This is a genomic window from Bacteroides sp. OM05-12 (assembly GCF_003438995.1).
Classification (GTDB): domain Bacteria; phylum Bacteroidota; class Bacteroidia; order Bacteroidales; family Bacteroidaceae; genus Bacteroides.
Genome location: NZ_QSUN01000001.1, coordinates 1 through 57,671, shown reverse-complemented (window position 1 = coordinate 57,671; position 57,671 = coordinate 1). Strand labels below are relative to the sequence as shown.

The window sequence follows — 57,671 nt, the reverse complement described above, 5'->3', positions numbered from 1 at the left end:
GTATTCCTGTAATTTTGCGCCCTTTCAATAATTGTAGTTTCTCTTTCGACAGTTTTATTGCCACACCCTGTTTTAGGGTACTACCACAACGGATACCGTCTCTTTTGTTGAAATCACCATTAGTGTAGCCTATTGTGACCTGGGCATTTATAGATGCGGCAAAAACTAATAACTGCAGGCATAAAAACAAACGTATTAATCTTTTCATAATTAAATTTAAATTGAGTGGATTGTTGGATGGGTAGCTAAGGCTCGCCTTGCTCCCCGGTTACTTAGCCGATTTTTTATATTATTATAATGTTTGTAAGACCATCCTCACCCGTTTTTAGTGAGGATGGTCCTTTATTTGATTGATTTGGGGTTATTTATTTTACGATTTGTATTTTATTAATATAAATCTTTCCGTCAATAACACTCTTCAATAGATACATACCCGGTATAAAATGAGTCACATCAATTATGTTTTCATTTTCTATTTGATAAACGATTTGTCCGGAAACATCTGTGATAGAGACATTTTCAACTTCACCTTCTATTTTAATGTAAGAAGATGCGGGATTCGGGTATATCTTAACCGATGCAGATTCATTTACATCAATAGAAGAAGGATCAAGGTTTACAGTGACATCTTCGCTACGTCTTTCTCCTATTGAGTAAATTGCCGAAACATTGATTTTAGCACTCTTTTCAGACCTGTCGGCGATGGAAGTCGTATATGTTTTCTCGTTGATATTATCCTCTAAGAGTGCATCGTTCATATACACCTTGTAAGTTACATCAGGAATAAATCCGCCATCCATTCTGTCTACATCGACACCAATCATCCAATTGCCTCCTTTGCTCTGCTGATCAATGGTAAAACCTTCTCCATCTTCTGAATAAAGACGTCCTTCGTTCGAGGGATAACTATTGTCCGTTCCAAGAATAGGTGTTCCAATCGGTCCGTCAGTCATTTCAACTATAATCAAATAACCGCTTCCCCATTTAATATCAACCGGAGTATCCAATTTTACCGCATTTACCATATTAAGGGTATATTTAGTTACATCTTGTGAACTTACCGGAGCACCATCCTCAAATACATGAACTGTGAAATCGGCATCGGCACGCGGATAGAACTTCACATTTGTTATTTTATAACCAATAAATGGTCTCAGTTTTTCGGCCGTTAATCTTATCGCTTGCATCCAACCCGATTTTCCACTAATGTACATCCCTGCTCCATAAGTCCAGTTCGTATAAGATACTTCCGAACGTTCCGGTAAATCCCATGAAAGAGCCATCTCTTTCTTTTCCGTATCAATGTTAGCTTTTATGTTAATTGGAGCTGCGCATCTGACTAATTCTTTCTTGGCTACATATACTTGTTTGGTGATAGGAGTAGAGATCTTACTCGAAAAATAAAGAGTGGATACTCCATAGTCATGATAACCTTGTGCTACATTTTCATCCACAAATTCGAAGTTTTCATCGGTTGTATTCTCTGCATCGACTCTTCCTATTTCTTCACCGTCACGGTAAACAATATACTGATATACAGGTGCACTCATAGGAGAACGGGATACCGGCGGAGCAGGATCGAACCCTCCCGGTTGACGCCCGTTGGATTCCAACAACATTCCTATCATCCAATTATAATTATAAAGGCCTCCTGTCAATTCTCTTACTGTAATCCAGTTTTGTCCGTCATCTAAAGAGAGAAGATCGCCTCCGTCTATTGAAGGTCCTTCCGCTAATTCGAGTGGAGCAGCTCCGCTGGTTATATTTACTCGTATTGCAATTTTAATATCGCCATCTTTAGGTAAAGTTAAAGGCTCTGTCAGTCTAACGGCATTTCTCCGTCCTGATACCAGTTTGGATTGGTCAATTTTCTGCGTCCATATTTGTTTGCCGTTTGAATAGATATATAAATCCATGTCTTCCACAGGATCACCGAAGAAGAATTCAACTGCTGTTAATTCGTAATAATCAGAATAACAACCGATAATCTGTTTATTGAAATCGATTCCTGCCATAAAAGTCTTAGGTTCACTGCTGCCGAACGGAACTGCATTTTCATTCTTATAATGACGCAAGCTAACATCATAACCGGTAATAGACGCTCCCCATTTTAAAATGACATCATTATAATTCGCATGATAAGCAACAAAGTTTGCAGGAGGATCAGCATAGCGTGCGTCTTGCAGTTTAACAGTTGCCTCTACCCGTTCGGTAGATTCTACCTTTTCAGCGTCATACAGAGCTGCTACTTCACACTTCAATTCCGCTTCATTACGCTCGTTTGTGTAGACATACTCCAATTGGTCGGCAGGAACTTCAGTCGCAACCTTATTATTTACGTATATACGATAACCTGTTACTTTATCTGCATTATTAAGAGGTTCTTTCCATTTTAATAAAACACATACTGTTGAAGGAAGAATTTCAGTCGTTAATGCTACAGGGCTTGGTGTATCTATTTCTTTACCTGCTTTCCATACGACCGGATAGTATATCTGACCACTTTCGCTGGAACTGGAATATTTCATGCATAGTCCGACGTATGTTTTCTTATCTGCAGAAAAGTACCCCCAGCCGACATGATAAAAACCGGAAGGAAGTGAGGACTTGTACTCTTCCTTTATATAATCCGTTACCTTTTGGTAAGTACCGTCTGTGTGATAAATGTAGTCATCATAGAGTCCTTCAGTCACTTTTTCACTTTGCAGTCTCATAATAGCACTACCGTCATCCCATACGTCATTGCAAGAAAGCGCGCCATCCGGGTCAGTAGCCTCAAGGAAAGGTATACTTATATATATTGTGTCTTTTTTAACAATGTCATAAACAACTTCCTGCATTGAATAGTCGGATTGTTGATCATAATTGCCAACATGTGCGGCAATATAACGGTTATTCGGGCTTATTGCATGTGTATTGAGAAATCCGCCCCTATCTGATTCGGTAATGCCTAAAGGATGTAGTTCCGTATCCCAATAACAAGGTTGTCTGTTAGGAGGTGTACCCTGTATGTGCGGGTCATAGTTGTACCATCCGAATACGATACTGGCATCGTTGCTCATACCGGAAACGCCACCATGCTGATTTTTTGTGTCCAAGCGTGTTTCCAATATTCCGTTTTTCCAGATTGCCGGTTGATATCTACCGTTCGTTTCAACGATAACTCCTGCGATATACTGACCATCGGCGGAAATTGCTTGTGCATTACAATTCGCGATGGGCACTCCGTTCTCGTCCTTTAATGTTGTATATACTCCATTTTGCCAATAACCTCCTGCTACGCCGGGAAGCCCATTTTCATTTATTTTATCAGCATAGAATCTTCCGCAAACAATTCCGTTATCCGATACATCATTAGCAAAAGATTGACCTCCTTTGTCCAGATTGGTAATTACGTTGTTCTCCAAATCCCAGACAAAGCCTAAATTGCTGCCATAATAGACTCCGCATGCCCATTTCCCATTCGGGGAAACTGCCATAACTTGATAACCTTCGGGACCTTTTATCATTAATGTCCCTTCTTCTGCTAAAACTGTGTTACAAAGACACACAACAGTTAAGAATAATAAGTAAATTTTTCTCATGATGGTATATATTAAAAAAAGTATTGGAACACGTATGATATGTGGTATCTTTAGTGCAAGATAAAATAAATGAATGTTTAATTGTGGCTAAACTGTCAATAGTGTGTCCATTATATTGTAAAATGATGTCCAATATTTGTAACTATCTAGTTTTCAATGATTAAAATTTACTTGTTATTTTGCTTGTTAGAATGGTATTGCTTGGCTAATTATTTTATGGGGAGGTTTTTAAATTCATAAAAAAGCCCAATACATGAAACATGTATTGGGCAATCTTTGATATTGTTTTTGTTAAACTTTCACACGACCTACATAAGAACCGTCACGAGTGTCAATTTCAATCGTTTCACCTTCGTTGATAAATAAAGGGACACGAACGGTTGCACCTGATTCCACAGTTGCCGGCTTCAATGTATTGGTAGCTGTATCGCCTTTCAATCCCGGTTCTGTATAAGTGATTTTCATCTGTACTTTTACAGGAAGGTCAGCATAAAGAACTGTTTCGGTAGAAGCGTCGGATACAACTTCCACTGCCATTCCTTCTTTAAGGAAATCAACACCATTGATCAAATCGTGTGCGATAGGGTGCTGGTCGAAGGTCTCCTGATTCATGAAAATATAATCTTCTCCTTCTTTATATAGATATTGGTAAGGACGACGTTCTACGCGTACGTCTTCCAATTTTTCACCAATGTTGAAGCGACGTTCAAGTACGTAGCCGCTGACTACATCTTTTAATTTAGTGCGCATAAAAGTGTTACCTTTACCCGGCTTAACATGAAGGAATTCTACACAGAAATAGAGTTTACCATCCATACGGATACAGGTTCCGTTTTTGATGTCTTGTGCATTAATCATACTTTATCTTCTTTTATTGTTATGTTATTGAATTATCTGAAAACGATTCCGGGTACAAAAGTAATCTAAATCAGTAAAAAACACAAAATCTTTTGACTAAAAATGACTTATCTCTTGGTTTATTTAAAAAAAGTCCCTATTTTTGCAGCCCGATTACGTGAAAATAATAACATAAAACATATACAGTAATGAAAAGAACATTTCAACCCTCTAACAGAAAGAGAAAAAACAAACACGGTTTCCGTGAGAGAATGGCAACTGCGAATGGTCGTCGTGTATTAGCTGCGCGTCGTGCTAAAGGCAGAAAGAAACTGACTGTTTCTGACGAATACAACGGAAGATAAGATTTCTTCGGATATAAGATTTAATAAAGGAAGTAAAGGTTTTCATAAGTAACCTTTACTTCTTTTGTTTTTTTATTATCTTTGACGCCGAAAGTATTAACAGATAAGCGTATGACGATTAAAAGCTTTTTTTCTTTTCGGGAGAATAAATTCTTCTGGCTCAATATAATCGGAATGATTGTTGTTATATGTCTATTAATATATGGTATATTATTAGGTTTAGACAAATATACTCAGCACGGAATATCCGTAGAAGTGCCGGATTTAAAGAATATGTCCGTTGCGGAGGCCGGTAGTTTGCTGAAAAATAGCGGATTGTCTTATGCTGTGGTTGATTCTGATTATGTGAAGACTATTTCTCCGGGTAAAATACTGGATCAGAATCCGGGACGGGGACTTCGGGTAAAGAAAGGCCGTATCGTTTATCTGACTATAAATTCGTTAAGTATCCCTTTGCATACAGTACCGGATGTGGCGGATAATAGTTCGTTGCGTCAAGCACAGGCTAAGTTGACAGCTGCCGGCTTTAAGTTGACAGATGAAGAATATGTTGCCGGTGAAAAAGAGTGGGTTTATGGCGTAAAATATAACGGACGTACATTAAATGTGGGTGAAAAAGTCCCTGTGGGAGCTACTCTTACTCTATTGGTCGGCAATGGCTCTAAAGAAATTCTGAATGACAGTCTTTCGGAAGAAGAACTAGAAGATGTATTTGTGCCGACAACCAGTGAAGATGCTGTAGTGGATGATTCATGGTTTTGATACGTGAATATGATGGAAGAGTATTTGGATGAAATTGAAGATGATATTTTAGATGATGTGGAACTGGTAGGGGATGCCGCAGAACTTTATGAGCATTTTCGTGTAGTGGTGGATAAAGGGCAGGGGCCTGTACGGGTGGATAAATACCTTTTCGAACGTCTTGTAAACTCATCAAGAAATCGCATACAAAAAGCAGCGGATGCCGGGTTTGTTATGGCAAACGGTAAACCGGTAAAGAGCAATTATAAAGTAAAACCGCTGGACGTTCTGACCGTGATGATGGATCGTCTGCGTTATAACAATGATATTGTTCCTGAAGATATTCCTTTAAACATTGTATATGAGGATGATTATCTGATGGTGGTCAATAAACCTGCCGGATTGGTTGTACACCCGGGGTGTGGAAATTATCATGGAACATTGGTTAATGCGATAGCATGGCATTTGAAAGATAATAAAAATTATGATCCTAACGATCCTCAGGTAGGACTTGTACACCGTATTGATAAAGATACTTCAGGGTTACTTCTCATCGCTAAAACTCCCGATGCTAAAACACATTTAGGTTTACAATTCTTCAATAAAACGACAAAGCGTAAATATCAGGCTTTGGTGTGGGGCATTGTGGAAGAAGACGAAGGACGTATCGAGGGAAACATAGCCCGTAACCCTAAAGACCGAATGCAGATGGCGGTATTCTCCGATCCGGAAATCGGTAAACATGCAGTAACGCATTATCGTGTTTTGGAACGTTTAGGGTATGTTACTTTGGTGGAATGTGTACTTGAAACCGGACGTACGCACCAGATACGTGTTCACATGAAACATATTGGTCATGTCCTTTTTAACGATGAACGTTATGGAGGACATGAAATTCTGAAAGGAACTCATTTTAGTAAATACAAACAATTCGTAAACAATTGCTTCGATATTTGTCCTCGTCAGGCATTACATGCCATGACACTGGGATTTGTACATCCGAAAACGGGTGAAGAGATGTTCTTCACTTCGGAACTTCCCGATGATATGTCTATGCTGATAGAGAAATGGAGAAGCTACATTTCAAATCGAGAATTAGAATGAAACGCACTATTGCCATAGTAGCAGGTGGAGACTCTTCCGAGTTTCCTGTTTCCCTCCGCAGTGCTCAGGGAGTGTATTCCTTTATTGATAAGGAAAAGTATGATTTGTATATTGTGGAGATGAAAGGTCTCTGTTGGGAAGTACAGTTGCCGGAAGGCAATGTTCCGGTAGATCGTAATGATTTCAGCTTTTCTTTAAATGGGGAAAAAGTAAGATTTGATTTTGCTTATATTATTATACACGGTACACCGGGTGAAGATGGTAAATTGCAGGGGTATTTTGATTTGTTGCATATTCCTTATTCTACTTGTGATGTGTTGGCATCAGCCATGACTTTCAATAAGTTTGTATGTAATCAATATCTGAAAGGTTTTGGAATTCGTGTTGCCGAGTCTTTGATGTTGCGTAAAGGACAGAATATATCAGATAAGGACGTGATAGAAAAGATCGGCTTGCCATGTTTTATAAAGCCCAACGAAGGAGGTTCCAGCTTTGGAGTGTCAAAGGTGAAAACTCAGGAACAGATACAGCCTGCTATTGAAAAAGCTTTTCATGAATCGGAGGAGATTGTGATAGAAGCCTTTATGCAGGGAATAGAGATTACTTGCGGATGTTATAAAACAAAAAAGAAAGAAGTCGTATTTCCGATAACGGAAGTGGTCACAAGCAATGAGTTTTTTGATTATGACGCAAAATATAACGGTCAGGTACAGGAAATTACCCCGGCGCGTTTGCCTGAAGAACTTGGTAAGCGAGTGCAAACGCTGACTTCTGCTATTTATGATATTTTGGGATGTTCGGGCATTATTCGTGTGGATTATATTATCACTGAAGGGGAAAAGATTAACCTCTTGGAGATAAATACGACTCCGGGTATGACTGCGACCAGTTTCATTCCGCAACAAGTTCGGGCTGCCGGACTGGATATTAAAAATGTAATGACAGATATTATAGAAGATAAATTTTAATGAACTTAAAGATAATATGCTTGTATCTTGATTGACAAAACGAAAATTAATTTGCATCTTTGCATATTGTCTATCATTATATTGTGACTTATGGAACCAACCACAGAATTTGACGAGATTCGTCCGTATCACAATGAAGAACTGCCTCAGATATTTGAGGAATTGATTGCGGATGACGAGTTTAGGAGAGTAGCGAATGCGGCAATTCCGGGAATTCCTTTCGAGGTATTGGCAGAGAAAATGCGCCAATGTAAGTCGGCAAAAGAATTTCAGGAAAACTTTTGTTACGGTATTCTTTGGAATATTGCGAAATCATGTACCGGTGGATTGTCATTGGATCATACTTCGTTGAAGGATAAAGAAATGCCTTATACCTATATTTCTAACCATCGGGATATAATTCTTGATTCCGGATTCTTGTCCATTCTATTAGCTCAACAAGGTATGGATACGGTAGAGATAGCTATTGGTGACAATTTGCTGATCTATCCGTGGATAAAGAAGTTTGTTCGTGTCAATAAATCTTTTATTGTACAACGTTCATTGTGTATGCGCCAAATGCTGGAATCTTCCGCACGTTTGTCGCGTTATATACACTATGATATCGCAGAGAAAAGGCAGTCGGTTTGGATTGCCCAGCGTGAAGGCCGTGCGAAAGATTCTGATGACCGTACGCAAGAGAGTGTGTTGAAAATGTTGGCAATGGGAGGTGAAGGAGATGTCATTGATCGTCTGAAATCATTGAATATGGCTCCTGTCGCTATATCTTATGAGTATGATCCGTGTGATTTCTTGAAAGCGCAAGAGTTTCAGCTAAAACGGGATATAGAGGATTATAAGAAATCAGAGAAAGACGATTTGAAGAATATGGAAACAGGTCTGTTCGGATTTAAAGGACGTGTTTGTTTTCGTACCGGGAATTGTCTGAATGAAATATTGGACAAGCAAGACCGAACTTTACCGAAGCAAGAGCTGTTTGCGGTTATTTCGGGGATTATCGACAAGGAGATTCATCGTAATTATACCATATATCCGGGCAATTATGTTGCCTATGATTTACTTTCGGGTGAGAGCCGTTTTAAGGATAAGTATACCGAAGAGGATAAGGTCCGTTTTGAGGAATATTTGTCTAAGCAGTTGGCTAAGATTGATATACCGAATAAAGATGAGGAATTCTTGCGTGGTAAGTTGGTGGCTATGTATGCTAATCCATTGAGAAATTATTTGGTCGCCATCGGATGAGAAGGGGCGTCTTTTATAGCTTATTAGTATTACTTACATCCTTTATAATGGGCTGTAGCGATGACGAGTACGTATATCCTCCAGCCCTTACCGAATTGCTTTCTGTCCGTACAAATGCTTCCGGAACAATTGATTATTTATTGCCCGATAGGAGTGCGGGGTTACGTGTGGAGAATGGAAGTAAATACTCGGGTATGGTTCCTGATTCTATATATCGGCTTGTGGCTATTTATGAGATAAAAGATGCCAAAGAACCGTCTGCCTATATCTATACGATAGGAAATGTCATAGCTCCGGAACCTATAGGGCAGGAACAGTTGGCGGGAGAGATGAAGACAGATCCGGTCAATATACAGAGTATATGGAGAAGTGGAGATTATCTGAATATGATTTTACTGGTTAAAGCGCAAAACAAGAAACATTCTTTTCATTTTATTGAGGCACAAGGTGCAAACCAAACATCGTGTTTAAGGTTGACATTGTATCATGATAAAGGTGAAGATGTAGAGGCTTATACCCAGAAAGCCTATCTTTCCGTTCCCTTAAAGAAGTACAGCGGTATTTTTTCCGAAGGTGATCCTATTTTATTCACGATCAATCTTTATAAAGAGGGTTTGAGAACGTATCAGTTTACTTTCTGATAATACGTCGTTTTTTCTACATAAATAGTCAATGATTCCACATTTGTTGTGTTATTTCTTGCTAATCTTGCACTTGCTAGATTTTATAATTTGATTAACCAAACAATCATGCAGGAATGAAAAACATTTATTACTTTTTACTTTTTTGCTTTTGTGTCTTGACTTCATCTGTTTATGCACAAGACTTTTCGTGTGTGGGATTTGCTACACAAAACGGTGGAACTACGGGCGGAAACTCTGCAACGAGCATTATTGATGTACATAATGCTGCGGAACTGGCAGAAGCTATCGGGACAAAGAAAAATGGCGGTACTACTCCGAGAATTATTCGCGTTAACGGGACAATCAATAACGGTGGAACGGCTATTCCTATCAAAGAATGTGCTAATCTGACGATATTCGGAGCAGACGGAAATGCTTTCATAGAGCAGACACCTCTGATTATTACCAGTTCCAGTAATATTATTATTCGTAATATAAAGTTCACGATGACCGGTTCAGGCGGTGGCAAGGACATTATTGAAATAACGACGACCAGTTCCAATAAATCCCAAAACATATGGATAGACCATTGCGAGTTTTATAATGAGACTCCTAAGGCATCTGTGGTAGATGCGGATAGTTCCGAAAAAGATAAGTATGACGGTTTATTGGATATAAAGAAAAACAGTGAATACATTACTGTCTCTTGGTGTTACTTCCACGACCACTATAAATCTATTTTGATAGGTTTCACGGCTACTGATACTTATGATCGTAAGATAACGATTCATCACAATCGCTTTGTTCGTTTGAACTCACGTGTGCCTTCTTTCCGTGGAGGTACGGGGCATATTTATAACAACTATTTTGAAGGTTGGCTGGAGAATGGAAAGTATTACAGCAATTGCATCCATACGCGTGAAGGCTGTAATCTGTTGGTAGAGAATAACTATTTTACGAAACTGGTGAAAGGCGTTTATTGGGAGCCGAAAGATGCGGCCGAAGGTTTTGCTTCAGGAACGGGAAACTATTTTGATTCGACTGTGGAGAGTGGCTTCACTTCCCGTGCGGCTTCATCTCCATTTACTCCCCCCTACACGGTAGAACAAAACGATGCAATGGAATTACCTGATTTGCTGGCACAGTATGCCGGGGTGGGTGTCATTACGAATTATGATGATTATGGTAGTCAGGATGGTAATAAAGCTCCGGTAGTTCAAATCACTTCTCCGGTAGAAGGGGCAAGCTTTGATGCACCGGCAGATGTAACGGTTTCTGCAAATGCAACAGATGAAGACGGTGAAATAGCTAAAGTAGAATTCTATAATGGCAATACATTGGTGGAGACCTTGAATGCCGCACCTTATACTTATTCGTTTACCGGTTTGGTAGCCGGAACTTACTCATTTGCTGTCAAGGCTTATGATAATGAAGGCAAGTTCGCTTCGCGCTCTGTGACGGTGACGGTAAATAACCCGTCTTTATCGGATGCAGGCTCTCTGTTTGGGGAGAATGCTCCTGCCGATGATTATTTCTGGTTCAATGAAACGAACGCATCGGTTGCAGAGGCTATGATACAGAATGGCACTTTCTCCGGGTGTAAATTCGACGCAACGAAGCAAACACTAAATAAAGAGACTCCTCTGGATGATCATGTGGGTGCGATATACATTGCCAAAGAAACTTCTATGACGATGGCTTTGCCCAGTTGCTCTCTGTTTAAACTTTATTTAGGTCGCGGAGGTGATTTTAAAGGCAATATCTATGTAAGTATGGATGGAACAAACTGGGGGATGGCGATTGCGTCTTTAGACGGAAATAAAAAAGGGAAATTGGAAATTACTTGTCCGGAGGTTTCAAGTGCTTCTCCTATCTATGTCAAGATAGAAAACACATCTACCGGAGATTTGAATATTCATGGTGCTAATATCCGTTTGGCAAGTAATAATCCTAATAATGTATCGACGGTAAATAACAATCGGGCAATCATTCGGACAAGATATTATAATCTTTCGGGAGTACAGGTACGTGAGTTGACCGGTAATATGATTTATATTCAGGAGAATATTTATGATGACGGTTCGGTGGAACGGGAAAAGATGATAAAGAGATAACTGTACATGTACATTAAAATACAGATTCCGTTACAAGAGGGATTCTATCTAGTATCGGTCGGGAGCCGGAAAGCTGCTAAGGTCACTGTTAAATAGAAGTGAGTTTTCTGAGACGTACATCTCACCGTTCTGAGTCGTACGTCTCAGCGTTGTGAGTCGTACGTCTCAGAGCCGTGAGTCGTACGTCTCAGATTCGCGAGACGTACATCTCAGAAAAGTGGGTCGTACGTCTCAGAAAAGTGAAAGAAAGATCACACACCCCTTAATCCCCGCTCAAGCGGGGAAACTTGGATGCTTTGACTTTCGATACATCTTCTTTTTAATGATAAAAAATTATTTATCTACATCATGAGTTTATTATTCCACATATTTTGCCTGCAGATTCTGTAATCTTGCATCCGATAAGACATGAAGATTAAGATTCTATATAAATGAAAAACATTTTAAAAAACAAGACGATGAATTTAAAAGGATTTTTGATGGCATTGACCATGTTTGCGTCAACGCTTTCTTTTGCCGCTGTTTCCGTTCAGGAAGTAGGCGGTTGGTTTGAGTCAGGGTATGCTACCTTTACCAAAGATGGCTCCAAATCTTACAATGTATATTATAAATCGGTAGACAGTGGTGAGTATCTGCGTGTGGATGGCCCGTTGGTACGTGATTACGGAACTTATGCACGTGTGGATATGTTGGGCATTAAAGCCGGTGATTATAAATTCAAGATTGTTCCGGTAGCAGAAGATGGAACAGAGAAAGTGAATGAAGCAGTCGAGACCAATGTATTTACAGCAAAAGCACACGACCGTGGAGGCTTTGCCCATCTTAACTATACGAAGGGTATCGGTGCTTATAATGACAACGGAACATTGAAAGCAGGTGCAAAGGTGGTCTATGTGACAGCTGAGAATGCAAAAACTGTTACTTGTGAGGTAGATGGCAAGACTTTTACCGGACTGCAAGGCATCATGGATGGACGAAACGGTAAATATGGCACTACTCCGGTAGCGGTACGTATCATCGGTATGATTAAAATTACAGATACGGATGAGCTTGGAAGTTCCTCGGAAGGACTTCAGATAAAGGGGCAAAAGTCATATACGGAAATGAACGTTACTTTTGAGGGAGTAGGAAATGATGCCGTCATTCACGGGTTTGGTATTCTGATGCGTAATTGTACAAGTGTGGAGCTTCGTAACTTCGCCGTGATGAACTGTAAAGACGACTGTGTTTCTCTGGATACGGACAATAGTCATTGCTGGATACATAACATTGATTTCTTCTATGGCAATGATAAAGGCGGTGATCAGGCAAAAGGCGACGGTTCGCTGGATGTTAAAGGCGATTCGCAATACATAACTTTCTCTTACAATCACTTTTGGGATTCCGGTAAGTCTTCTCTTTGCGGTATGAAATCGGAGAGCGGTCCGAATTATATGACTTACCATCATAACTGGTTTGACCATTCGGATTCACGCCACCCGCGTGTGCGTACCATGAGTGTTCACGTGTACAACAACTATTTTGATGGTAATGCAAAATACGGGGTAGGCGCGACTACAGGTTCCAGTGTGTTTGTGGAGAGCAACTATTATCGTAACACGAATAAACCGATGATGATTTCCATGCAGGGAACGGATATTGCGGCAGACCCTAAAGGTAAAGGAACTTTCTCCGGTGAGAATGGTGGTATGATTAAGGCTTATGGAAATGTTTTTAAAGAATGTACGGGACTTCGTTATGTTACTTATCAGAATGCTCAGGTAGAATTTGACGCTTATGAGGTGACCGACCGTAATGAGAAAGTTCCGGCAACGGTAAAAGCCAAGTTAGGTGGAAGCACTTATGATAATTTTGATACGAATGCTTCATTGATGTACTCTTATACACCGGATGCAGCCGACGATGTGCCGGGTGTAGTGACGGGACAGTATGGTGCGGGACGTATGCAGCACGGTGATTTTGAATTTGCCTTTAACAATGCAACGGATGATTCTTCTTATGATATTAATACCGGTTTGAAGACTAAGATGCTTAATTATAAATCTTCTTTTGTCGGTATTATCGGTGATGATACGGTTGTTGTCCCTACCGGCATCACGGCTCCTGTCTATAATGAGGTGCAGGCGGACGGACCAATTTATGACTTGTCCGGCAGAGTGGTGAGAAATCCACAGAGAGGTATCTATATACAGAATGGGAAAAAGTTTATTATTCAATAGGTATTTTTAGATAAAGCAATTAGCAAAAGGAGAGGGGAAGAGCAAACGCTTTTCCTCTTTTTTCGTTTAATAAAGTAAATCTCTCTATCTTTGTAACCTGATTATTAATGATTGTAAGATATGAAAAGGATAATGAAATTGCTGGCAACTTTATTTGCTTTTACGACTGTTTGCCTTGCTTGTGGCGGTAATAGAGGCTTTGAGTCGCTTTCTCCGGATGATTTTTCCATGTTGCTGCATAATGGGAATATACAATTGGTTGATGTCCGTACGGGTTTGGAATATTCGGAAAGTCATATTCCGGGGGCAATCAATATGAATGTGATGGATGATTCTTTTACGGTACATGTTGATTCCGTTCTTCAAAAAGATATTCCGGTAGCGGTGTATTGCCGTAGTGGGAAGCGCAGTAAGAAGGCTGCATTTATTTTGGCAAAGAAAGGCTTTAAAGTCTTTGATTTGGACAACGGTTTTATCGGTTGGGAAAAGGCAGGCAAGGAAATTGATAAGTAGCTGAAACTTTTTATAACCACCTTGATGTTTTTTACAAACACCTTTATCTTTTTCTTCAAACATCTCGGTGTTTTTTTAAATCATCAGGTTGATTGAAAAAAGACATACGGTCCTTTGTCTGCAAACGATAGGAGTTTGCGAACAAAGGACCGTATGTTTGTAATCAATCGACCGTATGTTGAAAAACGGGTATCGGCGGACTCTCTTATTTAAGTCCTTCGATTAGTCTTTTTAGTACTACGGTGGCGGATATTTCCCGGTTGGCAGCTTCGGGGATCACGATGGATTGCGGACTTTCAATTACATCATCCGTGACAATCATGTTTCTGCGTACCGGCAGGCAATGCATAAAGTAAGCGTTGTTGGTTACGGCCATTTGTCGGTCACCGACAGTCCATTCACGGTCTTTGCTTAATATCTGACCGTAATTGTCTCCCGTATAGGCAGCCCAGTTCTTTGCATAGATGAAGTCTGCTCCTTCAAACGCTTTCATCTGGTCGTATTCCACTTTGGCGTGGCCTACAAACTTGGGGTCTAACTCATAGCCTTCCGGATGAGTGATAATGAAGTCATAATCCGTTGCATTCATCCATTCGGCAAAAGAGTTGGGTACGGCTTGCGGTAACGGACGAGGATGCGGAGCCCATGTCATGACTACTTTCGGACGGTCTTTCTTTTTATATTCTTCAATCGTTATCAGGTCGGCAAAGCTCTGTAACGGGTGGCGGGTTGCTGCTTCCATAGAGAATACCGGACGACCGGAGTGCCGGATGAACTGATTTAGTATCACCTCGTTGTAGTCGTCTTCTTTATTTTCGAACCTTGCAAAAGAGCGTACACCGATAATATCGCAATAACAGCCCATCACCGGAATGGCTTCGAGCAAATGCTCCGGTTTGTCGCCATCCATAATAACGCCCCGTTCCGTTTCCAGTTTCCATGCACCTTGATTGATGTCGAGCACAATGACGTTCATGCCCAAATTGAACGCTGCTTTTTGAGTACTCAGACGAGTGCGGAGGCTTGAGTTGAAGAAAATCATCATTAAAGTCTTGTTCTTACCCAGTTCACAGTATTTGAAACGATCTTTCTTTATTTCAAAAGCCTCGTTGAGGGCAGACTTTAAATCACCTATATCTTGTACACAAGTAAATTGTTTCATAGTTATAATTGTTTATTATTGATTTTTATTCTCTGATTTGTCCATCGCCTTTGATAACCCATTTATAAGAAGTGAGTTCCTCCAAACCCATCGGGCCTCTGGCGTGGAGCTTTTGGGTACTGATGCCTATCTCTGCACCCAGTCCGAACTGTGCGCCATCAGTAAATGCCGTCGACACATTGGTATAAACACAGGCGGCATCGACTGCACGTGTGAAATAATCGGCTGTCTCGCTGTCTTCCGTAACAATACATTCACTATGTCCCGAACCGTATTTTGTAATATGTGTGATGGCTGCATCTATATTGGAAACAGTAGCGACGGTCATCTTATAGTCCAGATATTCAGTGCCGTAGTTCTCCTCAGTAGCTCGTTTCAGCAACTCTTTGGGGTACGTTTTCTCTAGAAATGCGTATGCCGTAGAGTCGGCATAAAGAGTAACTCCTTTTGCTTGCAGACCCTCACAAAGGGTTGCCAGTTCACTCAGACGTTCTTTGTGAATGAGCAGGCAGTCCAGTGCATTGCATACGCTTACCCGGCGTGTTTTTGCATTGGTGACGATAGCCTTTCCCTTTGCTGCATCGCCTGCCTTATCAAAATAGACATGGCATACGCCTGCACCGGTTTCAATAACAGGTACGGCTGCATTGTGACGGACAAAATCAATCAGCTGCTTGCCGCCTCTCGGGATGATTAAATCTACATATCCTATAGCGTTCAGCAATTCCGTAGTTGCTTCCCTGTCGGCAGGAAGTAGCTCTACGGTGTGGGTATCTACGTGGAACTTCTCTAATACGGAATGAATAACATGCACGATGGCACGGTTTGAGAAGTCTGCATCGCTACCACCTTTGAGCAGGCAGGCATTACCCGATTTCAAACAAAGGGAAAATACATCGAAGCTGACATTCGGACGAGCTTCGTAGATAATCCCGATAACGCCGAAGGGTACACTGATACGGGTCAGTTCCATTCCGTTGGGACGCAGGGTGTGCTTCAACACTTTCCCAAGCGGTGACGGGAGGGAAGCTACGTTGCGGGTGTCGGAAGCAATGCCTTCAATACGTTCGGCTGTAAGCATCAGTCGGTCGTATTTGGGATTGTCTTTATCCATCCGTGCCAAATCCTTCTTGTTCTCAGCAAGGATATAATCTGTTTGCGCAACGGCAGCATCTGCCACAGCATTTAAGATATCGTTGATTTTGCAGTCTTCCAGCATAGCAAGCGAACGGCTTGCCATCCGAACTGATTCGAAAGTTTCTTTTAAGTTGTTTACCATCTTACTATTCCCGATTTTATTCCAGATACAAATAATCATAATGCACGAAAGGCTTTAACCCGTGCTTGCCCAACATCTTTTTCGCTTCCGCAGAGTCGAATCCTACTTTACCTACGCCTATTTGTTTACCCTTAAAATCCATAATACGGACAATATCGTCTTTCTCGAATTCACCTTCTATGTGTGTGACTCCTACGGGAAGAATGCTCACAGCCTTCTTACCTTTCAGCACTTTGGTAGCTTGCTCGTTGATATGTAATTCTCCTTTGGCAAATCCTTCCGAGTGGGCGATCCATTTCTTTACACTGGACACTTCTTCGTTGGAAGGGATGAAGCGGGTACAGACCGTTGTTTCCGGATGTTTCAACAAGTCGACCAGGATATTATCCCGTTTGCCGTTGGCTATGATAACGGTGATACCTTCATCGGCAACTTTGCGGGCAATGTTGGTTTTGGTAAGCATGCCTCCGCGTCCGAATCCTGATTTCTCGGTCTGTATATAGTCGGACAGATCTTTCCCGTGTTCTACTTCCCGTATTACCTTTGTGTTGGCATCGGAAGGAGAGCCGTTGTAAATTCCGTCTATGTTACTTAGTATGATTAGTGCTTGCATATCCATCATGGAAGCAATCATTCCGCTTAATTCATCGTTGTCGGTAAACATCAGTTCGGTAACGGAAATCGTGTCGTTCTCATTAACAATGGGAATAACGCCATTTTCCAACATTACCATCATGCAGTTACGTTGATTAAGGTAATGACGTCTTGTTCCGAAGTTCTCTTTGGTAGTGAGTACTTGCCCTACGGGAGTACCATGATCGCGAAACAGTTCGTAATATCGGTTGATGAGTTTGGCTTGTCCCACTGCAGAAAATAATTGGCGTTGGTCTACGCTATCCAGTTTCTTTGAGGCCTTTATCTCGCTTCTGCCGGATGCCACAGCACCGGAAGATATTAAAATGATCTCAATTCCGGCTTTTCGCAGTTCGGCTATCTGGTCTACGAGCGCCGACATACGTGTCACATCTAATGTGCCATCTTTACGGGTTAGTACGTTGCTACCGATCTTAACTGCTATTTTTGTAAATTGATATGTCATTTTACCGTTAATTTGGAAGCACAAATATAGGAAATATAATCGAATTGTAAGTAATGCATAATTAAAAATGAACAATGAAGAACGAATCTTGGTGTCGTTCTTCATTGTTCATCTCTCTCTCTTTATGTACAGAATCTTATTCGTCTTTATCTTTATCCTTTTGATCGATAAGTTGTAAAGCCGCTCCATAGTCAGCTTCGTTTACGAGTACTTTCATTTCTCCTCCCAAACCTGCATACGGGGCAGTGATGCTGCCCATCGTTTCGTCTTTTAGCATGGCGGGGATGTTATTAGATTCCAGCAAACCTTTCACTACTTCTGCCTCCCAAGGGGTACCACCGAATACTTCTACCAATGGGTCATTGTCTTTTGTTGCCATATATTTTTATATTTAAGTGAATACTCTAATTACAAATATAACAATTAAACTCCAAAAAGTTTGTTTTTAAACTCATAAAATTCTTATATTTGGAAACGGCAATTGTAAAACACGAGATAAATGAATGTCATCTATGTACTTTTGTTAACTATACTGAGCGTAATCTGTTTCTTTTTGTTGCTGAAAGTGTACAAATTGAGGAAAGATAATATCCTAATACTCAATGAACGCGACAGGTTGACTTCTCAACATGGCGAGGACTTCAACCGTTTGCTTGCCAATATTTTCGATAGTCTTCCTCTTCCCGTTATGGTAAAAGATAGCGGAAACGACTTAAAATATATTTATTGGAACACAGAAGCGGAAATCAAGATGGGATGGAAGCGTGAAGATGCTCTTGGAAAGACAGATATAGATATATTGGGAGAGAAGGAAGGAACCCGGATACGTGAAATTGATAAACAAGTTCTTCAAAATAGAAAAAGGATTATCTCGGACGAGATCGTTGAAAAAGACGGGAAAAAGATAGGTGATGTGCAGCTAATCAAGGTTGTATTGGAACATAGAACCGTAGAGCCTTGGGTATTAATGGTCTGGTGGGACGTTACTGCTTTAAAAGAAGCTCAAAGGAAAGCTGAAGAAGCTGATCATCTAAAAGCTACCTTCATAACAAATATGACACATGAGATACGTACTCCTTTGAATGCGATAGCCGGTTTCTCAAGATTGATTTTGAACGGCAATCCGGAGGAACAAAAGGTTTATTCGGAAGTTGTGGAGCATAATATCGACATTCTTTTGAAATTAATGAACGATATTTGGGATATCGCCCAGATTGAAGCGAATATGATTTCTTTTGATTATTCCCGTTTTAATATAAATGATATGCTGGGTGACTTGGAATCGCTTTTTTGCTTACCGTCAGATAAGGATATGTCTGTGATTATTTCTTGTGATAAGAATGCAGAAGGTTGTGCGGTTTACTCCGATAAAACTAAGCTGTTCAGAGTAATGAACGGTCTGATAAAGAATGCGATTAAATTTACCTCTGAGGGAACGATCAAGTTTGGCTCGGAGCTTATCAATGGAGGTGATATGGTCCGTCTATATGTGTCTGATACCGGAAGAGGGATTCCGGAGGATAAAAGAGAAGAAATATTTGAGCGTTTTGTTAAACTGGACGACTTTACGCAAGGGGCGGGATTAGGACTTTTTGTTTGTAAGAAGTTGATTCATAGTTTAGGCGGAGAAATCGGTTTGGATTCAGAGGAAGGTAAAGGTTCTACCTTCTGGGTAAAACTTCCGGTTAGTAAAGACTGATCAAATAAAAGGCGAAAGATATGGAGGTACTGATAGGGATATTATTCGGATTATTAGTCGCTTTTCTAGTTTGTTGGATAAGCAGGGGAATGATATTGGAATTGTTAATCTTACGAGCGTTGAAACGTCGTTTACCTCATTTTCTACCCAATGCTGCATTTATAGTGAACAATCCTTTTGCTGTGGTCGATTGTAATCGTTATGATATAGAGTTGTTCCCTTTTTTACGGGAAGAGATTATCGGTTCTAACCTATGGGATTTACTTCCGGCAGAGATTACGAGCCGTATTTATAAAGGTTACAGAGATACAGTGAATACGGGTAAGATAAGAACAATTAAATTGTTTATTATGTTGGATACTATGGAACGTATGGAGTTGGAATTACGTTTTGTGCCCTTGTCCCGTTGTAAATACATTGTAGCGATATTTAGGATAGTTGAGAATTGAAAATGCAAAGAAAGTTTTCACATTTTCAATTCTCAATTTTCAATTTTCAATTCTCAATTATTTCGATCCTTATCTCTGATCTCCACTCTGCGGATTTTCCCGCTGATAGTTTTAGGTAATTCCTCTACAAATTCGATGACACGAGGATATTTGTACGGAGCAGTTACTTTCTTGACATGGTTTTGTAATTCTTTGATAAGTTCTTCACCTGCACGGTCTTTATATTCCTTTGCCAGTACAATGGTAGCTTTCACCACTTGTCCGCGTATCTCATCGGGTACTCCGGTGATGGCACATTCCACTACGGCGGGGTGGGTCATTAAGGCACTTTCCACTTCAAACGGGCCGATGCGGTAACCGGAACTCTTGATAACATCGTCTGCACGTCCGATGAACCACAGATAACCGTCTTCATCCTTCCAAGCCACATCTCCTGTGTAGTAGATACCTGCATGCCATGCTTCGTGTGTGCGCTGCGGGTCACGATAGTATTCTTTGAACAGGCCGATAGGCTTACCTTTGTCTGTACGAATAATGATTTGTCCCTGTTCTCCGGCTTCGGCAGAGCGTCCGTCCGGTGTGATCAGGTCTACGTCATATTGCGGATTAGGTACACCCATACTTCCCGGTTTCGGTTCCATCCAAGGGAAAGTAGCTACGGTAAGCGTTGTTTCGGTTTGTCCGAAGCCTTCCATCAGCTTAATACCTGTCAATTTTTTGAAGGTATCGAATACGGCAGGGTTCAAAGCCTCTCCGGCGATTGTGCAATATTTCAGTGACGATAAATCGTATTTACTCAGATCTTCACGAATAAGGAACCGGAAGATAGTGGGAGGGGCGCACAAGGAGGTGATGTGACAGTCTTGTATCTTTTTCAGAATCTCTGCGGGTGTAAACTTCTCATGGTCGTATACAAATATGTTTGCTCCGGCAATCCATTGCCCGTATAGTTTACCCCATACGGCTTTTCCCCATCCGGTATCGGCAATGGTCAGGTGCAGACTCTCTTCGTTGAGGTTGTGCCAGAAACTACCCGTTACTATATGCCCTAATGGATAAGTGAAGTCATGCGCCACCATCTTCGGCTCTCCCGTAGTGCCGGATGTGAAGTACATTAGTGAAATATCCTCATTACTGTTGGCGTGTTCGGGACGTACGAACGGTACTGCATTTATGATGCCTTTGTGGAAGTCGTCGAAACCTTCGGGTATGTACGGGCCTACGCTTACCACATGTTTCACAGTGGGTGATTCAGGCATGGCTTCCTTAATATGATCGGTGATGATCGATTCTCCTGCACAGACAATCATTTTGATGTCTGCCGCATTACAACGGTACACAATGTCTTTCTTCGTTAGCAAATGGGTGGCCGGTATCACTACTGCGCCAAGTTTGTGCAGTGCGATGATAGAGAACCAGAACTCATAACGTCGTTTCAGTATCAGCATCACCATATCACCATGACCGATACCCAGACTTTGGAAATAAGAGGCGGTCATGTCCGTGTATTTCTTTATCTCTGCGAAAGAGAACTGTTTATATTCGCCTCGGTCGTTTGTCCAACAGAGAGCATTCTTTTCCGGCTGTTCTTCCGCCCATGCGTCTACCACGTCATAGCCGAAGTTAAAATTATCCGGAACTTTCAGCTTGAAATTCTTTATAAAATCTTCCTGAGAAGAAAAATGAGTCTGTTCTAAAAATCTTTCTACCATTGTTTCCTTTTATTCTTCGTTGAGTTGTTACATGATTACGGCGAGGAATTTCAACGCTTTTCCATCCAATGCTTTCATTCCGTGCGGTAATTTTGAGTTGAAATAGATACTGTCTCCCTGATTCAGGATTAACTCCTTGCCGTTGATGCTCAGTAGCATACGACCGGATAATACCATATTGAATTCTTGTCCCGTATGTGAGTTATAGTGTATCGGGGTATCATCGTCTTTCGGCTCTACGGTGACGATAAACGGATCCGCTTTGCGGTTCATGAATCCCGATGCCAGTGATTGGTATTTGTACGCTTGTGTGCGCTCGATGGATACTCCCATTCCGGCACGCGTCAGGAAGTAAGAACTCATCTTAGGTTCTTCACCAAACATCAGCGCATCTAGTGAGATGTCATATTGCCGGGCAATCTTTTGTAATAAACTAACGGAGATATCTGCTTCGCCGCTCTCTGCCAGACGATATTCATCCACGGGAATTTCACATGTATCCGCTATTTCTTGTGTGGTCAGTTCAAGTACTTCCCGCAATCCACGCAGGCGTTCTGCAATTTGTCTTATTTGGTTGTTCATAATCAATTTTTCTACAAAAGTAGGGAAAATATATTATAAACGCATCAAATATGTCTGTTTAAATAACAAATTAATAGTCAAAATCGAATTTTGTTATTCGAAGTTTCATATGGTTACTTACTGGCCTTCATTGCTTTGATGATTGCAGATGTAAATCCGGCATGATCCAGTTCATTGATACCTTTGATGGTGATGCCTCCCGGTGTAGTTACCTTATCAATCTCTACGGAAGGATGTGTGTCATTCTTTAAAATCAACTCTGCTGCACCTTTTACGGACTGGGCTACCATTTTCATAGCATCTTTCGGGTACACTCCCATTTCGATACCTGCTTGCATGGCTGCTTGGATATATTTCAAAACATAGGCAATGCCGCAGGATGTGAGTGCGGTTGTTGCCGCTATCTGACTTTCGGGTATAAGCATTGCCATTCCCATTTCGTTGAAAATGTCCAGCATCAATTGTTCCTGTTCCTTGCCGGCACCGTGTGAAGCTATCAATGTCATGCTTTCCAATTGCGATATGGCAGTGTTGGGAATCACACGGAACATCGTTTCTGCTTTCGAGTATTGTGCCAATGTCTCGAATGTGATGCCGGCAGCTACTGATACCACTATTTGTTCTTTGGCAATATCGAGCCCTTTCATTACTGTTTCCATCAGCCAAGGCTTTACGGCAAGAATTATCATATCGGCGGTTTTTGTAGCTTCTGCATTGTCGCTGGTGATGCAAATTTCAGGATATTCCGCTTTCAGTGCTTCCAGTTTCCCGATACTACGGTTCGCTACCGTGATTTCGTCTGCTTGTATGATACTACCTTGTGCCAATCCTCTTGCAATGGCTCCACCCATATTCCCGGCTCCGATAATTGCTATTTTCATAAATATCTCCTTTCCTGATAAACGTTGGTATTATGCAAAGGTAGAAATATTTAGACGAATAGGTTATATTTGAAATAAAAAATCAAGTCCTATTCTGCTTTTTGGATTAATTCCGTACATTTGTCGCTGTGCAAGAGAAAGACACATAAATCTAATTCAAACACTGGTTACCGATGCAAACAATTTCCGCGGCTGCGTTTACAGATACCAAACCGCATTATAATATATTGGACGGATTAAGAGGAGTGGCAGCTATTACTGTTGTCTGTTTTCATTTATTCGAAGCTTATGCGACAAGTCATTTAGACCAGCAACTCAATCATGGATATTTAGCCGTAGATTTCTTTTTTATCCTATCGGGTTTTGTCGTTGGTTATGCCTATGATGACCGATGGAAAACCATGAAAATAAAAGACTTTCTTAAACGCAGGTTTATCCGACTGCAACCTATGGTCGTGATAGGTGCCATTATCGGAGCCATTATGTTTTATTTTCAAGGTTGTTCGGTGTGGGATGTGTCAAAGGTATCTATAGGCATGTTATTACTTGCCACCTTGCTTAATGTCTGTTTGATTCCGGCTACTCCGGGTTTTGAGATTCGGGGAGTTGGTGAAATGTATCCTTTGAATGGACCGAGTTGGTCTTTATTCTTTGAGTATATCGGGAATATTTTGTATGCCTTGTTCATCCGTAAGCTTTCTATAAGGAATCTTACGATATTTGTTCTGCTGGCAGGACTCGGATTGGCGGCCTTTTCCATATTCGGGCCATACGGTGATATATGCGTAGGCTTTTCATTGACTGATGATAATATGGTTGGCGGTTCTCTGCGCATATTGTTTTCATTTCCTGCCGGTTTATTGTTATCACGTATTTTTAAGCCTGTTCACATAAAAGGAGCTTTCTGGATATGTAGCTTGTCGGTAGTAGTTTTGCTTGTGATACCACGTATAGGTGATGGCGAGAGTTTATGGATGAACGGTTTATACGATACGGTATGTTTTGCTTTTCTTTTTCCGTTACTCGTCTATTTAGGGGCTTCAGGGAAAACGACAGACAAACATACTACCCGGGTATGTAAGTTCTTAGGAGATATATCTTATCCTTTATATATGGTGCATTATCCATTTATATATCTGTATTATGCTTGGGTGAAAAATGAAAGTCTCACATTCGTTCAATCCTTACCTGGAGCTTTGGCTTTAGTTATAGGCAATATTTTATTGGCCTATCTATGTTTAAAATTGTATGATGAACCTGTGCGGAAGTATTTGGCTAAGCATTTTTTGCGGATTACAAAGTAGATAATGGGTAGTTGAAATAAAGCTGCCTTCATAATTTTCATTATAAAGACAGCTTTTTCTAAGGTTTAGGTTTGTTTTTAATTATTGAACTAGAATCTTACCAAAAGAAACTTTATTCCCTGATTTAATCTTGATAATGTATATGCCGGTTGCCCAGTCTGCTGTATTGATCTGATGCGAAGCGTCTTGTGTTGTTACTCTTCTGCCTTGTGCGTCAATTATACTAACATTATCAATTGCTTTATCCAACAGAATAATACCTGTTTCCATATCATAAACAAACATTGACTCATTCAATGCGGATTTTATGCTGGATGGTGCTTCTACCGTAATCATTGTTTCAACAAAATCTGAGTATTGTTTTTCGTCATTAGCCATTGGATATACGGCTTGCACTTTAATCAAATGTTTTCCTTTTGATAAATTGTCGAACACCATAGAGTGATTATTGGTTTTTCCAACTAACTCTTCATCTAAATATACATTAAACGTCGCTAATTGGAAAATATCGGATTCTTTATAACCAATATAAATGTCATCTAAAGCGAATACGAACTTTTGTTCGGAAATGCATCTGATCGTGATATACTTGGCTTCCTTAGGTATGTCATAAACAAATTGTGTCCACATTCCTCCAACACTCTGAGGAGCAGTTGTTATCCATGTTACATCTTCAGGGGTTGCTTCCTCTTCACAATAGCCTACCATAAATGTCTCATCACCTAAAAGTCCGAAATAACCGGCTTTTGCATAGAAACTCAAAACAAAATCCGTTTCAAACGATAATGACGGAGAAAACAGATAATCGTTATTAGCTCCTTCTATAGCTGCCATATCCACTAATACTTTGTCTCCACTGTGTGGCTGAACATATTCCAAAATACTTGGAGAAGTCTGGCTCGGATTAAATGCCATATAAGCCATTGGAGATTCCATATTGTTAAATTCGCATAACTGCATTCCGTAAGTTGCTTTACGATCTACATCTGTATATGTCCATCCTAGTTCTCCTGCGGGATTGATTGAAAAATCTTCCATTCCTTCAAAATCTTCAAATATACCTTCTTCTGTATTCCAATTGAAAGTTACATTTGTCGTATTTTCATCTTGTACAGCTTTTGCATTAAACGGACTTTTAGGAATGAAGTCCAGTTCAAATTCCATCTCACCTGTATCTCCTGTAAATGTCCATGCAAACGAAGACGGTTCGAATCCATCTCTAATAACTGTCATGTTATACATTCCTTTTCTAATGCCCTTAAATACCGTTTTATGACCTTCTGCCACTTTTGTATAGGTGTATTCCGGTTTATCCGCATTTTCTAAGGTAATAACAGCGCCTTTAGACATATCTACGGCTGTACTGGTCGTTACTATTATAGTGACATCAGTACTCATTAAGTGTTCGATTTCCTCGGAATAACCTATGTCAGACATCTTACCATCTGCGTATACAGCTTGAACTGCATATTGATATGATCCCTGAGGCAACTGATTAAACTTACGGTCAATATAAGTCAGATCTGTCAGATTTGCATCCAATTTTGTCCAGCTATCTTGATTTTCTTTATCCTCTACATTTAATCTCCACACATTATAAGTAAATTCTCCTGCTTCTGCATACGCTTGGTTCATACGTGGCATAACGACATTTTTAATAGAACGGTATTGATTGGCAATATTTCTTGCCGGAGCAAGTTGAGGAACTCCAAGAGGCGAACCGATTCCTCGTACAAGGAAATTTCCTTTATTATAAGATGTGATACCATCATTAACATAATCATATGAGTAACAAGAGTGGCTGGAACCTTCCCCGTCATAAACAAGACCGACTCCTGCTTTGTTACCTATAGCCAATATTCCTCCGTATGGAAGAACTATTTCTTCCGGAAATCTATATTCAGACCATTCATTATCAGTATTTGGAACATCTTTTTTACAATATACCAAATTGTTGGACAATGATCCATTTTTATTTAAAGAGAATATATATATATCTGTTGTGTTGTGGTTTCCTTGAAAATCCGATAATACCCATTTTATTCCTGATAATACCATCGGGTAATTAAATACGTTTCCTGCGATAGCAAATTCAGGAGTTGGACTGCTTATAGAAATGAGTCCACCATCTTTATTGCCATTATCACAACTTATTTCTGTTTCCTTCAAAGGCATCATCCAAGAAAGTAGCACTCCGGCGTCAATTGTTTCGGCTTTTATATTTAAAGGAGTAACGACGCGGGTTTTCATCACAATTTCTCCCAGTTTCACAGGACTGTTTGTCAATGCAAATTCTTCTACATGAGTTATCTTAAGATCCTTTTCTATTTTTAATGTGTACTTTTCACATTCACGCACTTTTTCTATTGCAAATTTTCCGTCTTCATCTGTAATAGTGTTATAAGAAAGCTCTCCGGTTAGAGTGACTACCGCATTTTTTACAGGGGCACCGCTTTCATCAACTACAGTAGCGCTTACTGTTTCATAATTCGCTGCTATTAATCTAATATCGTGCGTAACAGTTTTCTTTGCTTCAATGGTTATGGTTTCTAAATATGGATCATGTCCGTCCTGATTCACACTAATTTTATATTCTCCGGCAGGAACATCTTTGAAACTATATTTCCCGTTTTCATCTGTTATGCAATCTGTTTTTTTATAATATTCACCTTGTAAAGAAACCGTGACTCCACTAAGAATATCATCTTTAGAGTTGGTTAATGTTCCTTCCAACACTCCGTCTGACAATTCTGTTACAAGAATGCTATTTAAACTAAAAATACTGGTGCTAGGGGTTGTAATGTGAAATCCGATGTTATAATCTCCGGTTAAACCTTCCGGAAAAAAATCTAATAACTTAATAGTTCTGATCTCTTTTTTCGTTTGCCAATCAAGTTGAGTTGGCTCCAACAAAAAGGTGGTTTGGGCTTCCACATTGTTGCCGTTGCCGATAGTTACCGCAATCGTTTCATAATACGAACCTGAACCAGTCCAGTAGATTCTTAATATAGGATTCTTCAATGTACCGGAAAAGGTGATTGTCGGAGAAATAAACCAATCATCAGCACCCCTTCCTCTATAGCCTGCATACAAATAGTTACCTTCCCAATACCATTTAGAACCATCTTCATCACTGTCGATAACTGTCCACTGATCAAATTCTTCGTATGTACTAAATCCGCAGTAGAAGAAATCTGTTGAGGCTTCTTTTATTTCACTGTAGACATACTGAAAATTAAAACTTAGTAGCAATACTGCTAATAAAAAATGTAAATGTTTCATAGCATTAAATTAATTTTAAATATAAACTTGACATTAGTCATCTAACTATTAAGAATTTATGTGTACATGAAGCACTGTCAATATTAAACCGGATAAAGTATATTCCTTTATCTAAAGAATTTACATCTATCTTAGATGGATAAAAAGTAACAGCTCTCATCATATTACCGGCGGTGTCATAAATTACTGCATTATCATAATTGCCATTTATATACAGGTATCCGTCCGAAGGGTTACTATAAACCTTTAATTCTTGTTTTTCTTGTTGTATATCCGATAAAGAAACCGGATTCGAATCAATCAAATCAATTTCATCTGCATTGTATACTTTGCAATTATTCGGATCTTTTTGGTCACTGTTTGCTATAAAGGCGATCACATGCATTTTTTTATCCACCCATTCTTCCGGTAAAGTAAAAGTGTATTCCTTAGAATGGAATAAGTTTCCGGTAAATTCAATCGGATCTCCCCAGGTGGAGGTTATCACTTTACGAATGGCATGACTATGATAATATTCATCCGGATTAGGGGCAGACTCTTGTTCCCCTAAAATACTGTCTTCTGTCAAGACTATATTCAGACAAATATTATCACCACCTAACTGGCTGACATTTTCTGCTGTAACCTCTCCAAATGCGGAAACTGTCAACAAACGGTTGTTCGGATTGTATTTTCTGTCTATTGATAAAGAAACCAATGCCGGAGATGTCATACTCTGTTCTATCAGTTTTGATGTATTACTGTTTCTGACAAAGAATGCAGGACCGGGACTTCCCGCACCACTACCGTTGTCCGCTCCATAGCTGGCCATGTTAGTGCGATCCAACATCATTGCCGGGGCATAATAACTTCCATTACCCATGGCGTTTTTAAAGAAAAACAGGTAATCATTACTTTCCGCTATTGTTAAGTCATCTGTTCCGTAGCCGGCATGGTGTACCACTCTAATAATATCTCTCTTATATTTTAAAGCTTGTTCTATAGTTAAATGTGCAGAAGGGCAATTTTTACATAGCATCGTGGAATACTGTTCAAGTAAAATCTTACGATTAGTGTACTCGTCCCTACAGAATATTCGTTCCACCTTTCCCGTATTATCGGAATCATTTTCATCCATCATTCCGTTTATTTTATCTATCTTTATATTTAAGTCATAAATACTACTTTCATCAATTATAATGTTTTCTAAAGGAACTATTCCTAAATCATTAGTTGCAATAGAGATGCCGTCAATTGTTGTTGTTACAGGACTTTGTCCTTCAATGGTGTAAGTAACGGTCATCTGATTGATGTCGGCAGCAGCCATATTTCTTATTATCATATCTATGGGAAATGCTTTACCCGGAGCAGCATACTTTTTGGCTGATATACTAAACAAAGAAGCATCATTTTGAGGCAGGTTATCTCCTTTTACAATAGCTTGTAGGTTTAGGCATCCTCCTCCCTGATGTCCCCAACTCCTTTCCTCATTAGCAGATTGGGCTATACTTAACCAATCAGCATAATTATTGTCCGTGCCTCCGTCTAATGAGGTGACATCACCTTGGGCAATATAGCTAAAACCAATAAATAATTCTTCTCCTGTTATCTCAAAGGGAGTATTAAGTGTAATCTCATTCCAACCAACTTCAAGCCTGTCAACATTCTGAGTATATATCGGCTTTTCTTTCAAATTTTTAGTGATGAATATATCATTTTCCTGTTCTTTTAGTTTGTCACCAATTGCCAAACGGATATCTGTGATTCTGTTTCCTTTCAAGCGTTGCATATATTCTGCCGGAAATTGTATCGCGCCTTTTAAATACACTCTGAATTCCGAACCAACATTTAAAGTAAGATCGCCTTGGGTGTATCCTATTTTCATGGTTGTAGATTTTTCTTCTGCATTATTTGTTAATGCCATCATTTTCGCTGAACACAACAATAATGCTACTAAAATCAAGTCTTGCAGTATAAATCTTTTCATAAGTATTATAATTAAAGTGTCATTGACCTTTTGTTTCAAGAAAGAGCTGTCTTAGAAGTTTTCTTTTTATAATCTATAAATTCGTATCGAATAAGACTATTTATTTAATAGATTTCAAATCTATCGTTTATATTTAATTCTAATTAATTTTGTAAAGGTGGATTTATTAAAATAAGTCTATATATTATAAAGAATTGTCCAGAAGTGGTTATGCGCAGCTTTTGAATGCGAGTATATGTGACAATATTAAGTATGTTTTTAATTGGTTTGAGGCATAACCTTTAAAGGATTTATCACTGAGCTTATATGATTGTTAGCATTCTACTAATAAAAAACAGGTAAGGCACATGAAGATATAATGGCATAATTTCCCATTTAAACCATAATATAGATATTGATGGCTTTTAAATAGTGTATTGCTTTCTTGAGAGAATGTTTTAGTGAGAGAATAGGTTGAGGGAATAAACAAACTATTGATAAAAAGAAAAAGCCCTGAAAATCAGGGCTTTCTTCTTGTTCTGGTGATCCGCTTGGGGCTCGAACCCAAGACCCCAACATTAAAAGTGTTGTGCTCTACCAGCTGAGCTAGCGAATCAATCCTCTTTTGCTGTTAAGCGGGTGCAAAGATAGAGACTTTTATTTAAACTCCAAACTTTTGAAAGGTTATTTTTTTGTATTTCTTTCCTCTATTTCTATTTCTTCTTGATTATTAGTAACTTCCGGCTGATAAGATGTTATCTTTTCGTTGCCGACAATGAAGCGTTGGTAGTAGGAGAGCATTAGAGTTGTTAGCGGAAGAGCGATAATCATGCCTAGAATACCCATTAATGAACCCCATATTGAGAGGGAGAGTAAAATAATGGCAGGATTTAGTCCGGTGATCTTTCCCATGACCTTAGGCACAATGATGGTATCCTGTATGATTTGTACAATACAGAATACAGCTAATGCTGCCAGCATGATGAACCAGAAGTTTTGACCTGTATCTGCCGCTTTCAAGAGGGCCAGCATAATGGTAGGGATGAATCCTATCAACTGTAAATAAGGGACCATGTTGAGAGCTCCGATAAACAACCCTAAACCGATAGCTAACGGGAAGTCGATGATTAGAAAACCGATGCAGAATAAGATACCTACACAGAAAGCAACCAATGCCTGACCTCTGAAATACTTATTCATACCATGCTGCATATCGTAAACCAGTCCGGATACAAACTTACGGTACTTCATCGGTAGCAAATGTAACCAGCCTTCCGCGATAGATTCGTAATCCAAAAGAATGAAAACGATGTATAATAATATAATGAAAGATGCAAAAATACTGAATAGGATGTTGACAGACTGTGCTAACATATTCCACACCCGGGGAAGAGTGTTCCGAAGTGTATTCATGATATTCTCTTCTGATAGCATGTTGCTCAGCCATTTCATATCAACGTATTCTTTGATAAATTGGGAAACATTTCCGGGAATGGCGGAGGTCTGTGCTCCATCTATGAAATAAGTTATCAAAAGGTCTTTCAGTTTGCCGAATTCTTCTATCATAGGCGGCACGAAAATCAGGAATGCAGCAACACCCAAACAAAGTACGGTGGCAAGTGCACAGAAAATGGATAATATCCGACTTTTAAATTTTAGCCGATACTGGAAAAACTTGACAAGTGGGTAAATCATATAAGCTATCAGCCATGCGATGAAAAAAGGAAGGAGCACTCCGCTAAGCCGATTGAAAAGATATAAAATGCCTACGATGACAACTAACCCCAATATACTTCGGATAAAACTGTCGAAAGTAATTTTTTTGTCAAGCATAACTCTAATTATTAGGTCCTTATTTTATTCGTCATTGTTCAATGCCTTATTGTAACACTCCCTGCAAAGAGGTTCGTATTCATCTTTTTCGCCAAGCAACACTCGTTTGTCGTTTTTAACAATACGATGTGATACATACGCCAACTGTCCGCATTTAACGCAAATAGCATGTACCTTTGTTACTTCATCTGCAATCGCGCATAGAGCCGGAATCGGTCCGAAAGGGACACCTTTATAATCCATATCCAATCCGGCAATGATAACCCGTATGCCATTATTCGCCAATTGATTACATACATTTACCAGACCTTCGTCGAAAAATTGCGCTTCATCAATACCTACTACATCTATTTCTGAAGTAAATAACAAGATGCTCGCCGATGAATCTATCGGTGTGGACGCTATCGAATTACTGTCATGTGATACGACGTTTTCTTCCGAATAGCGCACGTCCATTGCCGGCTTGAATATCTCTACCCGTTGTTTGGCAAACTTTGCTCTTTTTAATCTCCGGATTAATTCTTCTGTTTTGCCGGAAAACATCGAACCGCATACCACCTCGATTCTTCCTCTTCTCCGGGTTTCCTGTACATGATCTTCTGAAAAAACTACCATTATAGTATGTTTATAGGCTTTTGTTATGATTTCTTTTTTGCAAAAGTAATATAACTATGAAATAAAGGAGTATTATTTTCTGAATTATTTTTAAGTGATAGACGTTTAATTTCCCATGATAATATGCAAGAACTGTTAAATTAACGGTTCGTTTTAAGAATTGAATATTATTTATTTCTACATTTGCGTCATAGTTCATGGTAAAGAGTTATGAATTGAAATCAAATGGCTATGGGACGATTGTATGTAGTACCGACTCCGGTTGGAAATCTGGAAGATATGACCTTCAGGGCAATTCGCATTTTGAAGGAAGCCGATTTGATACTTGCCGAAGATACCCGAACTTCAGGGATACTCCTCAAACATTTTGAAATCAAGAAGCCAATGCAATCCCATCATAAGTTCAATGAACATCAGATGGTGGAAAGTGTTGTTAATAGAATAAAGGGTGGCGAAACGATAGCCTTGATATCAGACGCCGGTACACCCGGTATCTCTGACCCCGGTTTTTTGGTAGTCCGAGAATGTGTGCGTAATGGAATTGAGGTGCAGTGCCTTCCCGGTGCTACGGCTTTTGTTCCGGCTTTGGTTGCTTCGGGATTGCCTAACGAAAAATTTTGTTTCGAAGGCTTTTTGCCTCAGAGAAAAGGGAGAATGACCCGTCTGAAAGCATTACAGGACGAATCCCGGACAATGGTTTTTTATGAATCGCCTTATCGGTTGCTGAAAACATTGATACAGTTTGCCGAGTATTTCGGTGCGGAAAGGAACGCGTCCGTTGCACGTGAGATATCAAAGATTCATGAAGAGTCGGTACGGGGTACACTTGCCCGGCTGATAGAACATTTTACGGCGACAGAACCGAGAGGTGAAATTGTGATTGTAGTAGCGGGCAAGGATGGAAAGAAAGTAGAAGATGCTGAATGAGCAAATGAAAAAATAAATTCACATTAAAACGTAAATGTATGAAAAAGTTAGTATTCTTATCTTTATGCGCAGCAATGACAATATTTGCTTCGTGTAATTTCGGTGGCGCTGAAAAGGATAAACTGAAAGCGGAAAACGATTCTCTTACTGTCGCTCTTGATCAGCGTAATGCTGAACTGGACGAAATCATGGGGACATTTAATGATATTCAGGAAGGATTTCGTCAGATTAATGCTGCGGAAAACCGTGTAGACCTGCAACGTAATACAGATGAAAACTCAACATCTGTAAAGGAAAAGATTACAGCAGATATTCAATTCATCACAAAAACGATGGAAGAGAATAGAGCTCAACTTGCTAAACTTCAAAAGCAATTGAAGAATAGCAATACTAATTCTGCTCAATTAAAGAAAGCTATTGAAGCTTTGAATGCGGAATTGGCAACCAAAACTCAGCAGATTGAAACCCTGCGTGCGGAATTGGAGGCAAAGAATGTTCGTATTCAGGAGTTGGATGATGCCGTTAACAGCTTGAACTCAAATGTAGAGGCTTTGACTGCCGAGAACGAAGCAAAAGCTAAGACAGTGGCAGAGCAAGATAAAGCCATCAATACAGCATGGTTTGTGTTCGGAACAAAATCCGAATTGAAAGCGCAGAAGATTCTTCAAAGCGGTGATGTGTTGAAAAACGCTGATTTCAATAAAGATTACTTTACGGAAGTAGATATCCGTAAGATGAAAGATATCAAGTTATACTCTAAGCGTGCAGACTTATTGACTACCCATCCGGCTGATTCTTATGTTTTGGAGAAAGACGATAAAGGTCAGTTGACATTGAAAATCACCAACCCGAAAGAGTTCTGGAGCGTATCCAGATATTTGGTTATCCAAGTGAAGTAAATAATGATGATATAGATTAGTGTGCCGATATACTACTATTCAAGTTAGTGTACCGGCACATTTTTTATTCTTGTATGATGATGTATAAAAACCTGTTTATAGATTTAGATGATACCCTTTGGGCTTTTTCGGAGAATGCGGAAGATACTTTTCGGGAACTCTATGAATCCTATCATTTTCAGCGTTATTTCGATTCTTTTGAACAATTCTATGGATTGTATAAAAGGAGAAATACGGAGTTATGGATAGAATACGGTAAGGGAGAGATCACCAAAGATGAATTGAATGAACAGCGTTTTTCTTATCCTTTGCTGACTGTCGGTGTTCGTGACGAGGCACTGTTCAAATGTTATTCGGATGATTTTTTTTCGATTATACCTACCAAAAGTAAGCTGATGCCTCATGCCCGTGAAGCATTAGACTATCTTTCATCCCGTTATCGCCTCTTTATTCTTTCCAACGGTTTTCGTGAACTGCAATCCCGTAAGATGCGTTCCGCAGGTATTTATGAGTACTTTGACAAAATAATTCTTTCGGAAGACATCCACGTTCACAAGCCCTATCCGGAAATCTTCCATTTTGCACTCTCGGCCACACAATCGGAGTTACGAGATTCTTTGATGATAGGAGATAGCTGGGAGGCGGATATTGAAGGAGCAGCAGGAGTAGGGATGCATCAGATGTTTTATAATCCTTCGCAACGAAAAGATTTACCCTTCCGGCCTACTTTTATGATTGGTGATTGGGAAGAGGCGGTGAGGCTGATTAGTCAGATATAATTTTATTGTTGTTAATATATCCTATTTAAGCTTGTAATTTAAGCATTTTCGTTCGATACACTTATTCGAGACTTCTTGCACTATTTGTATTGCGTTTTGTCTTTGTATGCCGACTTCCGAAGCCACAGTTATGATATCAGAAAGTTCTGGTTCACCTTTACCATTTATAGTAGTGGTATGATAACCATTAAAGCCGCTGCTTGGCAGAAGGTCATAAGCAGGAGACAGTTTCCATGTTCCATTTATCCATTGGAAAGAGAAGTTTTTTGCATGATCATCCCGGTTTGAAATAAGAATGTTAAATATCATAAGGCGAAACATACTTATGACCTGTTCCATATCTTTGGTAAGATTCAGCGTCAATTTCAGTAGAATAGAGTAATCGAGACTAGGAATTCGATAATTTGCATGTAGTAACCCTGCAGCACTTATGGTATGAATTTTACCATGTGGAGTTCTGTCGAACCGTTCTACTCCAAAATAACGGTCATTGAACAGACGGGTTTCTGCCATTCGTATTCCGCACTCCTTGGCAAGTAGTGAATAGTTGTATTCAATCTCACCCACATTGACCGGATCGTTCGTCGCCTTAAATTTTACCAGCCATTCTCTCCCATCTATTCTGGCAAATACCTTAGGTCGGGCTCCACCCGATGAACCTCCGTATTTGTACAGCAAATCTACCGAACCTTCGCTTTCTTTGCTTTCCAGTATCTTTTCCGCCTCTTTTGCCAAACGGTCAAACTCTATAAATTCATCATTGGTAATAATACTTTTGTCCGGACGATATTCCAAAGCACCTCGTCCTGTAGAACCGATAAGCGATAGCCGTTCTAAGATAGATAGTTTATAGGGGTCTATTCCTTTCTCTTGCAAATATCGATCCAGCAAAAGATTCCCCCAGCCATCGGGCAGGCTGTCGTCAAATACTCCGAAGTTTCCCCAAAACGGATCTCGTTTAGCCATTATTAATCCCGATTTTAACGGCATATAGAACGGAGAGATTGAAAATCCGGTTTTTATCCAATCTGAATCGTATTCGAATCCGCACACTTCGTCAGGGGTAATAGCCATTCGTCCGATGCGCTTATCCGACATGAAAATCTCTATCGTTGAAATATTATTCATTTTTATTGCCTCGTTTTTTCCGTTTCAGTTGGTTTGCTTTAATTATATCATCAATGCTTTGGTATGTCTTTCTGTTGAAAAGGGTCTCGAATTCATCGGTCATATCCAATGCAAAGGCGAGCATTACCAATGAACGCAGAGATATCTCTCCCGAAGACTCGAAACGCCTGTAAGAAGCCAAAGAGATTCCGGCTTTTGTGGCAAGCATTTTTTGCGTCCAGTCTTTTTCTAATCGTCTCTGCTTGACACGTTCGGCAACCCCTGTCATCAATGAATCAGGAGTTTTGTTTATAAGTGATAATATATTATCATTTATTTCATTTTCCATATAATTATTGTTATTATACGAGTACTTGCAAAGTTAATCAAAGTTTCTCAATTATCAAATCAGGAAAAGGATAATAATAGTTTTATAGGATTTCTTCGCACCGAGAATACTTACCCTTCCCGCCTACTTTTATGATTGGTGATTGGGAAGAGGCGGTGAAGCTGATTAGTCGGATGTAATTGTTTAAATACTAAAGAGAATGTTTGCTATATACGGGGAAACATTCTCTTTAATATTTAATTTGTTATTGCAAACAAAAAACTGATCATTTTCTCAATGAATCGATAAGAGCTTTAAGTCATTTCCTACTCTTTTTGAGGATTTTCGGATTCTTCCTTTTATTCATTTTTGAATTCCATATAGCTATCCTGCAATAATTTGTCATACTTATTTTTTGCATATCCGGGGCCATTATAGAGTCTTGCGAAATCTGCCCATTCTTGGTTTTGTAAAGCCGTATGCATTTTATTGTTGTTTTTAATGAATGAGACGAAAGCTTTAAGCTGTGTTCCTTCATTTTGCTTCATCGTTTCTACGAAAGAAAATACATCCTTGAAGCCACATGCAGAATAATTGAATCCCATTATTTGAAACATACCATACGAAGCTGACATCAAAGCAGCCTTCTCGTCTATTCGGCATGCTCTTTCCAATCGTTCATATTCTGCTAAACCACCTTTATAATATTCTTTAGTCCATTTTTTGTATAAGATGTCTTCGTTACCCGCACAATATTTTTCCGGATTTTTAAGGTGTTGCCAGAATATATGCCCTTCGAATAGAATTGCAGGCTTGCCGGGTAGTATAAAGCCCCCTCGACCTCCTGTCTCTACTTTCTGGATGGCTTTTATTGCAGCTACTTCTATATTTAAAATATTTGCAGTTTCCTGAAAGTCATTTTCTGTAATACACGAGTCTACAGTTGCTTTTTTGCGCAATGCCTCCAATGTCTTATTACCAACTAAACCATCTACTGCCAAGTGTTCTACTGCTTGAAAAGCTCGTACTGCTTTTTCCGTATTGATATCAAAAACATCAGATTGTGACACGCTGTATCCGCAAGTTGTTAGGAGTAGATGTAACTCTTTTATCCGGATTCCGGAATCTTTTAATTTAATTATCGACATATTTTATTCTTTAATGATTATAAGTGTAGAAATGAATCATGATTCGTTTCATTTCTTGAAGTTGATTTGTTTTGGTATCGATATTAGATATGTTGATCGTAATTTTTGCGACTATACCGTCTTCGTCACAATAGGAAAACTCAACGGTTGATATACCGTCGGCAAGTGCATATACAGTTGTTCCTTTTTCTTTTATAGGACCATCATATCCCATTTCCTCTAATAAGCATATTGCATCACTTTCATCTCCTTTTAATGATACAATACTGTCGTTTTGGTCGATATTATGATTTTCAAGAAAAGTATTTAGTGCAATTCTTACTTTATCGGTAGAAGTTACCTTTTCTGAGTTTTGCCCATTCATTCCTACCGGAAGCATAAGCAATGATAAGAATATTACTGTTTGGATTACTAATGATCTCATATTAATTTTTTATTGGTTAATAATTAAATTTGCTGCTCTTTTGAACTATATCTTGTGCCTTTCTTACTTTTGTTAAAGCGTCTATTGCCTTGCGTGAAGCCTCTCTGTCAATATCTAATCTAAGTCCGCAGTGAGAACATGAAAGGCTGCTTACTGTTATAAGTTGAGTGATGGTAGCCGGAATAAAAGCTCCGCACACCGGACAGTTTAATCCTGTTTTTTGCTGTAATTCTGTATTCATAACGATCAATCTTTTGGAAGTTCTTTTTTATCATTTTCCTCATCGTCCATAATAACATTATTAGCCGTGAGATGAAGTAAGTTGGATAGTCCGCCTGGCATATCCGCCTGTTGCATTTTGATTTTAATCTTCATGTTGGCGCTTAATCCTTGCTGGGCGCTGCTGCTGTCTTGTTTTGGAGCAAGGGAAGCACGCATTGTCAGTCCGGCTTCTTCCTGTGCGGGAATTAGTTTTCCCTCTTTTAATGAAAACGCCTCCTCTGTTGATTGTTGCTGTGCATCCAAAATCTTAATATCAAAATCAAAGTCGGCTTCTTTCACCTGTAATAATGGTAGTGGAACAAGTGTCAATATAGGAATGGTAACCTTTTGTTTTTTCTTATTTCCATTGCTGCCGGCTACAAAAGTAAAGCTCAATGTGCGCAATGATCCTGTTTTTCCTGTACTTTTGTCATAGTGCTCAAAAGCAATTTCGAACAGGCAATCCAAATAACGTCGTGTAGACAAACTGTCAGCATCGATTGTTGCTATTAGTGGCCCTGCAATCAACTGTTTCAGATCCATCACTTGTGAGTTGGTTGTCCGGATGTTTCTATTTGTTTTCATAATTTATTTGTAATTTATTCCGGCACTTCGTCGGCAACCGGTATGTCCATACTGTTGTTCCCTATTTTGAAATGTAAGTTTTGAATCATTTCAGATGGGTATTCTTTCATTTCATCGGCAATCAAAGTGATATCTACCGTTGTTTGTAGTTCTTTACGTAAGGCAGAGAACTTATTTGTTAATCTTGCTATCAATCCTGAAAGACTGTTCTGCAATTTTATTCGTATTTTCTCTTTTAGTATTTCACCGGCATCACCATTCATCGCCCCTCCTAAGTCCGGATGTTGAAGGAATTCTTTGAACACTGTTTTTATTGTTGCATCCATTATTTTATCCGTAATAATTTTGCCGGTTTCCGTCGTCAGACTGTCGGCTTTTGCCTTTAACTCTTCATTAATCTTACGGCCCAAAAAAGCTCCGAATTCAGTTCTTGATTTTTCTCCTTTATTCAGGATGTTTTGAAACTCATTCCCGGTGACCTCATCGGCATTATTCATGGCAAGCACTACAGTCGTTATTGCCACTTTGGCAATTTGTGGTGTTAATATCTCCTCAAGGAAGCGATAAAGTTCCTTGTAGTCGATTAACAGATTTTCTTTTATTACTCCTGTATTTTGTACCACATATTTTAAATCCAGTTCCAGTCCGTCTATCATAGCTTGGGGTAGCCGGAAATTCTTCAGTTTTCCATCTTTGGCATAATCGTGAGCTAAGGCTTGTACATAACAATTTGCCTCATGTTGTGCCGTGATATAATCTCGTAGAATTGAACTGATTACAGAACTTAATTGAGCCATAATTTATTAATTAATTGATTTTGGGTTTAACCTGCTGTGGTGCAGTTACTTCTTTTGGTGCTGTTTCACTGGCCATAACCGTTACTATCGTCTGTAGCTTGTCGTTGTCTTTCACCTTTACCGTATAGTTGTCGGCTTTTTCCAATGTATAAAATACTTTGTTACCTTCCACGGTTCTTGTTTTATCGATAGCTTCATTGATTGTCACTTTGTCGGAGTCAAATAAGCCTTCCTGATTTTTGTATGTCACGGTCAAAATAGCTTTGCCATTATCCAATAACAGCCGGTGAGCATTTACTTCGATTTCTCCTGTTGGTTTTGTTACTTGCAGGCTGTTGCCTAGAATTTCCAGAATTTTCGACATACCTGCAGGCATACTGTCTTGTCCGGCCTTGACATTGACATCCATCGTATATTCTACGCTATACTTGGAGTCTTGTGTCGATTTGGAGTCTTTTTTGCTGGACACACTTGCATTCATGTTTGAATTAACATGCGCTCCCCACCCTTTATATCCGGCAGAGAAAGAGGCTTTTTTATCCGAAGAAGAGTGTTCTTCGCTCTCATCTTTCGAGGATGCCGAGGCCGTAATATTAGCTTTAAAACTGATATCTACCGTGTTAATGGCAATGTAGGGAATCGGTACGATGGTCAGTAACGGAACGTTTAATTGAACCATTTCACCATTCTGAATAAATTGAAAAGTAACGTTTACGGCTTTCTTCTCTTTTGTTTCCGGGTCAATGTTTAAACCCACATTCTGAATAAACTCCCAAGTCGTTTGAGCCGCCAAAGCCTGCGCTTCGATACAGGCTTTCAAAGGACCGCCGATAATCGTACCAAACGGAATTGCTTGTAATGCGTTGGTTGCAGTCTGTGATGCACTTGAATCTAATGCCATAATCTGATTTTTTAAATGAATATTACTGTTTAAACTTTCTGTAAGCTTACATCACAAATGTATATCTTACATGACAATAGAAGCAAATAATATTTTCAATATTGCTCATATTCATTTTCGTTCTCTTGAGTTTGTTTCTGATTTAAGATCAGTACGTTCAGTATATTTAAAAATACATCGTGATATTGGCTGCTGATAGGTATGGCAGAATCCTTGTTGATATTTTTAATGTAACATAAATTACCGCAGAATCGGGTTATATAATTCGTGTTGATGGCATAAGAACGGTGTATCCGTAAAAATACATTTTGATTAAGTTGCTCGTATACATGAGACAAAGAACATGCCAATACCTTTATTCCATAATTTGTATGCAGTTCACAATAACTTCCTGCCGCCTTTAAATAGAAAATATCTCTATTATCCATTCTCTTAAACATACCTTTCTCCTTAATAAAAAAGGAGAACGAGGTAATGGCATAAAGAGACCTCTTAGGTGTCATAGTAAAATCAACTTGTTTATTTTGTGATTTTTTATTGTATTCGTCTTCCGAGATAAGGTTGATTACTAATGATGGAACAGGGCTGGTAGATAAATCAATCACTAACGATTTATCTGCAATCTCAATACTTAGGTATTTGTTCATGGCTCTTTGATTTGTGTTTAAAATTTGATTACAATTCTGAAAGAAAACACCTTATATTGAAATAATGAAATTATATTTGTGAATGATTGCTTTTTGTTCGTCAAATTGCTAAAAAAGGTTGTAGCCAATTTTAGCTACAACCTTTTATAAATCGCAATATTTATTTTTTATTGCACTTTAAATTGAAATTTACCTCCGACATTTCCTAGATACCCAATAACTTCCCAATCCACATCGTCAATTTTGATATTTGTTATCATATCTAAATCTTCCGGTGAATTAAAAATATCGATGTCTATTATAACATTGTTATTAGCCCATGTTCCTATTCCGGAACAACGGTCACGTCCTTCTGAATCATATAAAACACATTTCATAATTTAATGTTTTTAGTACAGTATCGTTACATTGTGCCCTTCACCCGCCAATTGAGAATTGTATGCATTGTTTGCATCGTTTTGCAAAATAAAATACCCTACTAAGAAGTTTTGCAAATTATCGTTATTCCAAGTATTATGACGTGCATCAATCACAGCACATTCTTCTGTAGTCATAGCGTTAGGGAGATTGTTGATATTCTGGGCAGTCAACTGATTGCGGTTTGGAATGTTATTTTCATCTACCATGACAACTCTATTCCCTGTCAATTCTTTAATTACATAATAACCCATATTCGTTTGATTTTTCTTTCCTACTCTTTCTAAGGCTTTTCGGAACTCGCCTAAAATTTATATCTCTGTAAGCTTACAGTTACAAATATATGAAATGAGGTAGTGGAAAGTAAAATAAGATTTCTGAGTGTGGGGAAGTTCCTTGTGGGTGATTAAATTATACGGGTAATTATAAAGTTGGTCATAGTTTTTCACTTATCAAATCGCTTTTAATAATTACCGCTATTTTTGGTTTATAGTAAAATAATGAATAATTCCTTTGATAATATTCATATTATTACTACAATTACAGCATTTTGAGGCAAGCAGGACTGAAATAGTCCCTCTTGTTCTCATTTTTTTAATAGGAGGAATATGAAAGTAGTAGAAGTGATTGTAGAACATGCAGGAAAGAATTTGAGTGCTTATGTAGAAGGCGCTCTGGTCATCACTGTGGGCAATGACATGAAAGAGATTGAGGATAATATGAAAGAAGCCATTGAATTGTACTTGGAAGATAATTCCAATCCTTGTGAAGTATTGTCCGGAGACTTTGAATTGAAATTTAAGATTGATGCTGCTACTTTTATAAATTATTATAGTAGTATCTTTACTAAAGTTAGCGTCCAAAAATGACATATCCGATAATGAAAGCCCTCAAAAGAGGGTTCCACTATAAAAGATGTCAAAATCAGGATTAATTTTAAATTTTATTAGGTTTAATACCTATCGTCATTGGCAATAAGTTCATAATCTCTGCGGCCAAGCATGATTTCGTGAAAGAAGCTTTTGAAAAATTCCAATGCCGAGATGCCATGTATCTTGCAGGTTGATATGATGGTAAGCTGCCGATACATTCGCCATCCTGTTGCTACCGAAGAACAATGATTACGCCTCTTTGGGTAATTTACCCATATCCGAGCGGTGTGAAACAGACTTCCCGGCTTTCATGGTGCGATATTCAACACCTTGGCGATACATACGGATCTCCTTTGCAGGGGATGACGGGGATTGTGCTTGCGGACAGTTTTCCCCGGATTGTTCATCATCCTGTGAGATAGATTCCGGGCTGCCGTCAAAATGATCCTTGTCTTCCTCCTTGGATCGTTTATTATCCTTTTTCTTGGATATACCCTTTTGACTTTTTGAACCGTACAGCGTCTTTCGGTTGACTTTCAATTGCTCGGCCAAAGCCTCTTTTTCACTTTGCAGGAGGCGATAAGCATCTTCCTTGTCTTTCAAAAGATGCATCAATTCCGATAACTGCCCGTGCAGAAGCGTGGACGCTTCATTGGCGGCAAGTTGGCTCTCTGTCATCCTGTCCAATTTATCCATTAAAGAATCAATGCGTTCCCGATCGGATTTTTGGGAACTCATCAGCTCTATTATCAGTTTGGACTTTTCTTCTGTTGTCATATCCGAATAGGGATCAAATCAAGGCTCCAGAGAAGGACGACCGTCCACTTGGACAGGAACTAACCTGTGACGAGTATCCTTGTACCATTTTTCAAACAGGTTATACGGAACTTTATTTCTATTACAGAAAGATAATTTTTGGATGCTAACCCTTTGTGTCAAGAGCAAAAAAAATATCAATCAAAATAAGAATACAATATCTTAAATTTTGTATCTAGTTCTGTTAATAGTTCAGGATATATTTCTAATTCACTTTTGCGAATAAGTAAATAAGTACTTTTATGAATATTAAAATAGTGTCCGAAAATCTGTTCTGTGAAATAAGTTGCCATGAAACGTCGATATACTCTGAATCTTTTAGTATTGATATCCGACTCATCCTGCATATTTGCTCCAATAAATCCGAAAGACGAATGTGGATTAATATAACTAATTTCTTGCATAATGGCGATACAAGTATTGATTACAGGTCTTGCTTCATTCAATCCGGTCATTAAGTTATATTTGTCAGGACTATGGCGATGCGCTTTCAAATGAAATTTTATTGCATAGAAGTCATGCTCATACACCTCTACCCAAACCCAATACCATTGATGAGATTTTGTGGATTTGAAAGTATAAAGTAACTTATATTTAAGGAAACAGTTTTTTAGAGAGTCTTCGTCAAATCGTTGTATAAATCTATATGGATAATGGAATACTTCCACGTTTACATTAAAGACGGGTAAATATCTACACGAAGCCGCTTTAACTCTTCTGATGGTACTTTTACGAAGCCTGAACCGGACAAAAGCTTTTCTTCTTCCTCTTTGGAAAAAGAACCTGCTATCTTACTTATATCAACGGTTGCATTGATCAAAGTCTTGCCTTTTTTCATATTTTTCTTCAAATTTCCCATTCTATATTACTCTAATTTTCATGCAAAGATAATGAATCTTTTAGAAGTATCTTCTATTTTGCTGTGTTTTAAAATTTATTAGCCTTTGTTCCTATTGTCATCGGAAATAATAAAGTGCTCCCATTATTGTAAATGTCTGGAAATATTACCTATACGCTTGGTCGCATTCCATTTTGTTTTCACTTTGGCGAGTAACGAAGAGACAGTCTCTTTACCATAAAATTGAAGAATTGTTTCTATCTCCTTTTCATTTCCATATTCAAACACCCTCTGAATAATCCACTCTTTATTTTCTATCCAGTCCAGTTGTTCCAAATCGATATCCCAAAAGATAGCCCTTCTAAAGAAAGACAAATCCGGTTTATGTTTCAACTGTTCTTTACGCTGAATCAGATAAATAGTATGATTGGCCTGTATTTTGTAAAAGAAGCCCGGTATCTCAATACCTAAAGCCTTTTCTATCTTAATCAATTGTTCAGGAGTGAATTTCCTTCTTCCGGCAATAAGATCATTAATTTGTTGGGGCAACTCGTTTGCCTTCATGGCAAGTTGCCTTTGCGAAATATTTTCTTTAGATAAAATTCTTTTTAAAATATCTCCGGTAGGGATTGTAACAATCGAAAAATACTGTTCGTACATATTGGTTTCTTTTGCTAAGTACAAATATGGGGAATACTTAGGATATAACCCAATTTAGTTATCGGTTTAATAATTGTAAGCACTCTGCTAATCTGTTATTATAATAGAATTTTCACCCCTTGGTAATAAATACTACTCCTGATATAATCAAAATAATACCTGCAATCTTATATACATTTAGAGATTCGTCCAACAGGAAATATCCCAGCAGCATAGCGAAGACATACCCTAAACTTACCATCGGATAAGCCTTGCTTAATTCCATTTGAGAAAGTACATAGAGCCAAAATATCATGCTCAAACCGTAACAGGTCAGTCCGCCAAGCAATGGGATATTTGTGACGGCTTCCTTTAGTATGAATGCAATTCCCTTTCCGCTGTCCAATGGTATTGCGTTCATCCCCACTTTTAAGAGGTATTGGGCAATGGCTCCCAGTATTATACTGATTAAGGCTAATACATATATCATTCTATTCGGCATTTTTATTACACCATATTCCTTTATCGGCAAATGCCAATAATTCCCTGTCTCCCCGACTGTCACCATAAGCATATAATATATATGAATCCCTGTCCGGTTCTTTCTCCAATAAACGGTTTACCTTTTCCTGTCCGTAACAATTGGGTGATAAGAAACGCCCTGTTAGAATGCCGTTTCCGTCCACCTCTATTTTAGTTCCCAATACATGGTCGATTCCCGCCTCTTTACACCATGGAGCCACCCATTCATCGATACTGGCACTGATAACATAGACCGTATTTCCATCTTCCTGATGTCTCCGTATATCATTTAATCTCGACGGATGAATCATTTTTTCTATTATCCCGGCAAATTCCTCCCCTTTCTTACAGAACTCCGTATACCTCATTCCCTTGAAGAAATAACTGAAAATCCTTTGTTTGGCTTTCCAATTGGGATATAGTTTTAATTTGAAAGCGATTAATACAGGGGCATGCAAAAGAAAACCCGAATAGAAAGAAACCGTACCTTTGGCAAACTTTATAAATTCCAATAAGGTATCCTTGGTGGTTATCGTTCCGTCAAAATCAAACGCGGCAATGGTTCGTTTTTCCATGATATGCTATACATAGATTATGATAAAGAAAAATAAGATCCATCCCAGAATGCAAGCCTGTACAAACCTGTCTTTCATCAGCACTTTAGTCGGACTTCCGCTTTTCACATCTACAATGGTCAATTGCAAATACCGTATAATGCCTGCCAATACCCAAATGGACGTTGCATAAAGATAAGGGGTTTTCATCCGGGTTATAACATCATCGGAAACCGTGTACATAATATAGCATACCATGGTAATGGATGCCACAATAGCGATCGCCTGATTCATGAATTCCAGATTATAGCGGTTGATGTTTTTACGGGCCTTCACTCCTGTTTCGGAGTAAATCACCACATCATCCCTCCGCTTGGCAAAGGCAAGGAAAAGTGCGAGCAGGAAGGTCATAAGAACAATCCAGTGTGAAATCCATATTCCCGTGGCAAAACCTCCTACTAAGATTCGTAAGACAAAACCTATCGCAATGACGAATACGTCTACCAATGCTATTTGCTTTAGTTTGATGCAGTAAGCAATATTCATTAGATAATAAAAGGCTATGATCCCAATCACCTGCCATTTTGTTTCATGTAAAAAGATAAATGCGGTAGCCAAAGAAAACAATAACATGACGACCATGATTACGTATCCCATACCTTTGGAGATCGCTCCCGAAGCAATCGGCCGTTTACATTTCTTGGGGTGGAGCCTATCCGCTTCCGCGTCATATATATCGTTGAAACAATAAATGGAACTTGCTGCAAAGCTGTAGGCGAAGAAAGCCACTATCGCAGGGAGTATATAGCTTATCTCTCCCAAATGCCTGTCGAAAAACAAGGGCAGGAAGATGAAGAGGTTCTTCAGCCATTGATGTGGACGAAGAAGGAGGATTATATTTTTCATCTGTTATTATATTTAATTTCAACCGAATTTCCCGATACGATCCATATATTATCATACTTTTTCGTCAGGTTATCGTTATTCAAACTTTTATTGATATTTTCTTTATTTATTATAATAGTAATCAACAAAATGCTTTGAATAGTGTAGCATTTATTTATTAGAATTTTCGAAAACTTAATCTGGCGTACCCTGAATTCAATATCATTTTTTTCTTTGTCAATGTTTCCACTGCAAAATGTTGAATGGTATCATTCATACCGAAAGGAATTACGCTTTTCTTAGTACATCTGATCATTTGGATATGAAGTGAGTCATCAATATGTTGGAAACGGGCCTTTAATCCGAAAAATAATGATGTTTCATTATTTGCCGTTTTCCGTTTAAGTTCCATCAGGTGAAGGGATACATCATAATAAGTGTATTCAGGATAAGTTTGTTCTCCGTTTTCATGGCAATCTATCGTCATAAGTTGCCATCGGCCGTCCAAATTTCCGTTTATCGGCATTTTACCACAGGAAATAAGAGCCGTAATAAATAGGATGAAGAATATCTTTTTCATATGTTGATTGTTTCTTTATACAGTTCTATCTTAATTGAACTTTTGCATTTTTTTGCCAAATATAAAGAAGTCCAGCACAGGGACTGTTGCTATTAATTTTGCAAACCAAATACAAAGAAAACTTATTAATAAAGAAATTGGAATTGCAATAAGAAGTAACCACCATTCTGTGAACATATTGCCTAAGAACCCTTTATGAACAAACATTCTTAAAAAAGCCCAGTGAACACAATAAATAGCTAAAGAATAAGTACCTAGCTTTAACAAGAGTTTTCGAACGATATTATATAAGATACATTTTTTCGCTAAATATGTAAATACAAAAATAGAAAACAGTCCTCCTAATAATCGATACAGATTATTTCTTATATCGGCTATCCCTTCTATGAACATGGACGAGAAGAAGAAAAAGAGGAAAAAGGAAATCCAATAAAACCAATCTGATTCAGCCAAAGTTTCCAAGAATTGATATCGTTTCAGCCAGACTCCTATAAAGAAAAATGGGAAATAAGCAATAGACTGTCTCCACAGTTCATAATGAAAACTTTTATTTAAAAATAAAAAGACGGCCAATAAAATAATAGTTATTAAAGAATCTATCAATAATTTCTTTTTAGCATTTATAGTATTCAAAAGTACGGCACCTATACTACCTGCAACAGAAAGAGCAAAAAAAGTGATTAAAAACCACAATCCTCTATATTCTGTAAAGGTAGTTAACATTCGATGTGGAATCGTACTCCAATCTAATGTACCTGCGAAATATGCAGAAAATACAGATGCCCACATTATATAAGGTATCAATAGTCCCCGCGTCTTATTCAAGATATATTTCCCAATATTACTTATTGATATATTTTTATATTGTAATTGAGCTATATATCCACCTGCAAACATAAATAACGGCATGTGAAATGTATATATAAAATTAAAAGAACGCAATGTATTCCCATCTCCTTCAATACTATCTCCTATAAAATGTCCTATTACTACTAATAAAATAGCAAGCCCCTTTATTATATCTATAAATTCTATTCTGTTCATTTTATTATTTCATGTTTTTTCGTTTCGTAATTTTGAGATAATTCTTTTATTGTTTTTCTATTATAGCATGAGGTAATAAAAGTTTATGATACGTTTTTAGTTTTTTCTACGACAGAGATTTATTCTCATATTCTTATTGTCAGTTGTATATACAATGTTGTAATCAACTAAAACTTGGTTTAGTACGGACTCTTTGGAATAGTAATCGTAGATAATCCATAAAGGTTTGTTTTTAATTAAATAATCATGAATTTCCTGCTTGACTTTAATATCAACTTTCGATATATTATCTTGAAGCCAAAAATATTTTCCAATGGGAGTAATGTTAGCTATTGACAAGATACCGTTATAAGGGAATAAGTTGTAACAATATATACTGTCTCTCTCGTTTACCGGAATATAATCCATTATTTTATTAACTTCATCATTCAGATTTCGGACTGGTAGCCCGTTTATATAACCAACCTTTTTATATAAATAATCATTTCGGTACACTATGTTTAAATTTATATTTTTCCCAAGACATCTAATGCTATTTACGCTATATGGAAGAAATAGTAATAATAGAATGATATAAGTCCATTTCTTTTGTTGTAAAGAACAACTCATTACGGTTGTAATGTAAATGAAAGGCAATACAATTGTAAAATAATGATTATATCCCCAGCAATTATAAAATGTTAGAAGCGTAATAAATGAGGAGGGAAGTATTATATATGAAAACTTTGTTTTGTATTTTTTATCATACCGATAACTGAAAAATATACAAATAAGACAAGGAAATAATTTTAAACAATTGGAAACAATTAGAGATAAATTGACTTCTCCCCATACTTCTTTGTATTTTAGGTTATACAAGAAAGTAGAATAAATCATATCATCCAAAGCATTATTATAATAAAAGTATAAAATCATGGGAGTAATGGAAATCAGCATCCCTAAGATGAAAATTAATATATTGGGAATTAATCTTTTTATTTCATTGTTTTTGATATAGAGGAAAGATAGCCCCAATAATATTCCTATATTTATACATGCATTGTTTATTCTTAGAAGAGATAATACCCCAAAACAACATCCATATATCAGGGTATAGAGCAAAGGGTGATATAAGTTACTCCCTTTTAAATATTTGATACATAAATATAAAGGTAGAAGTGTAAATATCAAACTCCACTCTTCACACATATTGCCTTCTCCTATTGTTGCTGTATAAAAGATAAGAAAAATCAAGATAGATATGAATATCTTTTTTGATGATGGTATTATATATCTTCCTATTCTGTATAGAAGCTCCAATGAAATGGATAGATTAAGGATTTCTAATAAGAAAATTCCAATTTTGCCTTTAGATATTGCTAATCCTATCATCTGAAAAAGATATAGATAGGGACCCTTTTGGTCAAATAAATCTTTGAAGATAACCTTTCCATTAAGCCAACCCAATCCTAATGTTCGAAATATTGCCGCATCCCCCCAATAATAATTGTTTAGAGGTGAAGCATAACTGGAAAATAGTAATAGAAAGATGGAGGAGATAAGTAACCAACAGATTGTTCGTTTTGTCAGGTTCGTAGACATGTCTTTTGTTTTATCCATGATAATTGGTTTTAGTATATTAAATTCATTCAATTTTATTCTGTTCATTTTATTTTCGTATAGAGTTCTATCATTTGTTTTATTTTATTGTCCCATGATAATTCCATTTGACGTTCTTTGCAATTTGCCGACATTCGTTTCAACTCTTTTCGATTGTTATATAGAAATTCTATTTTTTCTGTAAAATCCTTTATTGATTGTTGAGGATTAGATAATTCAATTTTCAAACCGACTTTGTCATTTACGCAATCACCCTGACCACACGTATTGAAACATAACACAGGCAGAGAGTTGTTAAATGCCTCAAGTATAACGTGCGGTGTTCCTTCAGCGATACTTGTAAAAAAGAAAAGATCACATTGTTGCATGAGTGCCTGTACTTTATCATGAGATATTTTTTCATGCCAAATACATTGCTCTTTGATCATTAATTTTTCAGATAGTTTTTTGAATGGAGCTTCTTCTTCTATGGATCCTCCAACAATATGCAACTTAATATTTTTATTCTCACAGGCTGCTAATGACTTCAATGCTAATTTTAGTTGCTTTGTGAATATGAACCTGCCTACCCAAAGTAACTCAAGAGTTTGTTTTCCTTCAAAATTATGAACAGGATTATTGTTTGTAACATTACATCCCGATTCATTAATTAAAATTGGATTACATTGGAAGTATTTCTTAAGAGCATTAGCGGAATCTGTGGATGCAGCTATAACGAAAGATGCCTTCTGTACTGCTTTATGTACCCTGGTTGCGAATTGTAACTGAGTTTTATTGATAAAATTCTTAGTCTTTATAAAAAGAGATTTTCTCCAGTTCGCATCATCCAAATATGCTGTGGGAAATGCTTCTTTAGCATTGGTCGGTCCCCAAATAAAAGGTTTGTCTAATTTCCATAAATAGCCCGGTTCCCTAAAACCAATCATATTGAGTTGATGTACAATATCAATATTTTGTTCTTTTATTATTTGTTTGGCTATAGCCAGTGTCTTTTGCTGCCATTTATTATAATGGAAATAGAATCGCCAGTCTCCCTGATTCCAACACATTCGTCTAATCTCTTCCGAAACGGGATTATAGTAGAAGTGCATGTTTTTTCCTTGTGGAAGCGTAGGCAGTTCCGCTTCTATTTTTTTACGGAACTCTCCTTCCGTTATGATATGAAGTTCACAATATTTGGCGAGGTTTACACACCAATTCCAGGCCATACCTGGTTCGCTACCCATTCCGGGGGAACAGGCATAGGCATTGATTAAGATAGAATGCATTTAAGTTGATTAAAAATGTGTAGTTCTGAGGTGAAAAATATATTATGATGTTTTTTATAGAAATTAGTGTCTTTAGAGTTTTAAAAGGGTTCCTCCCCAGGAATATCCTACGCCAAATCCGGCTATTAAAATGTTCATTTTTTCTTTAAACATTTTGGTGTCTATTAAATCTTTTAGAGCAATGGGTAAGGTTGATGAAACCGTATTACCTGTATGTTCTAAATTGATATAAAATTTATCTTTGGGGATTGTGCAAACTTTCCGGATTGTATTAAGCATAAATTTATTAGCTTGATGAAATACAAATAAGTCAATAGAATTTTTATCTATCTGATTGTTCTTCAAAACTTCTTCTATTAGGGGAGGAACTGCTTCCAAAGTAAAATTGAAGATTTCTGAACCATTCATATATAGATAGTCTGATGATTGGAAGTTTCCTCCCTCATCTTTCTTTAAGTCATTCTGTAAAAATCTATGTTTGGATGCTCCAGTCTTTACTATTAGATTGTTTGCACCGCTACCATCTGTTCCTAATGTAAAACAACCAATATTGGCGAAACCGACTGTAGAGATTAAGGTTGCTGCAGCTCCATCACCAAATAAAGAACGGTTTCCTTTATCTAATGTGTGGATATATTTACTATATGTTTCGGAGGTAATTAATAGAATATTTTTTGCAATACCCCCAGCTATTAATCCTTTCGCCAAACCCAATCCGTAAATATAGCCTGAACAACCCAAATTATAATCTAAAGCACCTGCTGATGTTGGTATTCCTAATTTATGTTGTAAAATACATGCGGTAGTTGGTAAAAAGTAATCTGGACTTTGTGTACATAATAAAATGAAATCGATTTCAGATGGAGATATTTGATATTCATCAATTAATTTCTGTGCAGCTTTTAAAGCCATATCTCCGGCTGTTTCATCGATTGCGGAGATATGCCGTTCATTAATTCCTACTTTGTCAGTTACCTTTTCGGTGTTCCATTCCGGAAATGTTTTTACCAATTCGTCATTGGTAACTATTTTTTTGGGTAGATAGTAAGATATATGTTTTATATAAGCTTCCATTGTTTCTATTTTAAAGTTCAATTGCCCCTCCTGTTAAGTCGATACAACTTCCCGTCATCCATGTTGAAGTATCGGATAATAGATAAATAGTTAAATAAGCAACGTCTTCGGGTTTCCCGTATCGCTTTAACGGGTATTTTAATTGTGCTTCTTCCATTTCTTCTTTCGTAACTCCATCTTGTAATATCAGATTTGTCCATACCATGGATGGGCATATGCAGTTAACTCGGATTTTTCTAGTGGCAAGTTCTAGTGCTAAAACTCTTGAATAGGAAATTATAGCACCTTTAGATGCACTGTAAATCGCATTTCCTATAGATGGAGTATTAGCTGCCCGGGAGGCTATAAATACGATTGAAGCAGACTTATTTAATTTCTTTTGGGCAAGTAATGATGTCTGCAATAATATTGGACCTTCCAGATTAGGGCGTAATACATTGTCTAAGTCTTTTTGGGTAATTGACTTACATAAAATGCGACTGCCAACTCCCGCATTTTGTACAACTCCATCTAATTTGGGAAGTTTGGATATTAAGTGATTTATATCTTCCTCTTTGGTTAAATCTGCCGTAATAACGGAATGTCCTTTTCCATTCAGCATGGAAAAGGTTTCATTTAACCGTGACTTATCCCTTCCTGTCAAGTAAAGGATAGCTCCCATTTTTGAACAAGCTACGGCAATAGCACGTCCTATCCCTGATGAAGCACCTGTTATTAGGATTTGCTTTCCCAATAAGTTGAACGGGTTTTCCATTACTTTGATGTGACTAAATTAAATAAATCTTTAATTGTTTCGCATGAACGAATTTCTTTCCCTGTAATTGTTTTATTGTAGGTTGTCTTAATCAATGCTATGATAGCAAGGACTGTCATAGAACTCCATTCTTCTAAATCTTGAAATACTGTATCTGATTGAAATTCAGATATGTCGGTGTCGTCAAACTGATTTGCAAAATTGTTAATGAATTCTTGTAATTCCATAAATTTATTGTTTTAAATATTCTTTTATTTCTTGAATACGACTAATAAAATGTTTGTTATAATTATTTTCTAATACATTAATTGTTAATCGTTTATCTAAAGGATATAGTCTTTCTTCATGTTCTATAATTTCTGTGGGAGTAAATTTGAAACCAACTATTTTAGCTGGATTCCCTACAACTATAGCGTATGGAGGGATTTTTTTTCTTATAACTGCTCCTGCCCCAATAATGGCACCTCGTCCTATATGTGCTCCCATTAATAGGGTTACATTAGTTGCTATCCAAACATCTTCTTCAACAATGATATCTTTGGCTTCTGCATATTCATTGTTATTTCCTTTTTCCATAAACCATTCTCCGATAAAAGCAGGATGCGTAGTTGTAATTACGGTCAGTCCTTCTGCAGCGCCGGAATTCTTTTTCATAATAAATTTTGCTTTAGCTGCAGAGATAAGAGCTCCTCCCATAATGTGACAATTTTCATATAAATATATGTTTTCAGGCTCTTTAGTTCTGATGGGAAATCTTACATAGGCTGTTTTATCTATGTAACCGAATTTTCTTCTTCTTGTCTCAAAATAGTATCTATAGAATCCGTTGAGGGAAGAAAAAAACAAGTTTAGTGATATTCTCGTTTTTAGTTTTGTAAAATTCATAATTTTAAATTGAATAGAAACTTTTTACATATTTATCAAAAGAGCAAGGCATCAGATTTGTCCTTTTTTCAATTGCTCCGGCATATTTGTTCATTGCATCATGTAATGTCTCGATAAATTCTTTTTCATTAAGCGGATCGAAGATCTTACCGTTGGAGTTATTTATAAAGTCTAATGCTCCTATGTATTTGCTGGCAATAACCGGACATCCGTATACCAATGCTTCGTTGACTACGGCTCCGAATGGTTCATATCGGCTGGGAAGAATAAAGAAATTGGCTAAGTCGTACCAAGCGTATAATTCAACACCGGAATAATATCCGGCGAAAATAACTTTTTGTTCGATCTTCAATTTTCTTGTCAGCTCTTTTAATATATTTTTCTCATAGCCATCTCCTACTATTACCAATTTATAATCTTCTCTGTCTATTTTTGAAAATGCGGTTAGCAATAAGTCCAAGCCTTTTACTGTGACTAATCTGCCGGTATATAGTATAATATTCCCGGAATAAAGACCGAATTGCTGCTTATATTTTGTAATAATATCCCCGAATTTTTCTCTATATGATAATAAGGTGGATGGATTCTGTATGTTCGGGCAAATATCGATTTTCAATTTAGGGAAATGATCGGTATACCATTTCTTTACAGCCTCACTGTATACGATAATTCCGTCGGCGTGGTTCAGAACATAGTTTCTGGCTTTAGCTTTGAAACCTGATGAATCTTCTGCCATCTTTAAATTATCGGATGTTGTCAGATAGTATCTGTATTTACAAAGTTTTAATTGTCTGTACAAGGCAATCTGTATACTGGTCGGAGAGTATTCGTGGGAGAAAACGACATCCGGCTTATGTAGCTTTAAGAGTTTTAATATACCTGATCTTACAGGTCTGTTGCCTATCTTAAAACCATTGTTTAGAAAAATGGTATTAATGTTTTGCAGTTTATCCAGTAATTCCTGTCGGTTATAGATAAACCCTTCACAATCAGCATTTGTAAAAACAATTATCATATCGTAGTATTTACCCATTTCGTTGAAAATATCTATTCTCCAAGGAGGTAAATACTGATAGAAAACAACAGCTTTAGGCTTTTTCATGTCTTGATACTGTTTTTCAAGTATACGCATATCTGTTTATTTGATTACCTTACAATTCTTCCCTCATCCACCACTCCATCTCCGTTTTCAGTATGCCGCAGATCTCCTGTATCGCAATTCTCATTAATCGTTTCAGGAAAGCGAGGAAGTGTTCTTTCTCACTGTTGACGGAAAATGCATAGACCAGCCTCAGGTAGTAATTCAGCTTAAAGTCCGTGCCTGTGCGCAAACCGTTGTAGGTGTGGTGATTCATTCGTGCGTCGTATGCCAGAGTCCGGATACTGATATGTTCCGACCTTCGGTACGATTCTATTTCTTCTCCCAGCTTGTCGTATATTAAATGGTAAGGGTTAAACCTCCCTTGTTGTTGCATGTCGCTTAGTTGTTAATGTATTATAATTATGCTGTGCTTGTGGCTTCTATGAAAGCCGTTTCTATCTTTCCCGATTCCCCTACTTTTGCCCCCGTTCTGAAAAATTCAGAGTGCTGACGGAATTACCTCCGTCTTCTAAAAATTATCTTAAAACACAATTCCAACGAATGGAACAAGAAGAACCAAGTTCGTTACAGGCGAGCTTTCATCGTGGTCGGCAGGAAACCGATCCGGTCATTATGACGTTTGCCGAAATCTTTCAACTGATCACCTCCGACCGTTATCGTGAGTCTACCGAGAAATTCCGTTATTACGACGGCAACGGTCAAAAACGGCAGGCAAAGGTCTATAAAGACCATGCCGAATTTATCACCCCTTCCGTCATCTGCCAAGGCGGTCGGAGCCTTCAGCATGTCCGTAGCTATACAGGTATCGGCATGGGCGATATCGACGGGCTCGAAGCCGGTGTGCCCGAACAGCTGATGACGCTTTTGTGTCGTGACCCGCATGTGTTGTTGGCGCATATCACGTACTCCGGACACGGTGTGCGGATTTTCTACCTGACCGACATTACGGACATGAAATTTCATCCTTATGTTTATCGCCAAGGCAAGGCGTATTACGAACAACTGCTGCATCATCCTTTTGACGAGCATTGCAAGAATGTAACCCGTACGAGCAATCTTTGTCATGATCCCAATGCGTATTATAATCCGTCTGCCGTGCCGATGCATATCGAGGTCTCCCAAACCGATTCCGGAAAGGCCGGTAAGAAACCGGAGAATACCTACCATACCACGGCGGAAAAAGCATCGGACACTGTGCGTAATCTTCTCCAAATGGCGGGAAAGAGCTACACCGAAGGCAATTACAATGATTATGCTTCCTCCGCACTTTATCTGATGAACAATTATGGCGTTCCGCAAGAAGACGCACTTTCATGGGCCTTACGGGAATTTCCCGATTATGAGCGTCCTGCCCTCGAGAGCATTGTCCGTTCCGTGTACCTGCGTACCGGGGAACATGGTGTGAAACAGCTTCCCAAAGTTAAAGCCGGACGTTTCGACTATGCCTCCATCGACGATTTGGAAGCGTATATCCCGACTCAGGCTTCCATCCGTAACAATACCATTCTCGGACGCAGGGAAATATGCTGGGCCGACCGTAAGGGGCATTTCAGGGATATGACCGACAATGACGAGAACACCCTTTGGCTCCGTGCCCGTAAATCCGGTTTAAACAGTAGCCAGAATACTTTTCTGAGCATCCTGAGGTCGGAATTTATCACCGATTATAATCCCCTGACGTCTTACCTTGAATCCTGTCCCCCGTGGGACGGCACGACGGATTATATCGGCCTTGTGGCGTCTACGGTGCACACCACGAACGACACCGAATTCCGCATCGCTTTCCGTAAATGGATTGTCGGTATAATCGCCTCCGTCTATGAAGAGGATGCGGTGAACCAGACTATCCTTACCTTTGTGGGCGAACAGGGCATCTATAAGACCACTTTCTTTAAGAAACTGCTTCCTCCCGTGTTGAAACGTTATTTTTATACCAAAATCAACGGCGGCACACTTACCAAGGATGACAGGCTGACCCTTGCCGAGATGCTGGTCATCTGTTTTGAGGAAATCGATAATATGCGCCTTCCCGAGGTGAACCAACTTAAAGCGATTATAACCATGGAGAACACCAACGAGCGTGCCCCTTATATGCGCAACAAGGATTTCCGTCCCCATATCGCCTCTTTCTGCGCCACGGGCAACAACTACCATTTCCTTTCCGATGATACCGGCAGCCGTCGCTGGAGGGTCTTCCGGGTGACGGGCATCGACAATCCGTATAAGAATCCTATTTTCCATGAGGGACTTTACTCCCAAGCCCTTTCCCTCTACCGTGAAGGCTTCTGCTACTGGTACACCAATGAGGAGAACCTCCGGATAAACCTTCAGAACCGGGAGTTTGAGGAACCCAATATCGAAGAGGAACTGATTTGTTCCCGTTTCCGTCCGCCGGTTCTTGGTGAAGCGGGCAAATATATCTCTACCGCCGAAATTATGGAGTGTATTGGCTCCATGATTAAGTATCCCCTCTCGAAAAACCGTGTGCTCCGTGCGATGGAGACGCTTGAATTTCCGCGTATGCGTGTTCATAACGGGCGCGGTTTTCGGGTCGTTCAGCTGACACCGGAAGAAATAGCCGGTCGGAGAGATGTAACCTGTATTTCCCAAACGCCTGAAAATAAGCCTCTTCCATTCGGCGATTAATTTCGGTGCGGCATTTGTGACACTTGTGACACCTGTTTCTTAACTTTATATAGTATATATATAATAAGTATATGTATATATATCACTTATATTATTACTATGTATATATAATGTTTGAAAGTAGGTGTCACAAGTGTCACAAATGCCGCACCCGATGTTTTAAAAAAACACCTTGATGTTTGTTTGCAATGACCTTGATGTTTTTAAAAAACATAAGGTTG

At 38.5% G+C, this 57,671-nt stretch carries 58 protein-coding genes, 1 tRNA gene and 1 pseudogene (1 of these 60 running past the window's edge); 17 read left to right on the top strand and 43 right to left on the bottom strand.

Features of this window, described 5'->3' with window-relative positions:
- From DXB63_RS00305 to efp, 3 genes are all read right to left on the bottom strand, one after another.
- Positions 1 to 208: the 5' end (the start) of an Omp28-related outer membrane protein gene (locus DXB63_RS00305; protein ID WP_122124377.1), read on the bottom strand. Its footprint begins 1,673 nt before the window's first position; the window shows 208 of its 1,881 coding nt (coding positions 1–208); it begins with the start codon at positions 206 to 208; its stop codon lies off the left edge, out of view.
- Between the two features lie 157 nt (positions 209 to 365).
- Positions 366 to 3,584: a T9SS type A sorting domain-containing protein gene (locus DXB63_RS00300; RefSeq protein WP_122124376.1), complete on the bottom strand. Its 3,219-nt coding sequence runs from the start codon at positions 3,582 to 3,584 to the stop codon at positions 366 to 368.
- Positions 3,585 to 3,875: 291 nt separating this feature from the next.
- Positions 3,876 to 4,442 (bottom strand): elongation factor P, encoded by a 567-nt coding sequence (gene efp / locus DXB63_RS00295; RefSeq protein WP_122124375.1) that lies wholly within the window; start codon positions 4,440 to 4,442, stop codon positions 3,876 to 3,878.
- Between the two features lie 188 nt (positions 4,443 to 4,630).
- Here efp and rpmH point away from each other — a divergent pair, with 188 nt between their 5' ends.
- From rpmH to DXB63_RS00250, 9 genes are all read left to right on the top strand, one after another.
- A complete protein-coding gene (gene rpmH / locus DXB63_RS00290) occupies positions 4,631 to 4,786 on the top strand; it encodes a 50S ribosomal protein L34 (protein WP_122124374.1) in 156 nt (51 codons plus the stop codon).
- Positions 4,787 to 4,897: 111 nt separating this feature from the next.
- Positions 4,898 to 5,548: a PASTA domain-containing protein gene (locus DXB63_RS00285; protein WP_122124373.1), complete on the top strand. Its 651-nt coding sequence runs from the start codon at positions 4,898 to 4,900 to the stop codon at positions 5,546 to 5,548.
- A 9-nt stretch (positions 5,549 to 5,557) separates the two neighbouring features.
- Complete coding sequence (locus DXB63_RS00280) at positions 5,558 to 6,631, top strand: RluA family pseudouridine synthase (protein WP_122124372.1); 1,074 nt, start codon at positions 5,558 to 5,560, stop codon at positions 6,629 to 6,631.
- Complete coding sequence (locus DXB63_RS00275) at positions 6,628 to 7,599, top strand: D-alanine--D-alanine ligase (RefSeq protein ID WP_122124371.1); 972 nt, start codon at positions 6,628 to 6,630, stop codon at positions 7,597 to 7,599. The genes DXB63_RS00280 and DXB63_RS00275 overlap by 4 nt, the downstream gene beginning before the upstream one ends.
- A gap of 90 nt (positions 7,600 to 7,689) precedes the next feature.
- Positions 7,690 to 8,841 carry a 1-acyl-sn-glycerol-3-phosphate acyltransferase gene (locus DXB63_RS00270; protein ID WP_122124370.1) on the top strand — a complete coding sequence of 384 codons (1,152 nt, stop codon included), beginning with the start codon at positions 7,690 to 7,692 and terminating at the stop codon, positions 8,839 to 8,841.
- 47 nt (positions 8,842 to 8,888) lie between these two features.
- Positions 8,889 to 9,482, top strand: a complete 594-nt coding sequence (locus tag DXB63_RS00265) for a NigD-like C-terminal domain-containing protein (RefSeq protein ID WP_158563597.1) — start codon at positions 8,889 to 8,891, stop codon at positions 9,480 to 9,482.
- 116 nt (positions 9,483 to 9,598) lie between these two features.
- Positions 9,599 to 11,578, top strand: coding sequence for an Ig-like domain-containing protein (locus tag DXB63_RS00260; protein WP_122124368.1), 1,980 nt, complete (start codon positions 9,599 to 9,601; stop codon positions 11,576 to 11,578).
- Positions 11,579 to 12,036: 458 nt separating this feature from the next.
- Positions 12,037 to 13,797: a polysaccharide lyase family 1 protein gene (locus DXB63_RS00255; protein ID WP_122124367.1), complete on the top strand. Its 1,761-nt coding sequence runs from the start codon at positions 12,037 to 12,039 to the stop codon at positions 13,795 to 13,797.
- 120 nt (positions 13,798 to 13,917) lie between these two features.
- Positions 13,918 to 14,310, top strand: a complete 393-nt coding sequence (locus DXB63_RS00250) for a rhodanese-like domain-containing protein (protein WP_122124366.1) — start codon at positions 13,918 to 13,920, stop codon at positions 14,308 to 14,310.
- 205 nt (positions 14,311 to 14,515) lie between these two features.
- Here the strand turns inward: DXB63_RS00250 and DXB63_RS00245 are convergent, their stop codons facing one another.
- From DXB63_RS00245 to DXB63_RS00230, 4 genes are all read right to left on the bottom strand, one after another.
- The gene (locus DXB63_RS00245) at positions 14,516 to 15,472 is read right to left on the bottom strand and encodes an acetylornithine carbamoyltransferase (RefSeq protein ID WP_122124365.1); all 957 of its coding nucleotides are present in this window, start codon (positions 15,470 to 15,472) and stop codon (positions 14,516 to 14,518) included.
- 25 nt (positions 15,473 to 15,497) lie between these two features.
- Positions 15,498 to 16,751 (bottom strand): glutamate-5-semialdehyde dehydrogenase, encoded by a 1,254-nt coding sequence (locus DXB63_RS00240; RefSeq protein ID WP_122124675.1) that lies wholly within the window; start codon positions 16,749 to 16,751, stop codon positions 15,498 to 15,500.
- Between the two features lie 16 nt (positions 16,752 to 16,767).
- Entirely contained in the window at positions 16,768 to 17,850 is a 1,083-nt protein-coding gene (proB, locus tag DXB63_RS00235; protein WP_122124364.1) for a glutamate 5-kinase, read from the bottom strand.
- A 136-nt stretch (positions 17,851 to 17,986) separates the two neighbouring features.
- Positions 17,987 to 18,229: a DUF2007-related protein gene (locus DXB63_RS00230; protein WP_122124363.1), complete on the bottom strand. Its 243-nt coding sequence runs from the start codon at positions 18,227 to 18,229 to the stop codon at positions 17,987 to 17,989.
- A gap of 120 nt (positions 18,230 to 18,349) precedes the next feature.
- Here DXB63_RS00230 and DXB63_RS00225 point away from each other — a divergent pair, with 120 nt between their 5' ends.
- Complete coding sequence (locus DXB63_RS00225) at positions 18,350 to 19,549, top strand: PAS domain-containing sensor histidine kinase (protein WP_122124362.1); 1,200 nt, start codon at positions 18,350 to 18,352, stop codon at positions 19,547 to 19,549.
- Positions 19,550 to 19,569: 20 nt separating this feature from the next.
- Complete coding sequence (locus DXB63_RS00220; RefSeq protein ID WP_122348105.1) at positions 19,570 to 19,998, top strand: PAS domain-containing protein; 429 nt, start codon at positions 19,570 to 19,572, stop codon at positions 19,996 to 19,998.
- Positions 19,999 to 20,051: 53 nt separating this feature from the next.
- Here DXB63_RS00220 and DXB63_RS00215 read toward each other — a convergent pair whose 3' ends face one another.
- The 3 genes from DXB63_RS00215 to proC all read right to left on the bottom strand — a co-directional run bounded on the left by DXB63_RS00215 (position 20,052) and on the right by proC (position 23,173).
- Positions 20,052 to 21,710, bottom strand: coding sequence for an AMP-binding protein (locus DXB63_RS00215; protein ID WP_122124360.1), 1,659 nt, complete (start codon positions 21,708 to 21,710; stop codon positions 20,052 to 20,054).
- A 27-nt stretch (positions 21,711 to 21,737) separates the two neighbouring features.
- Complete coding sequence (locus DXB63_RS00210) at positions 21,738 to 22,292, bottom strand: helix-turn-helix domain-containing protein (RefSeq protein WP_122124359.1); 555 nt, start codon at positions 22,290 to 22,292, stop codon at positions 21,738 to 21,740.
- Between the two features lie 113 nt (positions 22,293 to 22,405).
- The gene (proC, locus tag DXB63_RS00205; protein ID WP_122124358.1) at positions 22,406 to 23,173 is read right to left on the bottom strand and encodes a pyrroline-5-carboxylate reductase; all 768 of its coding nucleotides are present in this window, start codon (positions 23,171 to 23,173) and stop codon (positions 22,406 to 22,408) included.
- A gap of 173 nt (positions 23,174 to 23,346) precedes the next feature.
- Here proC and DXB63_RS00200 point away from each other — a divergent pair, with 173 nt between their 5' ends.
- Complete coding sequence (locus tag DXB63_RS00200; protein ID WP_122124357.1) at positions 23,347 to 24,477, top strand: acyltransferase; 1,131 nt, start codon at positions 23,347 to 23,349, stop codon at positions 24,475 to 24,477.
- Positions 24,478 to 24,558: 81 nt separating this feature from the next.
- Here DXB63_RS00200 and DXB63_RS00195 read toward each other — a convergent pair whose 3' ends face one another.
- From DXB63_RS00195 to DXB63_RS00175, 5 genes are all read right to left on the bottom strand, one after another.
- Positions 24,559 to 27,759: a carboxypeptidase regulatory-like domain-containing protein gene (locus DXB63_RS00195; RefSeq protein WP_122124356.1), complete on the bottom strand. Its 3,201-nt coding sequence runs from the start codon at positions 27,757 to 27,759 to the stop codon at positions 24,559 to 24,561.
- Positions 27,760 to 27,796: 37 nt separating this feature from the next.
- On the bottom strand, positions 27,797 to 29,725 hold the full coding sequence (locus DXB63_RS00190; RefSeq protein ID WP_122124355.1) for an Omp28-related outer membrane protein: 1,929 nt from the start codon (positions 29,723 to 29,725) through the stop codon (positions 27,797 to 27,799).
- A 519-nt stretch (positions 29,726 to 30,244) separates the two neighbouring features.
- Positions 30,245 to 30,320, bottom strand: a tRNA-Lys gene (locus DXB63_RS00185).
- A gap of 68 nt (positions 30,321 to 30,388) precedes the next feature.
- Positions 30,389 to 31,537, bottom strand: coding sequence for an AI-2E family transporter (locus DXB63_RS00180; RefSeq protein WP_122124354.1), 1,149 nt, complete (start codon positions 31,535 to 31,537; stop codon positions 30,389 to 30,391).
- 24 nt (positions 31,538 to 31,561) lie between these two features.
- A complete protein-coding gene (locus tag DXB63_RS00175; RefSeq protein WP_122124353.1) occupies positions 31,562 to 32,152 on the bottom strand; it encodes a thymidine kinase in 591 nt (196 codons plus the stop codon).
- A gap of 231 nt (positions 32,153 to 32,383) precedes the next feature.
- Here DXB63_RS00175 and rsmI point away from each other — a divergent pair, with 231 nt between their 5' ends.
- From rsmI to DXB63_RS00155, 3 genes are all read left to right on the top strand, one after another.
- Complete coding sequence (gene rsmI / locus DXB63_RS00165; RefSeq protein WP_122124674.1) at positions 32,384 to 33,079, top strand: 16S rRNA (cytidine(1402)-2'-O)-methyltransferase; 696 nt, start codon at positions 32,384 to 32,386, stop codon at positions 33,077 to 33,079.
- A 38-nt stretch (positions 33,080 to 33,117) separates the two neighbouring features.
- Positions 33,118 to 33,978 carry a hypothetical protein gene (locus tag DXB63_RS00160; RefSeq protein WP_122124351.1) on the top strand — a complete coding sequence of 287 codons (861 nt, stop codon included), beginning with the start codon at positions 33,118 to 33,120 and terminating at the stop codon, positions 33,976 to 33,978.
- Positions 33,979 to 34,055: 77 nt separating this feature from the next.
- Positions 34,056 to 34,757 (top strand): YjjG family noncanonical pyrimidine nucleotidase, encoded by a 702-nt coding sequence (locus tag DXB63_RS00155; RefSeq protein WP_122124673.1) that lies wholly within the window; start codon positions 34,056 to 34,058, stop codon positions 34,755 to 34,757.
- Between the two features lie 21 nt (positions 34,758 to 34,778).
- Here DXB63_RS00155 and DXB63_RS00150 read toward each other — a convergent pair whose 3' ends face one another.
- From DXB63_RS00150 to DXB63_RS00100, 11 genes are all read right to left on the bottom strand, one after another.
- Positions 34,779 to 35,885 (bottom strand): type II toxin-antitoxin system HipA family toxin, encoded by a 1,107-nt coding sequence (locus DXB63_RS00150; RefSeq protein ID WP_122124350.1) that lies wholly within the window; start codon positions 35,883 to 35,885, stop codon positions 34,779 to 34,781.
- Entirely contained in the window at positions 35,878 to 36,213 is a 336-nt protein-coding gene (locus DXB63_RS00145; protein ID WP_122124349.1) for a helix-turn-helix domain-containing protein, read from the bottom strand. Before DXB63_RS00145 ends, DXB63_RS00150 begins: the two co-directional genes overlap by 8 nt.
- Before the next feature lie 338 nt (positions 36,214 to 36,551).
- A complete protein-coding gene (locus tag DXB63_RS00140; protein WP_122124348.1) occupies positions 36,552 to 37,340 on the bottom strand; it encodes an N-acetylmuramidase family protein in 789 nt (262 codons plus the stop codon).
- Positions 37,341 to 37,350: 10 nt separating this feature from the next.
- The gene (locus tag DXB63_RS00135; protein ID WP_122348106.1) at positions 37,351 to 37,764 is read right to left on the bottom strand and encodes a hypothetical protein; all 414 of its coding nucleotides are present in this window, start codon (positions 37,762 to 37,764) and stop codon (positions 37,351 to 37,353) included.
- 16 nt (positions 37,765 to 37,780) lie between these two features.
- Positions 37,781 to 38,005 (bottom strand): hypothetical protein, encoded by a 225-nt coding sequence (locus tag DXB63_RS00130; RefSeq protein ID WP_122124346.1) that lies wholly within the window; start codon positions 38,003 to 38,005, stop codon positions 37,781 to 37,783.
- 5 nt (positions 38,006 to 38,010) lie between these two features.
- On the bottom strand, positions 38,011 to 38,610 hold the full coding sequence (locus DXB63_RS00125) for a DUF2589 domain-containing protein (protein WP_122124345.1): 600 nt from the start codon (positions 38,608 to 38,610) through the stop codon (positions 38,011 to 38,013).
- Between the two features lie 14 nt (positions 38,611 to 38,624).
- Positions 38,625 to 39,407: a hypothetical protein gene (locus DXB63_RS00120; RefSeq protein WP_122124344.1), complete on the bottom strand. Its 783-nt coding sequence runs from the start codon at positions 39,405 to 39,407 to the stop codon at positions 38,625 to 38,627.
- A gap of 10 nt (positions 39,408 to 39,417) precedes the next feature.
- Positions 39,418 to 40,308 carry a DUF2589 domain-containing protein gene (locus DXB63_RS00115; RefSeq protein ID WP_122124343.1) on the bottom strand — a complete coding sequence of 297 codons (891 nt, stop codon included), beginning with the start codon at positions 40,306 to 40,308 and terminating at the stop codon, positions 39,418 to 39,420.
- A gap of 95 nt (positions 40,309 to 40,403) precedes the next feature.
- Positions 40,404 to 40,955 (bottom strand): LytTR family DNA-binding domain-containing protein, encoded by a 552-nt coding sequence (locus DXB63_RS00110; RefSeq protein ID WP_122124342.1) that lies wholly within the window; start codon positions 40,953 to 40,955, stop codon positions 40,404 to 40,406.
- 167 nt (positions 40,956 to 41,122) lie between these two features.
- Complete coding sequence (locus DXB63_RS00105; protein ID WP_122124341.1) at positions 41,123 to 41,332, bottom strand: hypothetical protein; 210 nt, start codon at positions 41,330 to 41,332, stop codon at positions 41,123 to 41,125.
- Positions 41,333 to 41,344: 12 nt separating this feature from the next.
- Positions 41,345 to 41,626, bottom strand: a complete 282-nt coding sequence (locus DXB63_RS00100) for a hypothetical protein (RefSeq protein ID WP_122124340.1) — start codon at positions 41,624 to 41,626, stop codon at positions 41,345 to 41,347.
- A gap of 354 nt (positions 41,627 to 41,980) precedes the next feature.
- On the opposite strand from DXB63_RS00100, the pseudogene DXB63_RS00095 reads away from it, so the two are divergent.
- A pseudogene (locus tag DXB63_RS00095) lies at positions 41,981 to 42,238 on the top strand (type II toxin-antitoxin system HicB family antitoxin); the annotation flags it as partial.
- 255 nt (positions 42,239 to 42,493) lie between these two features.
- Here the strand turns inward: DXB63_RS00095 and DXB63_RS00090 are convergent.
- From DXB63_RS00090 to DXB63_RS00010, 17 genes are all read right to left on the bottom strand, one after another.
- Positions 42,494 to 43,021 (bottom strand): hypothetical protein, encoded by a 528-nt coding sequence (locus tag DXB63_RS00090; RefSeq protein WP_122124339.1) that lies wholly within the window; start codon positions 43,019 to 43,021, stop codon positions 42,494 to 42,496.
- Positions 43,022 to 43,197: 176 nt separating this feature from the next.
- Positions 43,198 to 43,728 (bottom strand): hypothetical protein, encoded by a 531-nt coding sequence (locus tag DXB63_RS00085; RefSeq protein ID WP_122124338.1) that lies wholly within the window; start codon positions 43,726 to 43,728, stop codon positions 43,198 to 43,200.
- A gap of 2 nt (positions 43,729 to 43,730) precedes the next feature.
- Positions 43,731 to 43,898 (bottom strand): hypothetical protein, encoded by a 168-nt coding sequence (locus DXB63_RS00080; protein ID WP_233522706.1) that lies wholly within the window; start codon positions 43,896 to 43,898, stop codon positions 43,731 to 43,733.
- Positions 43,899 to 44,042: 144 nt separating this feature from the next.
- On the bottom strand, positions 44,043 to 44,558 hold the full coding sequence (locus DXB63_RS00075) for a helix-turn-helix transcriptional regulator (RefSeq protein WP_122124336.1): 516 nt from the start codon (positions 44,556 to 44,558) through the stop codon (positions 44,043 to 44,045).
- A 112-nt stretch (positions 44,559 to 44,670) separates the two neighbouring features.
- Entirely contained in the window at positions 44,671 to 45,027 is a 357-nt protein-coding gene (locus DXB63_RS00070; protein ID WP_122124672.1) for an SMR family transporter, read from the bottom strand.
- 1 nt (position 45,028) lies between these two features.
- The gene (locus tag DXB63_RS00065; protein WP_122124335.1) at positions 45,029 to 45,634 is read right to left on the bottom strand and encodes an HAD-IB family hydrolase; all 606 of its coding nucleotides are present in this window, start codon (positions 45,632 to 45,634) and stop codon (positions 45,029 to 45,031) included.
- Positions 45,635 to 45,640: 6 nt separating this feature from the next.
- Positions 45,641 to 46,519 carry a UbiA prenyltransferase family protein gene (locus tag DXB63_RS00060; RefSeq protein WP_122124334.1) on the bottom strand — a complete coding sequence of 293 codons (879 nt, stop codon included), beginning with the start codon at positions 46,517 to 46,519 and terminating at the stop codon, positions 45,641 to 45,643.
- Between the two features lie 157 nt (positions 46,520 to 46,676).
- Complete coding sequence (locus tag DXB63_RS00055; protein ID WP_122124333.1) at positions 46,677 to 47,078, bottom strand: lipocalin-like domain-containing protein; 402 nt, start codon at positions 47,076 to 47,078, stop codon at positions 46,677 to 46,679.
- A gap of 30 nt (positions 47,079 to 47,108) precedes the next feature.
- Positions 47,109 to 48,122, bottom strand: coding sequence for an acyltransferase family protein (locus tag DXB63_RS00050; RefSeq protein WP_122124332.1), 1,014 nt, complete (start codon positions 48,120 to 48,122; stop codon positions 47,109 to 47,111).
- Between the two features lie 96 nt (positions 48,123 to 48,218).
- A complete protein-coding gene (locus tag DXB63_RS00045) occupies positions 48,219 to 49,721 on the bottom strand; it encodes a hypothetical protein (protein ID WP_147332237.1) in 1,503 nt (500 codons plus the stop codon).
- 44 nt (positions 49,722 to 49,765) lie between these two features.
- Positions 49,766 to 50,989 (bottom strand): glycosyltransferase family 4 protein, encoded by a 1,224-nt coding sequence (locus DXB63_RS00040; protein WP_122124330.1) that lies wholly within the window; start codon positions 50,987 to 50,989, stop codon positions 49,766 to 49,768.
- Positions 50,990 to 51,061: 72 nt separating this feature from the next.
- The gene (locus DXB63_RS00035) at positions 51,062 to 52,063 is read right to left on the bottom strand and encodes a 3-oxoacyl-ACP synthase III family protein (protein ID WP_122124329.1); all 1,002 of its coding nucleotides are present in this window, start codon (positions 52,061 to 52,063) and stop codon (positions 51,062 to 51,064) included.
- Between the two features lie 10 nt (positions 52,064 to 52,073).
- The gene (locus DXB63_RS00030; protein ID WP_122124328.1) at positions 52,074 to 52,817 is read right to left on the bottom strand and encodes an SDR family NAD(P)-dependent oxidoreductase; all 744 of its coding nucleotides are present in this window, start codon (positions 52,815 to 52,817) and stop codon (positions 52,074 to 52,076) included.
- Positions 52,817 to 53,044, bottom strand: a complete 228-nt coding sequence (locus DXB63_RS00025) for an acyl carrier protein (RefSeq protein ID WP_122124327.1) — start codon at positions 53,042 to 53,044, stop codon at positions 52,817 to 52,819. The genes DXB63_RS00030 and DXB63_RS00025 overlap by 1 nt, the downstream gene beginning before the upstream one ends.
- Positions 53,045 to 53,048: 4 nt before the next feature.
- Complete coding sequence (locus tag DXB63_RS00020; protein WP_122124326.1) at positions 53,049 to 53,702, bottom strand: galactoside O-acetyltransferase; 654 nt, start codon at positions 53,700 to 53,702, stop codon at positions 53,049 to 53,051.
- A 4-nt stretch (positions 53,703 to 53,706) separates the two neighbouring features.
- Positions 53,707 to 54,804: a glycosyltransferase gene (locus DXB63_RS00015; RefSeq protein ID WP_122124671.1), complete on the bottom strand. Its 1,098-nt coding sequence runs from the start codon at positions 54,802 to 54,804 to the stop codon at positions 53,707 to 53,709.
- A gap of 49 nt (positions 54,805 to 54,853) precedes the next feature.
- Entirely contained in the window at positions 54,854 to 55,177 is a 324-nt protein-coding gene (locus tag DXB63_RS00010) for a hypothetical protein (protein ID WP_122124325.1), read from the bottom strand.
- 167 nt (positions 55,178 to 55,344) lie between these two features.
- On the opposite strand from DXB63_RS00010, the gene DXB63_RS00005 reads away from it, so the two are divergent.
- The gene (locus DXB63_RS00005; protein WP_122348108.1) at positions 55,345 to 57,450 is read left to right on the top strand and encodes a VapE domain-containing protein; all 2,106 of its coding nucleotides are present in this window, start codon (positions 55,345 to 55,347) and stop codon (positions 57,448 to 57,450) included.
- The last annotated feature ends 221 nt before the right edge of the window (positions 57,451 to 57,671 follow it).

Coding starts and splice junctions, on each gene's coding strand:
- DXB63_RS00300 (WP_122124376.1), bottom strand. CDS start 3,584: ATGAGAAAAATTTACTTATTATTCTTAACTGTTGTGTGTCTTTGTAAC.
- efp (WP_122124375.1), bottom strand. CDS start 4,442: ATGATTAATGCACAAGACATCAAAAACGGAACCTGTATCCGTATGGAT.
- rpmH (WP_122124374.1), top strand. CDS start 4,631: ATGAAAAGAACATTTCAACCCTCTAACAGAAAGAGAAAAAACAAACAC.
- DXB63_RS00285 (WP_122124373.1), top strand. CDS start 4,898: ATGACGATTAAAAGCTTTTTTTCTTTTCGGGAGAATAAATTCTTCTGG.
- DXB63_RS00280 (WP_122124372.1), top strand. CDS start 5,558: ATGATGGAAGAGTATTTGGATGAAATTGAAGATGATATTTTAGATGAT.
- DXB63_RS00275 (WP_122124371.1), top strand. CDS start 6,628: ATGAAACGCACTATTGCCATAGTAGCAGGTGGAGACTCTTCCGAGTTT.
- DXB63_RS00270 (WP_122124370.1), top strand. CDS start 7,690: ATGGAACCAACCACAGAATTTGACGAGATTCGTCCGTATCACAATGAA.
- DXB63_RS00265 (WP_158563597.1), top strand. CDS start 8,889: ATGGGCTGTAGCGATGACGAGTACGTATATCCTCCAGCCCTTACCGAA.
- DXB63_RS00260 (WP_122124368.1), top strand. CDS start 9,599: ATGAAAAACATTTATTACTTTTTACTTTTTTGCTTTTGTGTCTTGACT.
- DXB63_RS00255 (WP_122124367.1), top strand. CDS start 12,037: ATGAATTTAAAAGGATTTTTGATGGCATTGACCATGTTTGCGTCAACG.
- DXB63_RS00250 (WP_122124366.1), top strand. CDS start 13,918: ATGAAAAGGATAATGAAATTGCTGGCAACTTTATTTGCTTTTACGACT.
- DXB63_RS00245 (WP_122124365.1), bottom strand. CDS start 15,472: ATGAAACAATTTACTTGTGTACAAGATATAGGTGATTTAAAGTCTGCC.
- DXB63_RS00240 (WP_122124675.1), bottom strand. CDS start 16,751: ATGGTAAACAACTTAAAAGAAACTTTCGAATCAGTTCGGATGGCAAGC.
- proB (WP_122124364.1), bottom strand. CDS start 17,850: ATGACATATCAATTTACAAAAATAGCAGTTAAGATCGGTAGCAACGTA.
- DXB63_RS00230 (WP_122124363.1), bottom strand. CDS start 18,229: ATGGCAACAAAAGACAATGACCCATTGGTAGAAGTATTCGGTGGTACC.
- DXB63_RS00225 (WP_122124362.1), top strand. CDS start 18,350: ATGAATGTCATCTATGTACTTTTGTTAACTATACTGAGCGTAATCTGT.
- DXB63_RS00220 (WP_122348105.1), top strand. CDS start 19,570: ATGGAGGTACTGATAGGGATATTATTCGGATTATTAGTCGCTTTTCTA.
- DXB63_RS00215 (WP_122124360.1), bottom strand. CDS start 21,710: ATGGTAGAAAGATTTTTAGAACAGACTCATTTTTCTTCTCAGGAAGAT.
- DXB63_RS00210 (WP_122124359.1), bottom strand. CDS start 22,292: ATGAACAACCAAATAAGACAAATTGCAGAACGCCTGCGTGGATTGCGG.
- proC (WP_122124358.1), bottom strand. CDS start 23,173: ATGAAAATAGCAATTATCGGAGCCGGGAATATGGGTGGAGCCATTGCA.
- DXB63_RS00200 (WP_122124357.1), top strand. CDS start 23,347: ATGCAAACAATTTCCGCGGCTGCGTTTACAGATACCAAACCGCATTAT.
- DXB63_RS00195 (WP_122124356.1), bottom strand. CDS start 27,759: ATGAAACATTTACATTTTTTATTAGCAGTATTGCTACTAAGTTTTAAT.
- DXB63_RS00190 (WP_122124355.1), bottom strand. CDS start 29,725: ATGAAAAGATTTATACTGCAAGACTTGATTTTAGTAGCATTATTGTTG.
- DXB63_RS00180 (WP_122124354.1), bottom strand. CDS start 31,537: ATGCTTGACAAAAAAATTACTTTCGACAGTTTTATCCGAAGTATATTG.
- DXB63_RS00175 (WP_122124353.1), bottom strand. CDS start 32,152: ATGGTAGTTTTTTCAGAAGATCATGTACAGGAAACCCGGAGAAGAGGA.
- rsmI (WP_122124674.1), top strand. CDS start 32,384: ATGGGACGATTGTATGTAGTACCGACTCCGGTTGGAAATCTGGAAGAT.
- DXB63_RS00160 (WP_122124351.1), top strand. CDS start 33,118: ATGAAAAAGTTAGTATTCTTATCTTTATGCGCAGCAATGACAATATTT.
- DXB63_RS00155 (WP_122124673.1), top strand. CDS start 34,056: ATGATGTATAAAAACCTGTTTATAGATTTAGATGATACCCTTTGGGCT.
- DXB63_RS00150 (WP_122124350.1), bottom strand. CDS start 35,885: ATGAATAATATTTCAACGATAGAGATTTTCATGTCGGATAAGCGCATC.
- DXB63_RS00145 (WP_122124349.1), bottom strand. CDS start 36,213: ATGGAAAATGAAATAAATGATAATATATTATCACTTATAAACAAAACT.
- DXB63_RS00140 (WP_122124348.1), bottom strand. CDS start 37,340: ATGTCGATAATTAAATTAAAAGATTCCGGAATCCGGATAAAAGAGTTA.
- DXB63_RS00135 (WP_122348106.1), bottom strand. CDS start 37,764: ATGAGATCATTAGTAATCCAAACAGTAATATTCTTATCATTGCTTATG.
- DXB63_RS00130 (WP_122124346.1), bottom strand. CDS start 38,005: ATGAATACAGAATTACAGCAAAAAACAGGATTAAACTGTCCGGTGTGC.
- DXB63_RS00125 (WP_122124345.1), bottom strand. CDS start 38,610: ATGAAAACAAATAGAAACATCCGGACAACCAACTCACAAGTGATGGAT.
- DXB63_RS00120 (WP_122124344.1), bottom strand. CDS start 39,407: ATGGCTCAATTAAGTTCTGTAATCAGTTCAATTCTACGAGATTATATC.
- DXB63_RS00115 (WP_122124343.1), bottom strand. CDS start 40,308: ATGGCATTAGATTCAAGTGCATCACAGACTGCAACCAACGCATTACAA.
- DXB63_RS00110 (WP_122124342.1), bottom strand. CDS start 40,955: ATGAACAAATACCTAAGTATTGAGATTGCAGATAAATCGTTAGTGATT.
- DXB63_RS00105 (WP_122124341.1), bottom strand. CDS start 41,332: ATGAAATGTGTTTTATATGATTCAGAAGGACGTGACCGTTGTTCCGGA.
- DXB63_RS00100 (WP_122124340.1), bottom strand. CDS start 41,626: ATGGGTTATTATGTAATTAAAGAATTGACAGGGAATAGAGTTGTCATG.
- DXB63_RS00090 (WP_122124339.1), bottom strand. CDS start 43,021: ATGACAACAGAAGAAAAGTCCAAACTGATAATAGAGCTGATGAGTTCC.
- DXB63_RS00080 (WP_233522706.1), bottom strand. CDS start 43,898: ATGAAAAAAGGCAAGACTTTGATCAATGCAACCGTTGATATAAGTAAG.
- DXB63_RS00075 (WP_122124336.1), bottom strand. CDS start 44,558: ATGTACGAACAGTATTTTTCGATTGTTACAATCCCTACCGGAGATATT.
- DXB63_RS00070 (WP_122124672.1), bottom strand. CDS start 45,027: ATGATATATGTATTAGCCTTAATCAGTATAATACTGGGAGCCATTGCC.
- DXB63_RS00065 (WP_122124335.1), bottom strand. CDS start 45,634: ATGGAAAAACGAACCATTGCCGCGTTTGATTTTGACGGAACGATAACC.
- DXB63_RS00060 (WP_122124334.1), bottom strand. CDS start 46,519: ATGAAAAATATAATCCTCCTTCTTCGTCCACATCAATGGCTGAAGAAC.
- DXB63_RS00055 (WP_122124333.1), bottom strand. CDS start 47,078: ATGAAAAAGATATTCTTCATCCTATTTATTACGGCTCTTATTTCCTGT.
- DXB63_RS00050 (WP_122124332.1), bottom strand. CDS start 48,122: ATGAACAGAATAGAATTTATAGATATAATAAAGGGGCTTGCTATTTTA.
- DXB63_RS00045 (WP_147332237.1), bottom strand. CDS start 49,721: ATGGATAAAACAAAAGACATGTCTACGAACCTGACAAAACGAACAATC.
- DXB63_RS00040 (WP_122124330.1), bottom strand. CDS start 50,989: ATGCATTCTATCTTAATCAATGCCTATGCCTGTTCCCCCGGAATGGGT.
- DXB63_RS00035 (WP_122124329.1), bottom strand. CDS start 52,063: ATGGAAGCTTATATAAAACATATATCTTACTATCTACCCAAAAAAATA.
- DXB63_RS00030 (WP_122124328.1), bottom strand. CDS start 52,817: ATGGAAAACCCGTTCAACTTATTGGGAAAGCAAATCCTAATAACAGGT.
- DXB63_RS00025 (WP_122124327.1), bottom strand. CDS start 53,044: ATGGAATTACAAGAATTCATTAACAATTTTGCAAATCAGTTTGACGAC.
- DXB63_RS00020 (WP_122124326.1), bottom strand. CDS start 53,702: ATGAATTTTACAAAACTAAAAACGAGAATATCACTAAACTTGTTTTTT.
- DXB63_RS00015 (WP_122124671.1), bottom strand. CDS start 54,804: ATGAAAAAGCCTAAAGCTGTTGTTTTCTATCAGTATTTACCTCCTTGG.
- DXB63_RS00010 (WP_122124325.1), bottom strand. CDS start 55,177: ATGCAACAACAAGGGAGGTTTAACCCTTACCATTTAATATACGACAAG.
- DXB63_RS00005 (WP_122348108.1), top strand. CDS start 55,345: ATGGAACAAGAAGAACCAAGTTCGTTACAGGCGAGCTTTCATCGTGGT.